Source organism: Streptomyces sp. NBC_00376, from assembly GCF_036077095.1.
Lineage (GTDB): Bacteria > Actinomycetota > Actinomycetes > Streptomycetales > Streptomycetaceae > Streptomyces.
The window spans coordinates 6,715,503-6,772,384 of record NZ_CP107960.1 but is presented as its reverse complement, the minus strand read 5'-3'; the positions used below and the strand labels follow the sequence as shown (position 1 = coordinate 6,772,384).

Below are 56,882 nucleotides of genomic sequence, written 5' to 3'. Positions count from 1 at the left end.
CGCACCTCGACCCGGGCGCCCGCGGGCAGTTCGACGGTCCTGCGGCCGTCGCACCACAGCACTCCGTGCGGGGTGTGCTGCTGGACCTCGACGGCGAGCACGGAGGTCGGGGAGGTCACCAGCGGCTTGGCGAACAGCGCGTGGGCGCTGATCGGCACCATCAGCAGCGCCTCGACCTCGGGCCAGACGACGGGACCGCCCGCCGAGAAGGCGTAGGCGGTCGATCCGGTCGGGGTCGCGCAGACGATCCCGTCGCAGCCGAACCCGGTCACGGGGCGGCCGTCGATCTCCAGGACGACCTCCAGCATCCGCTCGGGCGACACCTTCTGCACGGCCGCTTCGTTCAGCGCCCAGTCGGTGTGGACGATGTCGCCGTTGCTGTGCACCAGGACGTCAAGGGTCATGCGTTCCTCGACCTGGTAGGCGCGGGTGACGACCCGGTCGACGACCTTGTCCAGGTCGTCCCGCTCGGCCTCGGCGAGGAAGCCGACCCGGCCGAGGTTGACGCCGAGCATCGGCACCCCGGACGCGCGGGAGAACTCCGCGCCGCGCAGCAGCGTCCCGTCCCCGCCCAGCACGATCAGCAGTTCACAGCCGTCCACGGCCTTGGGCGTGGTGTCCGTGACCGTCTCGACGGAGGACGGCAGCGGCAGATCGGCCGCTTCGGTGGCCAGTACCCGTACGCCCAGGCCACTGCGCAGCAGCCCCTGTACGACCAGTTCGGCACTGCGGATCGCGGCCGGGCGGCCGGTGTGTGCCAGAAGAAAGACAGTTCGTGCCGCATTCGTCGTCAACGAGGCCCCTCCGCCACTGCACGGTCGACATCTGCGGGATCCAGTTCAGGTGCTCCTGCCCGCAGCCAGAGAAAGTACTCGACGTTTCCCGAGGGCCCCGGCAGCGGGCTCGCCGTCACCCCCCGCACCCCGAGCCCCAGCGCCCAGGCCCGGCGTGCCACTTCCCGTACCGCTTCGGCCCGCAGCTCGGGGCTGCGCACCACGCCGCCGCTGCCCAGTCGTTCCTTGCCGACCTCGAACTGCGGCTTGACCATGAGGACCAGGTCGGCGTCGGGGGCGGCGCAGCGCGCCAGGGCGGGCAGGACGAGGCCCAGCGGGATGAACGACAGATCGCCGACCACCAGGTCCACCGGCAGGCCGTCGATCGCCTCCAGCGTCAGTTCCCGTACGTTGGTGCGGTCCTTGACGATGACGCGTTCGTCGGACTGGAGCGACCAGGCGAGCTGCCCGTAGCCGACATCCACGGCGACGACATGGCCGGCACCGGCCCTCAGCAGCACGTCGGTGAAACCACCGGTGGACGCCCCGGCGTCCAGCGCCCGCCGCCCCTCGACGTTCAGTCCGAGGGGGACGAAGGCGGCGAGGGCGCCCGCGAGCTTGTGCCCGCCGCGCGAGACGTACTCGGGGTCGCTGTCGTCCTTGATCACGACGACGGCGGCGCTGGTCTCGACCTGGGTGGCGGGTTTGGTCGCGGTGTTCCCGCCGACGGTCACCCGCCCTGCGGCGATCAGCTGGCTCGCATGCTCGCGCGAGCGGGCGAGCTTACGGCGTACCAGCTCGGCGTCGAGGCGGCGACGTGCCACTCCTGCCACGTTCGGTTCAGCTCCTGTTGTCGTACGAGGGCATCGGTGCGGGTACCGGTGCGGGTGTGGGCCCTGCGTCCAGCGCGGTCAGCGTTTCGCGCAGCCCACGGTGTACATCCTCGTACACCTCGATGTGTCCGTCCGCCGGGAGGTGGTCCGCATCGGCGAGACGCGCCAGCTCCGCGTCGACCGCGGCGTTGCCCGTGGGGGTGCGCACGACGCCGAGGGGCGCGGGCGCGGCGGGGTCGAGCGGGGCCCCGGCGGCCGGGTCCTCCCCCTCGCTCCCGGGCGGTGTTCCGGCTGCCGTCCCCGGTTCCGGCATCGAGTCGCTCATGCGGGAAACGCTACCGCGAAGGGCTGCGGTACCGTCGGTCACGATGGCGACCATGGCGGAGTGCCGCAGCGCACTCGACAGACTTTCCGACAACCTCGCGGGGGCCGACGGCGACGTGCGCGGCGCGGCCGCCCTCGACCGCTCGCTGAGCTGCCACATCAAGGACCTCGACATCACCTTCACCGGCCGGCTGGCCGATGGCCGGATCCAGGTCCTGGACACGCTCGACGGCGGGCCCCGCGAGAAGGCCGAGATCCGGCTCGCGATGACCGGCGACGACCTGGTGGCCATGGTGGACGGCGAGCTGAACTTCGCCAAGGCGTGGGGGTCGGGCCGGGTCCGCCTGGAGGCCGGCTTCCGCGACCTGCTGAGACTGAGATCGCTCCTGTAGCCGGGTGGGGACTTCCCTCGATCGGGCGGACCGTTCCGGCCCTGCCCGTCAGCCCGCGGCCGCCGCGTCGCCGCGCGGCTTGCGCGCGGCCGGCACCACCAGCGGGGTCCCGGTCTCCGGGTCGTCGATGACCTGGCAGCGCAGCCCGAAGACCCGCTCCACCAGTTCAGCGGTGACGACCTCGCTCGGCGCCCCCGCCGCGATCACCTCGCCGTCCCGCATCGCGATGAGGTGGGTGGCGTACCGCGCGGCGTGATTCAGGTCGTGCAGGACGGCCACCAGGGTGCGCCCCTGCGCCTCGTGCAGCTCCGCACAGAGGTCGAGGACATCGATCTGGTGCTGGATGTCGAGGTACGTCGTCGGCTCGTCGAGCAGCAGCAGCGGCGTCTGCTGCGCGAGCGCCATCGCGATCCAGACACGCTGTCGCTGCCCGCCGGACAATTCGTCGACATAGCGATCGGCGAGCGCACCGACCCCGGTCGCCGCCATCGATTCCTCGACAATGCGTTCGTCGTCCGGCGACCACTGGCGCAGCAGCCCCTGGTGCGGATACCGGCCACGCCCGACGAGGTCGGCGACGGTGATGCCGTCCGGCGCGATGGAGGACTGCGGCAGCAGCCCCAGCGTCCTGGCCACCTTCTTCGCCGGCATCCCGTGGATCGCCTGCCCGTCCAGGAGCACCCGACCGCTGTCCGGCTTCAGCATCCGCGAGAGCGCGCGCAACAGGGTCGACTTGCCACAGGCGTTGGGGCCGACGATCACCGTGAACGAGTTGTCGGGAATCTCGACCGAGAGGTTCTCCGCGATGATCCGCCGGTCGTAGCCGAGGGTCACCGAGTCCGCGGTGAGGCGCTGCATGGTCGTACTCCCGGGGTCGCAGGTGATCGGGTGCGGACGGCGACACACCGAGCAAACTTAGGTTAGCCTACCCTCTCTTATGTCGATGTGGCCGGGCACCTCCCCGCTACAGCCCCAGCCTGGCGACCGCCTTGCCCGCGTCCAGTCCGCACGAACCGTCCCCGGCGTACGACCAGGCCGCCCCGCAGAGCGCCCGCAGCCCGTCGAGCACGTCCCCGTCCCCCGCCAGCACCAGCTCGTCCCCGCGCACCGACGCCGTCCACTGCCCGCACACGAAGCCCTCACCGCTCTCCGCCACCTCGGGCTGCCCGGTCAGCAGCCCCCGCAGATCCGCGTCCACGTATGTCGGCCGGTGCTGCGGCGGGGCGGCGACCAGCTGCGCCGCGTCCGTCACCCCGGTGAGCACCAGCAAGGAGTCCACCCCGCCGTTGAACGCGCCCTCGATGTCCGTGTCCAGCCGGTCGCCGACCACCAGCGGGCGCTCGGCCCCGGTCCGCAGCACCGTCTCCCGGTGCATCGGCGGCAGCGGTTTCCCGGCGACCTGCGGCTCGGCCCCGGTGGCGATCCGTACGACCTCCACCGCCGCGCCGTTGCCCGGTGCGATCCCCCGGGCACTCGGGATCGTCAGATCCGTGTTGGACGCGAACCACGGCACCCCGCGCGCGATCGCGTACGCGGCCTCGGCGAACCGCCCCCAGGCCATGTCGGGGCCGCCGTATCCCTGCGCCACCGCGACCGGCTCGTCGTCCGCCGACTCCACCGGCACCAGACCGCGCTCCCGGAGCGCGACCCGCAGCCCCTCACCGCCCACCACGAGCACCCGTGCCCCGGCGGGCAGCTGATCGGCCATCAGCCGGGCCACCGCCTGCGCCGAGGTGATCACATCGGCGGGCTCCGCGGGTACGCCGAGTTCGGTCAGGTGCGCGGCCACCGCGGCCGGCGTCCGCAGGGCGTTGTTGGTCACGTACGCCAGGTGCATCCCGCCGTCCCGTGCCGCCCCCAGCGAGTCGACGGCGTGGACGATCGCGTGACCGCCCGCGTACACCACCCCGTCGAGATCCAGCAGCGCCGTGTCGTACGCCTCGTTCAACGCGGTGCTGCTGCCGCTGGGCCTGGTCCTGCTCGCCTGACTCATTCTTTGCGCTCCTCGTCCCATGCTTTCTGTTCAGATCATCGCGCATGCCGTCCGTCCACATACGATGCAGAAATGAACACATCAGGTCCGGCCGTCCAGGGACTGCGTCTGATTCCGTTCCGTGGACTGCGGTACGTCCCCGAGCGGGTCGGCAGTCTCGCCGCGGTGACCTCACCGCCGTACGACGTCGTCGTGCGCCCCGACGGTCTGCACCACCTGGAGTCGGCGGATCCGTACAACATCGTCCGGCTGATACTGCCGCAGGCGGACACGGCCGCGGCCCGTCACCAGCAGGCGGCGCAGACCCTCGAACGCTGGCTGGCCGAGGGCGTCCTCGCACCGGACAGCGAGCCCGCGCTGTACGTCTACGAGCAGCGCAACGCCGAGATCCTGCAACGCGGCATCGTCGGGGCGCTGGCGCTGTCCGCCCCCGCCGACGGCATCGTCCTGCCGCACGAGGACGTGATGGCCCATGTCGTCGAGGACCGGGCCGACCTGATGCGCACCACCGCCGCCCACCTCGAACCGCTGCTGCTCACCTACCGCAGCGACGACGACGGCCCCGGAGCGACCGCCGTCATCGAGCGGACCACGGACCGCCCGCCGCTCCTCGCCACCACCACCGAGGACGGCTATCACCACCGGCTCTGGGCAGTCACCGACCCGGCCGACCGCGCCGAGATCGAGACCGACCTGGCCCGCCACCAGGCCCTGATCGCCGACGGCCACCACCGCTGGGCCACCTATCTCCGCCTCCAGCAGGAGCACACCGCACCGGGCCCCTGGGACTTCGGCCTGGTCCTCCTCGTCGACACGGCCCGCTACCCGCTCCGGGTCCGCGCCATACACCGGCTGCTGCACCGTCTCCCGGTCGCCGACGCACTCGCCGCGCTGGACGGCCTCTTCCGCATCCGCGACCTGGACGAACCGCTCCCCCGGGCCCTGGACGCACTCGCCGAGGCGGCCGCCGAGGGCAACGCGTTCCTGCTCGCCGGCGACGGCGGCTTCCACCTCATCGACCGCCCCGACCCCGGCCTGCTGTCCCGGACGATTCCCACCGGCCGCCCGGCCGCCTGGCAGACCCTCGACGCGACGGTCCTGCACTCGGCCCTGCTCGACCACATCTGGCAGATCCCCGACGCCCCGGAACACATCGCGTACATCCACGACACCGCGGCCGCCGTCGAGCAGGCCGAGCGTCACGACGCGACGGCGGTCCTGATGCATCCGGTACGCGAGGAAGTAGTCCGCGACCTCGCCCGACAAGGCGTCACCATGCCCCGCAAGTCGACCTCCTTCGGCCCCAAGCCGGCCACCGGCCTGGTCCTGCGCAGTCTCGACCTGGGCTGACCGACAGCAACAAAAAAGGGCGGCACCCCTCCCGGGGTGCCGCCCTCTCTCATGCCTTACGCCTCGGACGTACGGTCCTCGTCCTCGTCCTCGCTGCCCTTCTCAGTGGCAGCCGACTCGGAAGCCGCGTCGGCCTCGTTCTCGCCCTCGTCCTCGTCCTCGTCGAGCGCATCGACGAACTCGACGCCGTCCATCTCGGCGAGCCGGTCGGACGCATCGGTGGAGCCGTCCTTGTCGGCCTCCAGCGCCTTCCCGAACCACTCGCGCGCCTCGTCCTCGCGCCCGGCCGCCAGCAGCGCGTCGGCGTACGCGTAGCGCAGCCGAGCCGTCCACGGGTGCACGGCGTTCGACGCGAGCTCGGAGCTCTGCAGCGTGACGATGGCCGCGTCGAGCTGCCCCATGTCCCGGCGCGCCCCGGCGGCGACCAGCCGCATCTCGACCTGTCCGGCCTTGTCGAGCTTCTGCACCTCGGGCTCGCCGGCCATGGCCATCGCCCGCTCGGGCCGCCCGAGTCCACGCTCGCAGTCGGCCATGACGGGCCACAGCTCAACGGACCCGGTCATCCGCTTGGCAGCCCGGAACTCTGCCAGCGCCTCCGAGTACTTCTGCGTGGCGTACGCGGCGAACCCGGCCGCCTCACGCACCGCGGCCACCCGCGAGGCCAGCCGAAGCGCGATCCGCGAGTACGCGTACGCCTGCTCCGGGTCCTCGTCGATCAGCCGGGCCACCATGACCAGGTTGCGCGAGACATCCTCGGCCAGGGTCTTCGGCAGGCTCATCAGCTCCTGCCGCACGTCCTTGTCGATCTCGTCACCGGTGACGTCCTCGGGAATCGGAAGCCGCTTGATCGGCTCACGGTCGCGGTCGTCCCGCCGCTCATACCCGCCACGGTCGTCGCGCCCGCGGTAGCCACCCCGGCCCCCACGGTCGTCCCGCTGCCCGCGGTATCCCCCACCACGGTTGTCGTCCCGGCGGAATCCACCACCGGAGCCGCCACCACGGCTGTCGTCCCGGCGGAATCCACCACCGGAGCCGCCACCACGGTTGTCGTCGCGCCGGAAGCCGCCGCTGCGGCTGTCGTCGTCACGGCGGGGGCCGCGCGGCCGGTCGTCACGCCGCTCGAAACCACCCGACGGACGCCCGCCACGCTCATCATCCCGACGCGGCCCACGGAACCCACCACGCTCATCGTCACGACGCGGCCCACGATCCCGATCACGGTCGTCCCGACGGAACCCACCACCGGCCCCACCACCACGGCTGTCATCCCGACGGAACCCACCACCGGAGCCACCACCACGGCTGTCATCCCGACGGAACCCACCACCGGAGCCACCACCACGGCTGTCATCCCGACGGAACCCACCACCGGAGCCACCACCACGGCTGTCATCCCGACGGAACCCACCACCGGAGCCGCCACCACGGCTGTCGTCGCGCCGGAAGCCGCCGCTGCGGCTGTCGTCGTCACGGCGGGGGCCGCGCGGCCGGTCGTCACGCCGCTCGAAACCACCCGACGGACGCCCGCCACGCTCATCATCCCGACGCGGCCCACGGAACCCACCACGCTCATCGTCACGACGCGGCCCACGATCCCGATCACGGTCGTCCCGACGGAACCCACCACCGGCCCCACCACCACGGCTGTCATCACGGCGGAACCCACCACCGGAGCCGCCACCACGGCTGTCGTCGCGCCGGAAGCCGCCGCTGCGGCTGTCGTCGTCACGGCGGGGGCCGCGCGGCCGGTCGTCACGCCGCTCGAAACCACCCGACGGACGCCCGCCACGCTCATCATCCCGACGCGGCCCACGATCCCGATCACGGTCGTCCCGACGGAACCCACCACCGGCCCCACCACCACGGCTGTCATCACGGCGGAACCCACCACCGGAGCCGCCACCACGGCTGTCGTCGCGGCGAGGTCCACGGTCACGGTCGTCGCGGCGGAAGCCACCGCCACCGCTTCCGCCGGTGGGCCGGCTGTCGTCACGCCGGTAGCCACCACGGTCGTTGTCACGACGCGGCCCACGGTCACGGTCGCGGTCGTCCCGACGGCCGCTGAAGCCGCCTCGGTCACCACCGTCCCGGCGACGCGGCTCGCGCTCCGAACGATCGTCGGGAGAGTTGGTGGACATCGGTGTGACTCCTGTCATTGGGTACTACAAGACATTCTGGCGCAGCCGGACATCCGACGCGCTTCGACAAAAACAAAAGGACCCTTGGTCCCAGCGTGAACGCTGGGACCAAGGGTCCTTGAAAGATTGCTCGGCGGCGTCCTACTCTCCCACAGGGTCCCCCCTGCAGTACCATCGGCGCTGAAAGGCTTAGCTTCCGGGTTCGGAATGTAACCGGGCGTTTCCCTAACGCAATGACCACCGAAACACTATCGGGCCACCCCGCAGAGCGGGGTATCGGCACTTAGCGAACAAGCACACTTTTCAATTAAGTAGTGAAGCTGTTCAACCGGTGCGACTGTTCGCAACCCGGGAACAACACAGTGGACGCGAGCAACTGAGGACAAGCCCTCGGCCTATTAGTACCAGTCAGCTCCACCCGTTACCGGGCTTCCACATCTGGCCTATCAACCCAGTCGTCTACTGGGAGCCTTAACCAATCAAGTTGGTGGGAATACTCATCTCGAAGCAGGCTTCCCGCTTAGATGCTTTCAGCGGTTATCCTTTCCGAACGTAGCCAACCAGCCATGCCCTTGGCAGAACAACTGGCACACCAGAGGTTCGTCCGTCCCGGTCCTCTCGTACTAGGGACAGCCCTTCTCAATATTCCTACGCGCACAGCGGATAGGGACCGAACTGTCTCACGACGTTCTAAACCCAGCTCGCGTACCGCTTTAATGGGCGAACAGCCCAACCCTTGGGACCGACTCCAGCCCCAGGATGCGACGAGCCGACATCGAGGTGCCAAACCATCCCGTCGATATGGACTCTTGGGGAAGATCAGCCTGTTATCCCCGGGGTACCTTTTATCCGTTGAGCGACAGCGCTTCCACAAGCCACTGCCGGATCACTAGTCCCGACTTTCGTCCCTGCTCGACCCGTCGGTCTCACAGTCAAGCTCCCTTGTGCACTTACACTCAACACCTGATTGCCAACCAGGCTGAGGGAACCTTTGGGCGCCTCCGTTACTCTTTAGGAGGCAACCGCCCCAGTTAAACTACCCATCAGACACTGTCCCTGATCCGGATCACGGACCCAGGTTAGACATCCAGCACGACCAGAGTGGTATTTCAACGGCGACTCCACAACCACTGGCGTGGCTGCTTCAAAGTCTCCCACCTATCCTACACAAGCCGAACCGAACACCAATATCAAACTGTAGTAAAGGTCCCGGGGTCTTTCCGTCCTGCTGCGCGAAACGAGCATCTTTACTCGTAGTGCAATTTCACCGGGCCTATGGTTGAGACAGTCGAGAAGTCGTTACGCCATTCGTGCAGGTCGGAACTTACCCGACAAGGAATTTCGCTACCTTAGGATGGTTATAGTTACCACCGCCGTTTACTGGCGCTTAAGTTCTCAGCTTCGCCGACCCGAAAGTCAGCTAACCGGTCCCCTTAACGTTCCAGCACCGGGCAGGCGTCAGTCCGTATACATCGCCTTACGGCTTCGCACGGACCTGTGTTTTTAGTAAACAGTCGCTTCTCGCTGGTCTCTGCGGCCACCCCCAGCTCGGAGAGCAAGTCTCCTCACCAGTGATGGCCCCCTTCTCCCGAAGTTACGGGGGCATTTTGCCGAGTTCCTTAACCATAGTTCACCCGAACGCCTCGGTATTCTCTACCTGACCACCTGAGTCGGTTTAGGGTACGGGCCGCCATGAAACTCGCTAGAGGCTTTTCTCGACAGCATAGGATCATCCACTTCACCACAATCGGCTCGGCATCAGGTCTCAGACTTATATGCACGACGGATTTACCTACCGTGCGTCCTACACCCTTACCCCGGGACAACCACCGCCCGGGCTGGACTACCTTCCTGCGTCACCCCATCGCTTACCTACTACCACCTTGGTTCATCGGCTCCACCACTACCCTCAACTCCGAAGAGATCGGGCCGACTTCACGGACTTAGCATTAATGGGCTCAGTATTGGGCGTTTCAAAGCGGGTACCGGAATATCAACCGGTTGTCCATCGACTACGCCTGTCGGCCTCGCCTTAGGTCCCGACTTACCCTGGGCAGATCAGCTTGACCCAGGAACCCTTAGTCAATCGGCGCACACGTTTCTCACGTGTGTATCGCTACTCATGCCTGCATTCTCACTCGTGAACCGTCCACAACTCGCTTCCGCGGCTGCTTCACCCGGCACACGACGCTCCCCTACCCATCCGTACTCCCGTTGGGGATCAATGTACGAATGACACGACTTCGGCGGTACGCTTGAGCCCCGCTACATTGTCGGCGCGGAATCACTTGACCAGTGAGCTATTACGCACTCTTTCAAGGGTGGCTGCTTCTAAGCCAACCTCCTGGTTGTCTCTGCGACTCCACATCCTTTCCCACTTAGCGTACGCTTAGGGGCCTTAGTCGATGCTCTGGGCTGTTTCCCTCTCGACCATGGAGCTTATCCCCCACAGTCTCACTGCCGTGCTCTCACTTACCGGCATTCGGAGTTTGGCTAAGGTCAGTAACCCGGTAGGGCCCATCGCCTATCCAGTGCTCTACCTCCGGCAAGAAACACACGACGCTGCACCTAAATGCATTTCGGGGAGAACCAGCTATCACGGAGTTTGATTGGCCTTTCACCCCTAACCACAGGTCATCCCCCAGGTTTTCAACCCTGGTGGGTTCGGTCCTCCACGAAGTCTTACCTCCGCTTCAACCTGCCCATGGCTAGATCACTCCGCTTCGGGTCTTGAGCGTGCTACTGAAACGCCCTATTCGGACTCGCTTTCGCTACGGCTTCCCCACACGGGTTAACCTCGCAACACACCGCAAACTCGCAGGCTCATTCTTCAAAAGGCACGCAGTCACGACATGCAAGCAAGCTTGCATGTGACGCTCCCACGGCTTGTAGGCACACGGTTTCAGGTACTATTTCACTCCGCTCCCGCGGTACTTTTCACCATTCCCTCACGGTACTATCCGCTATCGGTCACCAGGGAATATTTAGGCTTAGCGGGTGGTCCCGCCAGATTCACACGGGATTTCTCGGGCCCCGTGCTACTTGGGTGTCTCTCAAACGAGCCGTCAATGTTTCAGCTACGGGGGTCTTACCCTCTACGCCGGACCTTTCGCATGTCCTTCGCCTACATCAACGGTTTCTGACTCGTCCCACGGCCGGCAGACCGTGGAAGAGAGATCCCACAACCCCGCATGCGCAACCCCTGCCGGGTATCACACGCATACGGTTTGGCCTCATCCGGTTTCGCTCGCCACTACTCCCGGAATCACGGTTGTTTTCTCTTCCTGAGGGTACTGAGATGTTTCACTTCCCCTCGTTCCCTCCACACTGCCTATGTGTTCAGCAGCGGGTGACAGCCCATGACGGCTGCCGGGTTTCCCCATTCGGACACCCCCGGATCAAAGCTCGGTTGACAGCTCCCCGGGGCCTATCGTGGCCTCCCACGTCCTTCATCGGTTCCTGGTGCCAAGGCATCCACCGTGCGCCCTTAAAAACTTGGCCACAGATGCTCGCGTCCACTGTGCAGTTCTCAAGCAACGACCAGCCACCCATCACCTCACCTTTTCAGGCGAGTTCACTGGGGCCGGCGTTTGAAGGCAGCCTTGCGGCCATACCTTCAGACACCCAACAGCGCGCCCAGTACCCGGAATCCATCCGAATCGCTTTCCACGCTCCGAGGAGCAGTACTCACGACCCGGTTGAACCACCAGGTACTGAATAGTCAACGTTCCACCCATGAGCAACCACCGTCGAACATTTGCCGACGTAGTGGCCTCTGACCAGGCAAGCCCGGTAAGAAGTGCTCCTTAGAAAGGAGGTGATCCAGCCGCACCTTCCGGTACGGCTACCTTGTTACGACTTCGTCCCAATCGCCAGTCCCACCTTCGACAGCTCCCTCCCACAAGGGGTTGGGCCACCGGCTTCGGGTGTTACCGACTTTCGTGACGTGACGGGCGGTGTGTACAAGGCCCGGGAACGTATTCACCGCAGCAATGCTGATCTGCGATTACTAGCAACTCCGACTTCATGGGGTCGAGTTGCAGACCCCAATCCGAACTGAGACCGGCTTTTTGAGATTCGCTCCGCCTCGCGGCATCGCAGCTCATTGTACCGGCCATTGTAGCACGTGTGCAGCCCAAGACATAAGGGGCATGATGACTTGACGTCGTCCCCACCTTCCTCCGAGTTGACCCCGGCAGTCTCCTGTGAGTCCCCATCACCCCGAAGGGCATGCTGGCAACACAGAACAAGGGTTGCGCTCGTTGCGGGACTTAACCCAACATCTCACGACACGAGCTGACGACAGCCATGCACCACCTGTACACCGACCACAAGGGGGGCACCATCTCTGATGCTTTCCGGTGTATGTCAAGCCTTGGTAAGGTTCTTCGCGTTGCGTCGAATTAAGCCACATGCTCCGCTGCTTGTGCGGGCCCCCGTCAATTCCTTTGAGTTTTAGCCTTGCGGCCGTACTCCCCAGGCGGGGAACTTAATGCGTTAGCTGCGGCACCGACGACGTGGAATGTCGCCAACACCTAGTTCCCAACGTTTACGGCGTGGACTACCAGGGTATCTAATCCTGTTCGCTCCCCACGCTTTCGCTCCTCAGCGTCAGTAATGGCCCAGAGATCCGCCTTCGCCACCGGTGTTCCTCCTGATATCTGCGCATTTCACCGCTACACCAGGAATTCCGATCTCCCCTACCACACTCTAGCCTGCCCGTATCGACTGCAGACCCGGGGTTAAGCCCCGGGCTTTCACAACCGACGCAACAAGCCGCCTACGAGCTCTTTACGCCCAATAATTCCGGACAACGCTTGCGCCCTACGTATTACCGCGGCTGCTGGCACGTAGTTAGCCGGCGCTTCTTCTGCAGGTACCGTCACTCTCGCTTCTTCCCTGCTGAAAGAGGTTTACAACCCGAAGGCCGTCATCCCTCACGCGGCGTCGCTGCATCAGGCTTTCGCCCATTGTGCAATATTCCCCACTGCTGCCTCCCGTAGGAGTCTGGGCCGTGTCTCAGTCCCAGTGTGGCCGGTCGCCCTCTCAGGCCGGCTACCCGTCGTCGCCTTGGTAGGCCATCACCCCACCAACAAGCTGATAGGCCGCGGGCTCATCCTTCACCGCCGGAGCTTTCAACCCCGTCCCATGCGGGACAGAGTGTTATCCGGTATTAGACCCCGTTTCCAGGGCTTGTCCCAGAGTGAAGGGCAGATTGCCCACGTGTTACTCACCCGTTCGCCACTAATCCACCCCGAGGGGCTTCATCGTTCGACTTGCATGTGTTAAGCACGCCGCCAGCGTTCGTCCTGAGCCAGGATCAAACTCTCCGTGAATGTTTTCCCGTGATCGGGACAACACAACACGAGAGCGGAACGACCGGACGGAATAAGACCGGTCGTTCACAGCGTCCTCGCTGTGTAAATTGCCCACCAGGTCAGTGACCTCGTGGGACTTTCAAAGGAACCTCCAACCTGCCGAAGCAGGCCGGGGTATCAACATATCTGGCGTTGACTTTTGGCACGCTGTTGAGTTCTCAAGGAACGGACGCTTCCTTTGTACTCACCCTCTCGGGCTTTCCTCCGGGCTTTTCCCTTCGGTCTTGCGTTTCCGACTCTATCAGACTCTTTCGTGTCCGATTCCCGGTCGAAGCGGGATCCTGCTTTTTGCTTTCCAGTTCTTCGCTTTCGCGTTTCCCTTTCCGGCGGTTCCAACCTTACCAGACTCTTTTCCGTTCCGTTTCCGGTCCGAATTTGAATTCCGGTGGCCTTGGAGGGGCCTTGCCTTTCGGCGTGTCCACTACATTAGCCGGTTTCCTTGGTGACTCATAATCGAGCCGAAAGGGATTGAATTACGGCATGCCGAATTCGCACCCGCCAGGGTGATTCGTAGGTAGTGGTTGGCCGCTCCGGGATGCTCGGATGGGGTCCGATGGACCTCATCGACAGCAGTGCCCGTCTCAAGCGGCTCGGACTACATTAGGCATCCCTCAAGGGCGAGTCAAGTTGCGCGGCGACGTGGCACATGGGCCCTATAGGGGCTCACCGTGGGGTCCCCGTTGATCCAGAAGCGCCAGGGATGTGTGGCGCCGTCGCCGCCCACTCCGGTGCGGGGGCCGTTGCGTACCTGGTCACGTGGGGGTGGGGTGCCATGGAGTACGGACAGCGAGGCGCCGGGGTGGGCGATGGCGTCGGTGCCGTTCAGTGTTCGGTCGACGTCGAGGGCGGTGGCCAGGCGGGCCGGGCCTTTGGCCAGTTCCTTGTCGTTGCGGGCCGAGTTTCGACGTTCACGGGTGAGTTCGGCGCCGACCTGGATGTCGCCGGCGCGGAGCAGGACCCCGCTCGCCCTGCCCTCGGGGCCGCACACCAGGTTGAGGCAGTGCCACATGCCGTAGGTGAAGTAGACGTACGCGTGGCCGGGCGGTCCGAACATGACGCTGTTGCGTGCGGTGCGGCCTCTGAAGGCGTGCGATCCCGGGTCGATCTCACCGGCGTACGCCTCCACCTCGGTCAGGCGCAGCTCGATGGGTCCGTCCGGTGTGGCCCGCACCAGGATCCGGCCGAGGAGGTCGGGTGCCACGTCCAGCACGGGGCGGTCGAAGAAGTCGCGCGTCAGCGGCGTACGGTCCAAGCCCACGATCATGGCGGTCGAGGGTACCGGGAACCGAATACGGTCGTGGCGCGTATGTAGGGGTCAGAACCAAGGAGGAGTAAATATGGGCTTCAAGCGGCTGCTCGCGAGCCTGGGTGCCGGTGGCGCTTCGGTGGAGACCGAGCTTTCCGAGCTCAACGTCGTACCGGGCGGCGTCGTCCAGGGCGAGGTGCGGATCCAGGGTGGTTCCGTGGATCAGCAGATCGAGGGACTCTCCGTGGGTCTGCAGGCCCGGGTCGAGGTCGAGGGCCAGGACACGGAGACCAAGCAGGACATCGAGTTCACCAAGCTGCGGCTCGGTGGCGCGTTCGAGGTGCGGGCCGGTGCCGTGCACGTCGTACCCTTCGGACTCGAAATTCCGTGGGAGACGCCGATAACGATGTTCGCCGGTCAGCACCTGCACGGCATGAACATCGGCGTGACCACGGAGCTGGAGATCGCGCGGGCGCTGGACTCGGGCGACCTGGACCCGATCAATGTGCACCCGCTGCCGGCCCAGCAGGCCATTCTCGACGCCTTCGGACAGCTCGGCTTCGGCTTCCGCAGCGCGGACATGGAGCGCGGTCACATTCGCGGTACGCGTCAGCGGCTGCCGTTCTACCAGGAGATCGAGTTCTTCCCGCCGCAGCAGTACCGCGGGCTGAACCAGGTGGAGCTGACGTTCGTCGCCGACGACCGCGAGATGGATGTCGTCCTGGAGATGGACAAGAAGCCGGGGCTCTTCAGCGAGGGCAGCGACTCGTACCGCTCCTTCAAGGTCGGGCTGAACGACTTCCAGGGGACCGACTGGGCGGCGTACCTCAATCAGTGGCTGGCGCAGGTCGGCGGTCAGCGCAACTGGCTCTAGGGTCGGTGGGAGATCCACTGACAGCAGAGAAGCGACCAGGAGAGGTGCTGACGTGACCGAGCCGAAGAGGGCGCCGCTGCCGCACGACTTCCATCCGGAGGTGCCGTCGTTCACGGTGGTGAGCGAGGATCTCGCCCCCGGCGCCGTGCTGGCGGACGCTCAGGTGTTCGCGGCCGGGAACACTTCGCCGCAGCTGCGGTGGGAGGCGTTCCCGGCGCAGACCAAGAGTTTCGCCGTGACCTGCTTCGACCCCGATGCTCCTACCGGCAGCGGGTTCTGGCACTGGGTGGTCTTCGACATCCCGGCGTCGGTCACGGAGCTGCCGGCCGGTGCGGGCAGCGGGAAGTTCGAGGGGCTGCCCGCCGGTGCCGTGCAGGTCCGCAACGACTACGGCTCGAAGGAGTTCGGCGGTGCCGCGCCGCCGGCCGGCGAGAACCACCGCTACGTGTTCACGGTGTACGCGGTGGACACCGAGAAGCTGGGTGTCGACAGCGATGCATCGCCCGCGGTCGTCGGGTTCAACCTTCGGTTCCACACGCTGGGCCGTGCTCAGCTGATCGGTGAGTACACCGGCCCCGCCTAGTACTGGCCTGGTACTGGGTGAACCCGGAGTTCCCCTGCTGTTTGCCCTGCCCTGGTCCTGGAGAGATCAGGGCAGGGCATTTTTATTGCGTTGTCCATCACGGCCCGCCCGGCCAGAGTTGATCCGGGCCTGCCAGGGGGCGGGCGGCACACGGGAGGTGGGCGAGATGCGGGACACGCTGGTACTGAACGCGAGCTTCGAGCCGCTGTCGACAGTGACGCTGAATCGTGCGGTGGTACTGATTCTGCAGGACAAGGCCGTCGTCGAGCAGTCGCATCCCGATCTCCGCATGCGTGGCGCCGCCGTGGACATTCCGGTGCCCCGGGTGATCAGGCTCTGCCGGTACGTACGGGTGCCGTTCCGAAGACATGCCCCGTGGTCCCGGAGGGGTGTGCTGATACGGGACCAGCACCGGTGCGCGTACTGCGGGCGGCGGGCGAGCACCGTCGACCACGTGGTGCCGCGCGCCCAGGGGGGTCAGGACACCTGGCTCAACACGGTGGCGTCCTGTGCCGAGGACAATCACCGCAAGGCGGCCCGGACGCCGGAGCAGGCGGGGATGCCGCTGCTGCGTCAGCCGTTCGTACCGTCTCCGGCGCAGGCGATGCTGCTGGCGATGGGCGCCGGTGAGCGGTCGGAGCTGCCGGAGTGGCTGGACCGCGCCGCGGCGTAATCGGCGTACGCATTTCGTCGTGGTGGAAGCCCGTCTCCGGGGGAGGCGGGCTTCCGTGCGTCAGCGGAGCAGCAGCTGGACGATGGCGACCGTGCCGACCGCGACGATGAGGACGCGCAGGACGGTGGGGCTGAGGCGGCGGCCTATCCTGGCGCCGATCTGGCCGCCCAGCGCGGAACCGACCGCGATCAGCACGACGGCCGTCCAGTCGAAGTCCGCGACGAAGAGGAAGAAGAGCGCGGCGATGCTGTTGACGACGGCCGCCAGGACGTTCTTGACGGCGTTGAGGCGCTGCATGGTGTCGTCGAGCAGCATGCCCATCAGGGAGAGGTAGATGATCCCCTGGGCGGCGGTGAAGTAGCCGCCGTAGACGCTGGCGAGCATCAGCCCGGCAAACAGGAGCGGTCCGCCGTCGGGGTGGGCGGGGGTGCCGCTGTGCTCGCGTCGGCGCTGGACCGCTTTGCTGATGCGTGGTTGCAGGATGACCAGGACAAGAGCCAGGGCCACCAGGATCGGCACGATGGTCTCGAAGGCCGTGGAGGGCAGGGCCAGCAGCAGGGTGGCGCCGGTGAGACCACCGATGAGGGCGCCGACGGCGAGCTTGAGGACGCGGCGGCCCTGTCCTTTGAGCTCCTCGCGGTAGCCGATGGCGCCGCTGACGGAACCGGGGATCAGGCCGAGGGCGTTGGAGACGGTCGCCGTGACCGGGGGAAGACCGGTGGCGAGCAGCACGGGGAAGGTGATCAGCGTTCCCGAGCCGACGATCGTGTTGATCGTGCCGGCGCTGATGCCCGCGGCGAAGACTGCGAGCATCTCCCAGATGTTCATTGCGGATCCCCCGTGCGTGATCGGTGCTTGGTGCACTGATCATGCACGGGGCGTGTACGCGTCAGTCGACCGGGGGCTGTTCCCGGCGCTCCTTGCCCGTGTCGAACCCGGGGGCGCCGTTGCCGAGGTTGCCGAAGGCGCCGCTGAGGCCCTTGAGGGCGTCGCCGATCTCGCTGGGCACGATCCAGAGCTTGTTGGCGTCGCCCTCGGCGATCTTCGGGAGCATCTGGAGGTACTGGTACGAGAGGAGCTTCTGGTCCGGGTCGCCGGCGTGGATGGACTCGAAGACCGTACGGATCGCCTGGGCCTCGCCCTCGGCGCGCAGGGCCGATGCCTTGGCCTCGCCCTCGGCGCGCAGAATCGCGGACTGCTTCTCGCCCTCCGCGGTGAGGATCGCGGACTGACGCGTTCCTTCGGCCTGGAGGATCGCGGCGCGCTTGTCACGGTCGGCGCGCATCTGCTTCTCCATCGAGTCCTGGATGGAGGTGGGCGGTTCGATCGCCTTGAGCTCGACGCGGTTGACGCGGATGCCCCACTTGCCGGTGGCCTCGTCGAGGACGCCGCGCAGGGCCGCGTTGATCTCCTCGCGGGAGGTCAGGGTCCGCTCCAGGTCCATGCCACCGATGATGTTGCGGAGGGTGGTGACGGTGAGCTGCTCGATCGCCTGGATGTAGCTGGCGACTTCGTAGGTCGCGGCCCGCGCGTCGGTCACCTGGTAGTAGATGACGGTGTCGATGTTGACGACCAGGTTGTCCTGGGTGATCACCGGCTGTGGCGGGAAAGGCACGACCTGTTCACGGAGGTCGATGCGGTTGCGGATGGAGTCGATGAATGGAACGACGATGTTCAGGCCTGCGTTGAGCGTGCGGGTGTAACGGCCGAAGCGCTCCACGATGGCGGCGCTCGCCTGTGGGATGACCTGGATCGTCTTGATCAGGGCGATGAAGACGAGCACCACCAGAATGATCAGAACGATGATGATCGGTTGCATCGTGTTCCTCGTTGCCCTTCGGTTGCCGACGGATCGCGATGATCGAGGTCGAGGTCGTGGGTGAGGCCGGAAGCTGTGCCGGCCCCGATCTCATGATGATCGACTTCGAGTCTGACAGAACGCGCTCTGCCTTGTGGGTGGTTCGGTCACATGACGACTGCCGTTGCTCCGTCGATGTCGACGACATCGACCTGTTGGCCGGGATCGAAGCTCTGGCCCTCGTCGAGCGCGCGGGCGGACCAGACCTCTCCGGCCAGTTTGATCCGGCCGCCGCTGCTGTCGACCCGTTCCAGGACGACGGCTTGACGGCCTTTCAGCGCATCGATGCCGGTGGCGAGTTGGGGCCGGTCGTCGCGGTGTCTGGCGGCGATGGGGCGGACCACGGCGATGAGCGCCACGGAGACCACGACGAACACCAGTACCTGGGCCACGATGCCGCCGCCGAGTGCCGCGACGACTGCCGCTGCGACCGCTCCGACGGCGAACATGCCGAACTCGGGCATCGCGGTCATGACGAGGGGGATGCCCAGTCCCACCGCGCCGATCAGCCACCACACCCACGCGTCGATGTCCACGTGGTCATGGTAGAACCGCGAAGGCCCTCGCGGACAGGCCGCAGGCAGGCCGCTCGGCCCGTTCGGCCCTTCGGGCCGGAAGTCGTCGCCGGCCGTGCCTAGGAGAGCGGCAGTCCGTGGGCCGTGTAGCGGTCACCGGTGCGCTCGACAATGAGCGGCAGGCCGAAGCAGAGGGAGAGGTTGCGGGAGCTGAGTTCGGTCTCCATGGGGCCCGCGGCGAGCACCTTGCCCTGGCGGATCATCAGTACGTGGGTGAAGCCGGGGGCGATCTCCTCGACATGGTGGGTGACCATGACCATGGAGGGGGCGTACGGGTCGCGGGCCAGTCGGCCCAGGCGGCGGACCAGGTCCTCGCGGCCGCCGAGGTCGAGTCCCGCCGCCGGCTCGTCGAGGAGCAGCAGTTCGGGGTCGGTCATCATGGCGCGGGCGATCAGGGTGCGCTTGCGCTCGCCCTCGGAGAGGGTGCCGAACTTCCGGTCGAGGTACTCGGTCATGCCGAGCCGGTCGAGGAAGGCGCGGGCGCGGTCCTCGTCGACGGCTTCGTAGTCCTCGTGCCAGGTGGCGGTCATGCCGTACGCGGCGGTGAGCACCGTCTGCAGCACGGTCTGGCGCCGGGGCAGCTTCTCGGCCATGGCGACGCCCGCGATGCCGATGCGGGGGCGGAGCTCGAAGACGTCGGTGCCGACGCCGCCGAGCTGCTCGCCGAGGACCTTGGCGGTGCCGGTGCTCGGGAAGAGGTAGCTGGAAGCGATGTTGAGCAGGGTGGTCTTGCCGGCGCCGTTGGGACCGAGGATGACCCAGCGCTCCCCCTCCTTGACCGACCAGGAGACGTCGTCCACCAGAGCGCGTCCGTCGCGGACCACGGATACGTCCACCAGCTCCAGTACATCGCTCATGGCGCGTTGTCTCCCCATGCAGTGTCGAGATCGTCGGTACCTGTGGGCACAGCTCCCAGGGAAATCTACGCCACCGCGCGAGTGCTCCCGGCGCTGGGCCCGAGTGACGACAGGCCCCGGCCCGTTCCCCCGGACAGACCCTAGGGTGTTCCCATGCTTTCGGAACCACGCTCAGGGCTGTTGGCCGCTTGGGGAAACGCGCTTCTGGCGGGACTGGTGTCGCCGGACGAGGCGGCGCTCGCCATCGTCGGGGAGGACGCGGTGCACCGCGTGGAGGGGCTGCCGGGCGAGGCGGGGCCGGTCGGGCTCACGCTGGCGCTCGGGCGGTTGCGGGGTCTGGGGGTGACGGGTTTCCGGGTGGCGCTGCCGGCGCCCGGCCATCCGCTGGGGCTGAGCGGTCCGCCGGAGTTCAACGCGCGGGCGCTGGAGGCCGAGGAGGCGGTGGTGGCCTTCGGTGCGCCGTACGGGCTGGTTCCCGAGGTGCGCGAGGTGGGGCCGGCCGGGGATCTGCACATCGAGGTGGTGTGGCGTTGTCTGCGGGTACGGGAGGCGCCGCCGGCCGATGTGCCGTCGCTGGGCGAGGCGGAGCGGGAGCTCGCCGAGGCGTTGCGGGACGCGACGGCGGTGCTGTCGCGGCTGGATGTGGCCGGTTCGGGGCCGGTGGCCGAGGCGGCGGTGGACGCGTACCGGGCGCGGGCGGAGCGGGGCCGCGAGGTGCTGGCTCCGGGCTATCCGCCGCGGGCGGTGCGGGTGCTGGAGCTGGCGCAGCGGGTGGGGCTGCTGATCTCGGTGGCGTACGAGAACGGGCACGGCGGCGCGGTGAGCGCTTCGGAGATCGCGGCCCGGGGTGAGGCGCTGCGGCCGGTGGAGCGGGTGGCCCGGCGGGCGCAGGTCGCCGCATACAACGCGTATGTGGAGGAGCGCGAGCGCGGGCGGTAGGGCCTGGCGGGGCGGATCGGGGCCGGACACGGCCCAGGCCTCGGCCGGGCGGATGGCGCGGGTGTCGCCGGACGGGCTCGGTGTGCCCGTCCGGCGAGATGTGACCGTGGAGCCGGTCAGCCGGCCATGGGGTCGGTCAGCCGTTCAGGCCGAGGTTGCCGAAAGCCGGGTTGAGCAGGCCGACCACGTTGATCGTGTTGCCGACCACGTTCACCGGGACGTCCACCGGGACCTGGACGACGTTGCCGCTGACCACGCCCGGGGAGTGGGCCGCTGCACCGTCGGCACCCGCGCCGTGTCCGGTGGCGGAGGCGGCGCCCGCGCCGGCGGCGATGATTCCACCGGCGATCATGGTGACGGCAGCGGCCTTCTTCAGGTTCTTCACTTCAGGATCCTCCTAGCGTGGCTGCGGCCAGCCGCCGCAGCACCCTGGAGAACGCCTCGGAACCGAGCAGGTTGCGCCGTCCGGGTGACATACATCCGACAGTATGAATCTCAGCCCGGAACTGGGCGGTCCGCTTCGTCACCGCTTCGTCACCGGTCCGCTTCCTCGTCGATCAGCCCGCTGCCCCGTGCCGGACGGCCCACAGGGCGGCCTGGGTCCGGTCCGAGAGGTCCAGTTTCATCAGGATGTTCGAGACGTGCGTCTTGACGGTCTTCTCGGAGAGGACCAGCGCTCGCGCGATCTCACGGTTGGAGCGGCCGTCGGCGATCAGGCCCAGCACCTCCCGCTCCCGTTCGGTGAGCGTGCTCCCCCGGCCCGTACCGCTGCCCGAGTCCTCCTGGGCGAGCAGGGCCCCCGCTACCTCCGGCTGGAGCAGGACGTGGCCCGCGTGCACCGAGCGGATCGCACCGGCCAGGGCGTCCGGGTCGACGTCCTTGTACACATAACCGGAGGCTCCGGCGCGCAGGGCGGGGACCACGGTGCGCTGCTCGGTGAAGCTGGTGACGATGAGGACCTTGGCCGGGTTCTCCAGCTCGCGCAGCCTGCGCAGCGCCTCGATGCCGTCGGTGCCGGGCATCTTGATGTCCATCAGGACCACATCGGGGCGGAGCTCCTCGGTCCTGGCCACCCCCTCGGCACCGTCGGCCGCCTCGCCGACCACCTCTATGTCGTCCTGGATCTCCAGGAACGTACGCAGACCACGGCGGACCACCTGGTGGTCGTCGACCAGCAGCACCCTGATGATCTTGTCAGCCACCGGGTACCTCCATCTCGATCGTGGTGCCCTTGCCGGGCGCCGATTCAACGGTGAGCCTTCCGCCGACGCCGTTCGCGCGGTCCCGCATCGACACCAGGCCCAGATGCCGGCCCGCCTGCCGGGTCGCCGTGGGTTCGAAACCGCCGCCGTCGTCGGTGATCCGCAGCAGTGTGCCGCTGCCGTGCCGGGCCAATGTGACGCCGACGTGCTCCGCCCCGGAGTGGCGCAGCGCGTTGTGCAGGGCCTCCTGGGAGACCCTCAGCAGCGCCTCCTCCTGAGCGGCGGGCAGGGCCCGTATGCCCAGGCTCTCGAAGGTGACCCGGGCCGTGTGGGCCCGGTCCAGGACCTGGATCTGGGTACGGAGGGTGGCGACGAGGCCGTCCTCGTCGAGCGCGGCGGGGCGCAGCTCGACGACGGCGGCGCGCAGCTCGTCCACGGCCTCCGCGGCGAGCGCGGCGACCTGCTGGAGCTCGCCCTTGGCACGGGCCGGGTCGCGGTCCACCAGGGCGGTGGCCGCCTGGGCCGTCAGCCGCAGCGAGAACAGCTTCTGGCTCACCGCGTCGTGCAGCTCGTGGGCGAGCCGGGAGCGCTCCTCGGCGATGGTGAGCTCGCGGCTGCGTTCGTAGAGCCGGGCGTTGGTGAGGGCTATCGCCGCGTGCTGGGCGAGTATGGCCAGCAGTTCCTCGTCCTCGGCGGTGAAACCGCAGCTGCCCTCGGGTTTGGGGCAGCGCTTGTTGGCGAGGAAGAGAGCACCGATGATCTCGTCGCCGTCCCTGATCGGCAGGCCCAGGAAGTCGGACATGTCGGGGTGGGCGTCGGGCCAGCCCTCGAAGCGGGGGTCCTTGCGGACATCGGCAAGACGCTCGGGCTTCGCCTCGTGGAGCATCGAGGCGAGGATGCCGTGCTGTCTGGGCAGCGGGCCGATGGCCTTCCACTGCTCGTCACTGACTCCGTCGACGACGAACTGGGCGAAGCCGCCGTGGTCGTCGGGGACGCCCAGGGCCGCGTACTCGGCGTCCAGCAGCTCGCGGGCCGAGGCGACGATCGTCTTCAGGACGTCGCGCACTTCGAGATGCCGGCTCATGGCGAGCAGCGCGGCGCTCACGGCGGCGAGACCCGATGGTGGGCGATGGCTCATGGCCTCACCGTACCGGCGGGATTCGAACGCCGTATCGGCCTGTGGACGGCCGCGGATTAGGGCGCTGGGACTAGGCCCGTCCGTCCGTGAGGGGCGGCCCCTTATAGAGGAGCGGCCCGTACATGGGAGCAGTCCGTACGCGGGAGCGGCCCGTACCGCGGCCTGTACATGGGGTCGACGGGCGTGCCGGACACCCGCCCAGATACGGAGTCTCACACTCCGAATTGCTGAAGCAACGGTTGGTGAGGTTGTTGCACGTCCGATGTGAGGCCGCGCATAGGACCCACGTCACTTACGAAGCCTGCTAGTGGGCACATAAGCGCCGCGCCAGTGGTTGCGAGCGCGGCCCGACGCGTTCGAGTGGAGCCCCGGTCGACTACCCGGGTTCGTACGTCACACCTTTGCCACCAGATTTTGCTGGCGCTAAGAATTGCTCTCGTCCCCGACGGAGATGCGAGACCGCTTCCCGTCTTCGTCCTCCGTGAGGACTCCCGCGATTCGAAGAGGTATGTCTGTATGTCCGTGTCCAGCATCCCCGGCCGTCGTCGTCGACTGAACAAGACCCAGAAGCTCTCCGTCGCGGGCATCTCCGCCATGGCCGTCGCCGCGCTCTCGTTCTCGCTCGTCCCCGCCAACGCCGACCCCAAGCCCGAGGCCGAGACCCCCGTGTCCGCCGAGCCCGTGGCCTTCGCGTCGGTCGCCGGTACTCCGCAGGCCAAGACCGTGCAGGCCAGCATCATCGAGCAGCACTCCACCGCCGAGCAGCTGGTGAAGGCCGCAGACCTCGCCAGGGCCAAGAAGGCCGCCGCCGCAAAGGCGAAGGCCGCCGAGGCCGCCAAGATCAAGGCCCAGGCCGAGGCGAAGGCGAAGGCCGAGGCCGCCGCCAAGGTGAAGGCGAAGGCCGTCGCCGCCGAGCGCACGCAGACGCAGGCCGCCAGCCGCTCCGAGGCCCGCACCCCGGTGTACGCCAACAACCTGGACGGCTGGATCAGGGAGTCCCTGGACATCATGCGGGCCCACGGCATCCCCGGCTCGTACGACGGTCTGCACCGCAACATCATGCGCGAGTCGACCGGCAACCCGAACGCGGTCAACGGCTGGGACGTCAACGCCCAGAACGGCACCCCGTCCTGCGGCCTGCTCCAGGTCATCCGGCCGACGTTCAACGCGTACCACGTCCCGGGCACCTCGTGGAACATCTACGACCCGGTCGCCAACATCACGGCCGCGGCCAACTACGCGGCCGACAAGTACGGCTCGATGGACAACGTCAACAGCGCGTACTGACCGGCGCCGCGCATCGCCGGACAGCATCCGCACACGCCGAAGGGCGGCACCCCGCGCGGGGTGCCGCCCTTCGGCGTCCGGTGCCGGGGTCCGCGCTACTTGCGCATGACCTCCGGCTCGTGGCGGCGCAGCAGTCGCGCGACCACGACGCCGCAGACGATGCCGAGCAGCAGGAGTACCGAGATGTTGATCCCCCACTGGGAGGCCGAGTGCTCCCACAGCGGGTCGAGATCGGTCGGGTTCTTCGGGTCCCACGGCGCCATGAGGTGCGAGAGGTCGAGCGTCGTGCCCGCGCCGGCGATGGCCCAGCGGGACGGCATCAGCCAGGCGAACTGCTCCAGGCCGGGCGAGCCGAACACCTGGAAGAGGATGCCGGTGAAGACGACCTGGACGATCGCGAACATGACCAGCAGCGGCATGGTCTTCTCGGAGGTCTTCACCAGCGAGGAGATCACCAGGCCGAACATCATCGAGGTGAAGCCGAGCGCGATGATCGTCAGACAGATCTCGACGGCCGGCGGCATGATCAGGCCCTCGGCCGGCAGCTCGCGGGTGGCGAAGCCGATGCCGCAGATGATGACGCCCTGGATGGCGGTGATCACGCCGAGGACGATCACCTTGGACATCAGATAAGCGGAGCGGGACAGACCGGTGGCCCGTTCCCGTTCGTAGATGACGCGTTCCTTGATCAGTTCTCGTACGGAGTTGGCCGCGCCGGAGAAGCACATGCCGACCGCGAGGATCAGCATGATCGTTCCGGCGGCGCTGTTGAACCGGGACGGCGGGTCCGGCGGGGCCAGGCCGAACTTGGCCGGGATGACCACACTGACGATGCCGAGCACGGCGGGCAGGATCACCATCAGGCCCATGAAGCCCTTGTCGGACGCGATCACCGAGACGTATCGGCGCATCAGCGTCCACAGCTGGGCCGACCAGCTCTGCGGCTTCGGCGGGCGCATCTGCTGCGGGGGCGGCATGTGCACGGACTGCGCGGCGACGGCGTCGATGTCCGCGGCGTACATCTGGTAGTGCTGCGATCCGCGCCAGCGGCCCGCCCAGTCGTAGTCGCGGTAGTTCTCGAACGCGGAGAAGACGTCGGCCCAGGTGGTGTAGCCGAAGAAGTTGAGCGCTTCCTCCGGCGGGCCGAAGTAGGCGACGGAACCGCCCGGCGCCATGACGAGCAGCTTGTCGCAGATCGCCAGCTCGGCGACGGAGTGCGTGACGACCAGGACGGTGCGGCCGTCGTCGGCCAGTCCGCGCAGCAGCTGCATGACGTCGCGGTCCATGCCCGGGTCGAGGCCGGAGGTCGGCTCGTCCAGGAAGATCAGCGACGGCTTGGTCAGCAGCTCCAGGGCGACGGAGACGCGCTTGCGCTGACCGCCGGAGAGCGAGGTGACCTTCTTGTCCTTGTGGATGTCGAGCTTGAGCTCGGCGAGGACTTCGAGGATCCGGGCCTGGCGCTCGGCCTCGGTGGTGTCCGCGGGGAAGCGGAGCTTGGCCGCGTACTTGAGCGCCTTGGTGACGGTGAGTTCCTTGTGCAGGATGTCGTCCTGCGGGACCAGACCGATGCGCTGGCGCAGCTCGGCGAACTGCTTGTACAGGTTCCGGTTGTCGTAGAGGACGTCGCCCTGGTTGGCGGGCCGGTAACCGGTGAGCGCCTTGAGCAGGGTGGACTTTCCGGATCCGGAAGGGCCGATGACCGCGATGAGCGACTTCTCCGGGACGCCGAAGGAGACGTCCTTGAGGATCTGCTTCCCGCCGTCGACCGTCACCGTGAGGTGGCGGGCGGAGAAGGAGACCTCACCGGTGTCGACGAACTCTTCGAGCCGGTCGCCGACCAGGCGGAAGGTCGAGTGACCGACGCCGACGATGTCGTTGGGGCCGATGAGCGCGGAGCCGGACTTGGAGAGCGGCTGACCGTTGACGTACGTGCCGTTGTGGGATCCGAGGTCACGGATCTCGAAGCGGCCGTCGGGGGTCGCGTGGAATTCGGCGTGGTGGCGGGAGACCTGGAGGTCGGAGACGACCAGTTCGTTCTCCAGCGCACGACCGATGCGCATGACGCGGCCGAGGGCCAGCTGGTGGAACGTGGTCGGGCTGCGGTCCCCGTACACCGGCGGAGCCCCCGCGGCTCCGCCCGCGCCGGGCGTGTTCGCCATGCCCTGCTGCCGCGGGAAGTGGGGTTGTACGGGCTGCTGCGGCGGCACTCCCTGAGGGGCCTGCTGCGGCCAGCCCTGCTGGGGCTGCTGCGGCTGGGCGGGTGCCTGCTGGCCGGGCCAGCCGGCGCCGCCCTGCTGGGGCTGCTGGGCGGGTGCCTGCTGGGCACCCGCGCCCTGCCCGCTGTACACATCGGCACCCGCCGCGGCGGTGAGGCTCAGTCGCGGGCCGTCAGTGGCATTGCCCAGGTGCACGACGGAGCCGGGACCGATCTCCAGCTGCTGGATCCGGCTGCCCTGCGCATAGGTGCCGTTGGTGCTGCCGTGGTCCTCGATGAACCAACTCCGGCCACCCCAGCTGATCGTGGCGTGCCGCCACGACACTCTGGCGTCGTCGATCGTCAGGTCGCCCTGCGGGTCGCGCCCGAGGGTGTACGACCTGGACGGATCGAGCGTCCAGGTCCTGCCATTCAATTCCAGTACGAGTTCCGGCACTCCGCGCCCCACTAGTTGTCCCCCGAATCGCCCCCGTCGCAGGGGGCCTAGGGATGCTGAACATCGTGAGGAACTATTCCAGGAGCAGTCCCCGATACGAAAGTCGGGCGGGGCGAAGACGCTGCCGAGACCTGCATCGTTACGGTGCCGACACGAACAGGGGGCGGCGGCGCGCGGCCAAAGGGAGCAGGGCGCGGCAAGCGGCCCGAGTACGCACGAATCATCGGTGACCGGGGCATCCCGGTCACCCCTGCCCGCCACGTCCCGGCCGCCCCCGAGTCCGCCGCGTCCCCTCCGCGACCACTGGCTGGATCCGGACGCGCGCGGTCCGTCACCGCCGGCGTGCCCCGGGCGGGGTACGGGTCCGACGCGCTGTCCGGTCCTCGGGACGGGCACCCGGAGCCCCGGCACGGACCGATACGGTGGAAGCACCATGAGCGCATCTCAGCCACCTCGGTCCTCCTCGTCTCCTGAGCCCCCTGAATCCCCCGGGCCCCGTAGTGAGCCCCCCGAGTCCCCTCGGGGCGCAGACACCCCCACCCTTCTCGTGAAGATCTTCGGGAAGGACCGCCCGGGTATCACCGCCGGGCTCTTCGACACCCTCGCCGCCTACTCGGTCGATGTCGTCGACATCGAGCAGGTCGTCACCCGTGGCCGCATCGTCCTGTGCGTACTGGTCACCGCCCCGACCGCGGGCGGCACCACCGAGGGCGACCTGCGGGCGACCGTGCACAGCTGGGCAGATTCGCTGAAGCTCCAGGCCGAGATCATCTCCGGTACCGGTGACAACCGGCCGCGTGGCCACGGGCGTTCCCATGTGACGGTGCTCGGGCACCCGCTGACCGCGGAGTCGACCGCCGCCATAGCGGCCAAGATCACTTCCACCGGCGGCAACATCGACCGTATCTTCCGGCTCGCGAAGTACCCGGTCACGGCGGTCGAGTTCGCGGTGTCCGGCGCCGCGACCGAGGAGCTGCGGACCGCGCTGGCGACGGAGTCCGCGGGCATCGGTGTCGATGTCGCGGTGGTGTCGGCCGGGCTGAGCCGCCGGGCGCAGCGGCTGGTCGTCATGGACGTCGATTCGACGCTCATCCAGGACGAGGTCATCGAGCTCTTCGCCGCCCACGCGGGCTGCGAGGACAAGGTCGCCGAGGTGACCGAGCAGGCGATGCGCGGTGAGCTCGACTTCGAGCAGTCGCTGCACGCGCGGGTGGCGCTGCTGGCCGGGCTCGATGTGTCGGTGGTGGACAAGGTGCGTTCCGAGGTGCGGCTGACGCCGGGCGCGCGCACCCTGATCCGTACGCTGAAGCGGCTCGGCTACCAAGTCGGAGTGGTCTCGGGCGGGTTCACCCAGGTCACCGACGATCTGAAGGAACGGCTCGGGCTCGACTTCGCCTCTGCCAACACCTTGGAAGTGGTCGACGGAAAGCTCACGGGACGGGTCGTCGGCGACATCGTCGACCGGGCCGGCAAGGCCCGGCTGCTGCGCAGTTTCGCCGAGCAGGCCGGGGTGCCGCTGGCGCAGACCGTCGCCATCGGTGACGGTGCGAACGACCTGGACATGCTGAACACCGCCGGGCTCGGGGTGGCCTTCAACGCCAAGCCGGTGGTCCGCGAGGCGGCGCACACCGCGGTGAACGTGCCGTTCCTGGACACCGTGCTGTATCTGCTCGGCATCACCCGCGAGGAGGTCGAGGCCGCCGACGGTCTCGTCGACTGACGCGCCCGCGCGGGCGCCCGGCACGGTCGGAGGTACGTCCGACGCGTCCTCGGGTGCGCACGGCACGGTCGCGCGAACGGAGCAGGGCCCCGGTGCTTTCCGTATCCGGGGCCCTGCTCCGTACGACAGCGGGATCAGTCGTTGGTCAGTCATTGGTCAGTCGTTGGGCGTCCAGTACTCGACCAGCTTGCCCACCCCGTGCTCCACGCCCTTCCAGGAGCCGGAGAACTCGACGACCGCGAAGGCGGCGGTGGGGAAGCCGCCGCGGGTCATCCGGGCCAGGGCGTCGCCCTCGGACGATTCCGAGAGGGCGTCGGCGATCGCGTGCATGCCGGGGTTGTGGCCGATGACCAGGAGGTTGTGCACGTCGTCGGGGGTCTCGTTGATCAGCGCGATGAGCTCGCCGAGAGATGCCTCGTACAGCCGGTCCTCGTACACGGTCCTGGGGCGCTGCGGCATCTCGTGGACGGCCAGCTTCCACGTCTCGCGCGTCCGGGCCGCTGTGGAGCAGAGGGCCAGATCGAGGACGATCCCGGAGTCGACGAGTCGGCGGCCCGCGACGGGGGCATCCTTGCGGCCGCGCTCCGCGAGCGGTCGCTCGTGGTCGGAGTCCTGCGACCATTCCGCCTTTGCATGCCTGAGAAGGACGATCCTGCGAGGTGTATCGACGCTCATACACCTCAGCTTCGCATGAAATGTGCCGCCCGGCGCAGGGTGTTGACGGGCTTCCACGGGGTGCGCGGGCGACGTCAGCCGGTCACCAGGGCCACGATTCGCGCGAGCAACCGGCTGATCGCCGGGTCGGCGGTCGCGGCGTGCGCCTCGCCGGATCCCATGATCAGCAGCAGCAGTGCGGCGAACGCGATCGCGGGCAGCGCGACGGCCCACCACGGCAGCCGGACCTCGACGCTGCCCGTGGCCGGGTGGATGGTCGGGGTGTGCGTTCGGGCCGGCATGTCCGCCTCCGTGGGTCTTCGGTACCGATACCGAAAACCTACGGATCCCGGGCCGCCGGGCCCATCCGGCGACCCACCCACTTCACCCTGACCCTGGCCCCCTAGGGGATGGTGGTGCCAGCCCTACCATCGGGGGCCGGCGGCCGGGCCGCTCAGTGCGCGGCTCAGGCTCAGGGGGACGCGATCGAGGCGATCACTGCGACGATCACGGTGATGAGCAGCATCGCCCCGAGCACGGCGAGGAGCTTCTTCTGACCGTTCTGGGGATTCGGGTCGAGCACAGGAGACATGGAGCCAGTCTCGCACTTCAGCATTCGTCCTCGATGGTCCGGTCCCGCCCGGCCAGGATTCCGACCGCCATCTGCGGCACCATGAGGCCCGCCATCAGCGCGATCGGCAGCTCCCAGCCGCCGCTGTGCTGGTAGAGCACACCGATCAGCAGCGGTCCCGGGATCGAGATCAGATAGCCGACGGACTGCGCGAACGCGGACAGCCGGACCACTCCCGCGCCGGTGCGGGACCGCATGCCGATCATGGTCAGGGCGAGCGGGAAGGAGCAGTTCGAGATGCCCAGGAGCACCGCCCAGGCCCAGGCCCCGCCGGCCGGTGCCAGGTAGAGGCCCGCGTAGCCGATGAGGCCGCAGCTGCCGAGGAAGACGACGATCGCGCCCTGGTTCTTCATCCGGGTCGCGACCCCCGGGATGACGAAGGCGAGCGGCACGCCCATCGCCATGGTCACGGCGAGCAGCACACCCGCCGTACCGGCCGAGACCCCGGAGTCGCGGAAGATCTGCGGCATCCACCCCATGGTGATGTACGCGGCGGTGGCCTGCAGCCCGAAGAAGCAGGCGAGGGCCCAGGCGGTACGGCTGCGGGTGATCTTCAGGGCGGGGGCGCCCTGCTGCTGGGCGGCCTGCTGCGCCGGGGCGCCGCGCCGGTCCCGTACCACCGGGATCCAGGGCAGGATCGCGACGGCGGAGAGCGCGGCCCAGACGCCGAGCCCCAGCCGCCAGCTGCCGCCCATCGCGCTGGTCATGGGCACGGTCACCGCGGCGGCGAGCGAGGTGCCCAGGGCCAGGGCCATCGAGTAGAGCCCGGTCATGGAGCCCACCCGGTCCGGGAACCAGCGCTTGACGATCACCGGCATCAGGACGTTGCTGACGGCGATGCCCATGAGGGCGAGGGCGCTCGCGGCGAGAAAGCCGGCCGTACCACCGACGAGCGGCCGTATGACCAGACCGGCGGTGATGGCGGTCATGCCGGCGCAGACCACCGCGCCCGGACCGAAGCGGCGGGCCAGGCGCGGCGCCATGATGCCGAAGATCGCGAAGCAGAGCGGCGGTACGGAGGTCAGGACACCGGCGACGCTGCCGCTCATGTGCAGCCCGTCGCGGACCTCTTCGAGGAGGGCGCCGAGGCTGGTGATGGCGGGGCGGAGGTTGAGCGCGGTGAGGACCAGCCCGACGACGACCAGCCGGAGGAGCCAGGGAGAGGCCCCGTCGGCGGCCGGTGCCGTCCGGGGGGCCTGCGGGGTCTGTGCGGCCGGGGTTTTCGTAAGGGCGTCCACCGTGGTGGCGGGGGTCAGGGTCCGGGTCTGGGGCCGGGTCTCGTCGTCGGGCATGAGGCCCATCATAGAATCATGGGATGATTGATTGTCCAATCAGCCGGGAGCCCCTCTGAGACGATTCGCTCCAGGCACCGCAACTGCAGACGACTCCCGTCCCCGTCACCATCCCTCACCCCCTTCACCACTCTTCACCACTCCTCATCACTCCCCATCACCCCAGCAACCCGACCAAGGAGCACCATGACGCTGACGTCTCCGCGGCGTTCGGCCCTCGCCGACCAGGTGATTGCCCAGCTCAGGAATCAGATCACCTCGGGCGAGTGGCCCGTGGGTTCCCGCATTCCCACCGAGCCCGAGCTGGTGGAGCAGCTGGGGGTGGCCCGCAACACCGTCCGGGAGGCCGTGCGCGCCCTCGCGCACAACGGTCTGCTCGACATCCGGCAGGGTTCGGGCACCTATGTCGTCGCCACCAGCGAGCTGGCCGGGGTGATGCACCGCCGCTTCGCCTCCGCCGATCCGCGCCATGTCGCCGAGTTGCGGTCCACCCTGGAGTCGTCGGCGGCGAGGTTGGCCGCCGCCCGGCGCACCGAGCGGGATCTGAAGCAGCTGGACGCGCTGATGGCGCGCCGGGAGGAGACCTGGGCCGCAGGCGACGCCGAGGCGTTCGTCGCGGCGGACGCGACGCTGCATCTGGCGGTGGTCGCCGCCTCGCACAACGACGTGCTGACCGGGCTCTACGCCGATCTGGGCGATCTGCTGCGCGACTATCTCCGGGGCGACATCGGTCATGAGCTGCGGCCGGAGAACCACATGGACCACGGCCGGCTGGTCGAGGCGATCCGGGCGGGTGACGGGGAGACGGCGGCGGCCGAGGCCGCGAGCCACGCGCTGAGCTGTCTCGTGGACCAGGTCTGAGGCCCGCGTGCGTGGGGCTGTCCGGCGGACCGGGTCCGATGCCCGTCCGGTGGCCCTGGGGTCTTCCGTTTGGATCACGCCGGATCAGGGAGCGGGGTCCGGTGCCGTGCATCGCAAGGCGGAGGAGGGAGTCGGGGGGGGGTCTCCCCTGCTCGAGCGGAGCCGAGAGCTTGGGGAAGGCGCGTCGTCGACCGACGACAACGCGGCGAGGTGCGGTGCCGGGGCACGCGAGCCCGGCGTGATCCAAACGAGAGGCCCTAGACCGCGCCCTGCACCTGGTGCGTGACCCAGGCCGAGCCGACTTCCTTCCAGCAGCGGTCGTCGATCCGCACGGTCCGCCCTGGGCCCACGTCGACCGGGGTGGCGTCGGCGTCCACGTCCCACCAGCGGCGGCATTCGGTGTGCAGCTGTACGCGGTCGGTGGAGGGGTACGGGTTGTGGCAGTAGGCGACGACCCGGGAGCCCCGGACCGACGTACGGCATTCGGCTCCGGCGGGGTCGGGGGTGGGAGCGGCGGGGGTGGACGCCCCGGCTCCCATCCGCCCCGCCACGGATATCCCCACCGGGGCGGCGAGTCCGGCGACGGCTATGGAGGCCGCCAGCAGGGCGCAGGTCCGGCGGCGTATGGCGCGCACAGCGACCTCCTCCCCGTAGCCTGAACCGAAGTCCGGTTCACCACATTCTGCGGTGGATCGACCGTCTTTTCGACTTGAGCGGGCCGGAGCCGGGCCCGTACACGAAACAGCCGCGTACCGCCTGTTCCCAGGCGGTACGCGGCTGTGTCAGGGCCCGTCGTACGGGGTCAGGCACCCATGATGTGCACGCCGCCGTCGACGTGGATGATCTCGCCCGTGGTCTTCGGGAAGAAGTCCGAGAGCAGCGCGACGATGGCACGGCCGGCCGGCTCCGGGTCCGTCATGTCCCAGGACAGCGGGGAGCGGGTGTTCCACACGTCCGCGAGGTCGGTGAAGCCCGGGATGGACTTCGCGGCCATGGACTTGAGCGGACCGGCGGAGACCAGGTTGCAGCGGATGTCGTCCTTGCCCAGGTCACGGGCGAGGTAGCGGGAGGTGGCCTCCAGCGCGGCCTTGGCCGGGCCCATCCAGTCGTACTGCGGCCAGGCGAACTGCGCGTCGAAGGTGAGGCCGACGACCGAGCCGCCGTCGTTCATCAGCGGCTTGCAGGCCATGGCGAGCGACTTCAGCGAGAACGCCGAGACGTGCATCGCGGTGGCGACGGACTCGAACGGGGTGTTGAGGAAGTTGCCGCCGAGCGCGTCCTGCGGCGCGAAGCCGATGGAGTGGACGACGCCGTCGAGCGAGCCGAGCTCGTCCTTCACCAGACCGGCGAGCCGGTCCAGGTGCTCGGTGTTGGTCACGTCCAGCTCGATGACCTTGGCCGGCTTGGGCAGCTTCTTGGCGATGCGCTCCGTCAGCGTGGGCCGCGGGAAGGCGGTCAGGATGACTTCGGCGCCCTGTTCCTGGGCCACCTTCGCGGCATGGAAAGCGATGGACGACTCCATCAGCACACCTGTGATGAGGATGCGCTTGCCGTCGAGAATTCCGCTCATGGTGATCAGTGACCCATGCCCAATCCGCCGTCAACGGGGATGACGGCTCCAGTGATGTACGACGCGTCGTCGGAGGCGAGGAAGCGCACCGCGGCGGCGATCTCCTCGGGCTGCGCATAACGGCCGAGCGGCACCTGGGACACGATGCCCTTGCGCTGCTCCTCGGTGAGCACCTGCGTCATGTCGGTGTCGACAAAACCGGGTGCGACGACGTTGAAAGTGATGTTCCGCGAACCGAGTTCACGGGCCAGCGACCGGGCGAAGCCGACCAGACCCGCCTTGGACGCGGCGTAGTTCGCCTGCCCGGCCGAGCCGAGCAGTCCGACCACGGAGGAGATGAGGACGACGCGGCCCTTCTTGGCGCGCAGCATGCCGCGGTTGGCGCGCTTGACGACCCGGAAGGTGCCGGTGAGGTTGGTGTCGACGACGGACGTGAAGTCGTCCTCGGACATCCGCATCAGCAACTGGTCCTTGGTGATACCGGCGTTGGCGACCAGCACCTCGACGGGACCGTGCTTCTCCTCGATCTCCTTGTAGGCCTGCTCCACCTGTTCGGCGTCCGTGATGTCGCAACGGACCGCCAGGCAGCCCGCTTCGGTGAGTTCCTGGGGCGGCTCGCCGGAGCGGTAGGTGATCGCGACCTTGTCGCCGTTGTCGGCGAAAGCGCGGGCGATGGCGAGGCCGATGCCCCGGTTTCCTCCGGTGACGAGAACCGAGCGGCTCAACGGATCACCCTTTCCCTAGCGGTCTGGTACATCGAAAACCTATCGGTACCAGGAGCTCCGCGAGCAATCGCCCCCTGACAGCGCCTTCCCCCGGGCACTGTGGGGTTCCTACAGACGGTCGCCCTTCGGACCGCGCCCTGTCCGGGCCGCGCCGGGCGGGATCCGGTATCCCCGGTACGGTCACCGTCCGGCATGGTTCACTGCCGTGGTGTATCGAGAAGGGAATCTCCTGTGCCCCACGAGGTAGATCAGTCGTTCCTGGCCCTGCCGCTGCGGGCCCTCGCCGACGCGGCGCTCGCCCGCGCGCGTGCGCTGGGTGCCGTGCACGCCGATTTCCGTCTGGAGCGGGTGCGCAGCGCGTCCTGGCGGCTGCGGGACGCCCGGCCCTCCGGGTCCTCGGACACCACCGATCTCGGCTACGCGGTGCGGGTGGTGCACGGCGGGGCGTGGGGGTTCGCGTCCGGGGTGGACCTGACGATGGACGCCGCGGCGAAGGTGGCCTCGCAGGCCGTCGCCATGGCGAAGCTGTCGGCGAAGGTGATCGCGGCCGCCGGCTCGGACGAGCGTGTGGAGTTGGCGGCCGAGCCGGTGCACGGCGAGCGGACCTGGGTGTCGGCGTACGACATCGATCCGTTCGAGGTGCCGGACGAGGAGAAGGCGGGGCTGCTCGCCGAGTGGAGCGGCCGGCTCCTGGGCGCCGAGGGCGTCGCGCATGTTGACGCCTCACTGATGACCGTTCACGAGAACAAGTTCTACGCGGACACGGCGGGCACCGTCACCACCCAGCAGCGGGTGCGGCTGCATCCGCAGCTCACCGCGGTCGCCGTGGACGGCACGACCGGTGAGTTCGACTCGATGCGGACGATCGCCCCGCCGGTGGGCCGCGGCTGGGAGTACCTGACCGGGACCGGCTGGGACTGGGACGACGAGCTGGCGCGGATCCCCGGGCTGCTGGCCGAGAAGATGCGGGCGCCGAGCGTCGAGGCGGGAACGTACGACCTGGTCGTCGACCCGTCCAACCTCTGGCTGACCATCCACGAGTCGATCGGCCACGCCACCGAGCTGGACCGGGCGCTGGGGTACGAGGCGGCGTACGCCGGGACCTCGTTCGCCACCTTCGACCAGCTGGGGAAGCTGACGTACGGCTCCCCCGTGATGAATGTGACCGGTGACCGCACCGCCGAGCACGGGCTCGCGACCATCGGGTACGACGACGAGGGTGTCGAGGCGCAGTCCTGGGACCTGGTCAAGGACGGGACGCTGGTCGGGTACCAGCTGGACCGGCGGATCGCGAAGCTGACCGGGCTGGGCCGTTCCAACGGCTGCGCGTACGCGGACTCGCCGGGCCACGTCCCCGTCCAGCGGATGGCCAATGTGTCGCTGCGGCCGGATCCGGGCGGTCTGTCCACGGAGGACCTGATCGGCGGGGTGGAGCGCGGTATCTATGTGGTCGGCGACCGGTCCTGGTCGATCGACATGCAGCGCTACAACTTCCAGTTCACCGGGCAGCGGTTCTTCCGGATCGAGAACGGCAGGCTGGCCGGGCAGCTGCGCGACGTCGCGTACCAGGCCACGACGACGGACTTCTGGGGCTCGATGGAGAAAGTCGGCGGCCCGCAGACGTATGTCCTGGGCGGCGCCTTCAACTGCGGCAAGGCCCAGCCGGGCCAGGTCGCGGCCGTCTCGCACGGCTGCCCCTCCGCCCTCTTCCGGGGCGTGAACATCCTCAATACGACGCAGGAGGCCGGACGATGAGCCGCGTCAGCAAGCCGCACGAGATCGTCGAGCGGGCGCTCGAACTGTCCACCACCGACGGCTGCGTGGTCATCGCCGACGAGGAGTCGTCCGCGAACCTGCGCTGGGCCGGCAACGCGCTCACGACGAACGGGGTGACGCGGGGACGGACCCTGACCGTCATCGCGACCGTCGACGGTGCGCAGGGCACCGCGTCCGGTGTGGTGTCGCGGTCCGCGGTCACCGCCGACGACCTGGAGCCGCTGGTGCGGGCCGCCGAGGCCGCGGCGCGCGGGGCCGGTCCGGCGGAGGACGCGCAGCCGCTGGTCACCGGGGTGCCCGTGTCGCCCGACTTCACGGACGCACCGGCCGAGACCGGCTCGGACGTCTTCGCCGAGTTCGCCCCGGCGCTCGGCGAAGCATTTGCCCGCGCCCGCTCCGGCGGCCGTGAGCTGTACGGCTTCGCCAACCACGAGCTGACCTCGACCTACCTCGGTACGTCGACGGGGCTGCGGCTGCGCCACGACCAGCCGACCGGCACCCTGGAGCTCAACGCCAAGTCCCCGGACCGCACCCGTTCGTCCTGGGCCGGCCGTTCGACACGCGACTTCAAGGATGTCGACCCGGCCGAGCTGGACGCGGAACTGGCGCAGCGGCTGCGCTGGGCACAGCGCCGTATCGAGCTGCCCGCCGGGCGGTACGAGACGTTGCTGCCGCCGACCGCCGTCGCCGATCTGCTGATCTACCAGCTGTGGTCCTCGGCCGCGCGGGACGCCGCGGAGGGCCGGACGGTGTTCTCCAAGCCGGGCGGCGGGACGAGGATCGGCGAGCAGCTCTCCGGGCTGCCGCTGACGCTCCGCAGCGACCCGAACGCACCGGGACTGGAGTCGGCGCCGTTCGTGATCGCCCACGCCTCCGGGGACAGCGCCTCCGTCTTCGACAACGGCCTGCCGCTGGCCCCGACCGACTGGATCCGGGACGGCAGGCTGGACCACCTGACGACCACCCGGCACACGGCGGGGCTGACCGGGCAGCCGGTCGCGCCGGCCATCGACAACCTGGTGCTGGAGGCCGGCGGTGAGCGGTCGCTGGAGGAGATGGTGGCCGCGACGACCGGGCGCGGGCTGCTGCTGACCTGCATGTGGTACATCCGCGAGGTCGATCCGGCCACCCTGCTGCTGACCGGGCTGACCCGCGACGGGGTGTATCTCGTCGAGGACGGCGAGGTCGTCGGCGAGGTGAACAACTTCCGGTTCAACGAGTCGCCGGTGGACCTGCTGTCGCGGGCCACGGAGGCGAGCCGTACGGAGAAGACGCTGCCGCGCGAGTGGGGCGACTGGTTCACCCGGGCCGCGATGCCCGCGCTGCGGATCCCGGACTTCAACATGAGCTCGGTGAGTCCGGGCGTCTGACCCGCCTAGACTGAGCGGGAAAGCCATTACCCGTACCCGTACGCACCACGAGGAGACACGGAACCGTGACGGACATCGTCGACGAGCTGAAGTGGCGTGGGCTGTTCGCCCAGTCCACTGACGAGGACGCACTGCGCAAGGCTCTCGCGGACGGTCCTGTCACCTTCTATTGCGGCTACGACCCCACCGCGGCGAGTCTGCATGTCGGCCATCTGGTGCAGGTGCTCACCATGCGCCGGCTCCAGCAGGCCGGTCTGCGGCCGCTCGCCCTGGTGGGCGGGGCCACCGGTCAGATCGGTGACCCGCGGCCGACCGCGGAGCGCACGCTGAACGATCCGGAGACGATCGCCGGCTGGGTGACGCGGCTGCGGTCCCAGATCGAGCCGTTCCTGTCCTTCGAGGGCGAGAACGCGGCGGTCATGGTGAACAACCTCGACTGGACCTCGGGCATGTCCGCGATCGAGTTCCTCCGGGACATCGGCAAGCACTTCCGTGTCAACAAGATGCTGACCAAGGAGTCCATCGCCCGGCGGCTGGAGTCCGACGAGGGCATCAGCTACACCGAGTTCAGCTACCAGCTGCTCCAGAGCATGGACTTCCTGGAGCTGTACCGGCGCTACGGCTGCACCCTCCAGCAGGGCGGCAGCGACCAGTGGGGCAACCTCACCGCCGGTCTCGACCTGATCCACCGCCTGGAGCCGGGCGCCGAGGTTCACGCACTGGCGACGCCGCTGATGACGAAGGCGGACGGGACCAAGTTCGGCAAGTCCGAGAGCGGGGCCGTCTGGCTCGACCCGACGATGACGACGCCGTACGCCTTCTACCAGTTCTGGCTGAACGTGGACGACCGGGACATCTCCCGGTACATGCGTGTCCTCAGCTTCCTCAGCCCCGCGGAGCTGGAGGAGCTGGAGAAGGTCACCGAGGAGCGTCCGCAGGCCCGGACGGCGCAGCGCACGCTGGCCGAGGAGCTGACGACTCTGGTGCACGGCGCCGATCAGTGCGCCGCGGTCATCGCGGCGTCGAAGGCGCTCTTCGGCCAGGGTGAGCTCGGCGAGCTGGACGAGGCGACGCTGAGCGCCGCACTGTCCGAGGTGCCGCACGCGCAGGTCACCGAACTCGGCCCGCTGGTGGACCTCCTGGTAGAGGTCGGCCTGGCGCCGAGCAAGTCCGGCGCCCGCCGCACGGTGAAGGAGGGCGGTGCGTACGTGAACAACGTCAAGGTCTCGGACGGCGAGAGCGCACCGGCCCGCGAGGAGCTGCTGCACGGGCGCTGGCTGGTGCTGCGCCGCGGCAAGAAGAACCTCGCCGCCATCGAGGTCACCGGCTGATCCCGGACGCATCGGCGACTCGGCCGGACGCGCGTGAAGCGTGTCCGGCCGAGTCGCGTTCGGGTGCCCGGTGGGTCAGGTCCTCTGTTTGGGGCGGCGGAACGAGGCCCACAGCATGTCGCCGACGCCGACGACGACCACCGCACCGATCAGCTGGAGCAGATGGCGGATCCAGTCGATGCCCTTGGTGTCGTTGACACCGATCCAGGTGGCGACGGAGTTGCCGAGGACGCTGCCGATGATGCCGAAGATGATCGTCAGCCAGAGCGGGATGTTCTGTTTGCCCGGCAGGATCGCCTTCGCGATCAGACCGAGCACCAGACCCACGATGATTGCCCACAACCAGCCCATGTCGCCTCCTCGTGCGACGCGATGTCGCGCATGTGGGCCCAGTCTCGGCCCGTGCGGCGTACGCCGCATGCCGGAGGGGCCGTACGTGCGGCACGGATACCGATATGTACGAACAGGGTGTGCCCCGGTCTCGAAGCCGCGGGGCGCCGGGCGTACCGTGGTTCCGGTCCGGTCCGGGGAGCGTCCGGCGCGGGAATGAGGTGCCCCCGGCCCGTCAGGCGCTGGGGGAAGGGTGATGGAGACGTGATGCGGAAGCAGAGCGGCGGCGAGGTCTTCCGGATCACGGGGGCCCGGCAGGGGCTCGCGGACGATGTGCGCGGCAGGCAGCGGCGCTATGTGATCTCGATGTCCGTACGGACGGTCTCGGTGATCCTGGCCGCGGTGCTGTGGAACGTCGAGCGCTACGTCGCGATCGTGGCGCTCGCGCTCGGGGTGCTGCTTCCCTACGTGGCCGTGGTCATCGCCAACGCGGGCCGGGAGAACACCCCTTCGCTGCCGTCCACGTTCGTACCGGCGCCGATGCGGCCGGTGCTCGACGCGGCGCCGGTGGCCGGTGGAGCGGAACCCGGTCCGGAGGGTGACGGGGTGCGCCGTGGCGGGGAATCGGCCTGAGCCGGTTGGGTGCGTACTGCACCCGAGGCTCAAGAAAACCTCAGATCAATCGTGAAGTTACGGTGCACCGCACCCCGGTCTGCGTGACATACTTCGTAGGCGCTCCGCATCCCCCGTCGGAGCGACGGACCGACGCCGGGCAGCTCCCCCCGTGGCTGCTCGGCGTCGTTTTTTCTGCGGCCGCTGCCGCTCTTCGGGAGACGACTGCAGTTCGATGACAGGCCCTAGGGTTGAGTCCGTGAACTCCCCTGAAACCGCGGCCGACAGCGCCGCCGCCGCTCCGATCTGTTCCGCCAAGGGCTGCCGGGCCGATGCCGTATGGGTGCTTGCCTGGAACAACCCGAAGCTGCACACCCCGGAGCGCCGCAAGACCTGGCTGGCCTGCGAGGAGCACCGGGAGCACCTCTCCTCGTTCCTGGACGTCAGGAGTTTCCTCAAGGAAGTCGTGACGCTCGCGGAGTGGGAGTCGCGCGCCGACGACCGGGACGAGGGCCGCGGCTGACGGGCCGGTCAGCCGCCGATCGCCGACATGGGCCGGTCGGGCTGGAGGAAGGACGGATCGTCCAGACCGGATCCGGCCTTTTTTCCCCACATCGCGAGTGTCCAGATCCGGGCGATCTCCTCGTCCGGAGCGTCCGAGCGCAGGGCGCCGCGCAAGTCGGTCTCCTCGCGGGCGAAGAGGCAGGTGCGCACCTGGCCGTCGGCGGTGAGCCGGGTGCGGTCGCAGGCCCGGCAGAAGGGGCGGGTGACGGAGGCGATGACGCCGACCCGGTGGGGGCCGCCGTCGACCGTCCAGCGCTCGGCGGGGGCGGAGCCGCGCTCCCCGGTGCTCTCCTCGGTGAGGGTGAAGCGGGTGCGCAGCGACTGGAGTATGTCGCCTGCCGTGATCATGCCGTCGCGCTTCCATCCGTGCTGGGCGTCGAGCGGCATCTGCTCGATGAAGCGGAGCTCGTACCCGTGCTCGACGGCCCAGGCGAGCAGCTCGGGGGCCTCGTCGTCGTTGAGCCCCGGCATCAGGACGGTGTTGACCTTGACCGGGGTGAGCCCGGCTTCGCGGGCGGCTTCGAGACCGGCCAGCACGTCGTGGTGGCGGTCGCGGCGGGTGAGGGTCTTGAAGACGTCGGGGCGCAGGGTGTCCAGCGAGACGTTGACCCGGTCGAGACCCGCGGCCCTGAGTGCGGCGGCGGTGCGCTGCAGACCGATGCCGTTGGTGGTGAGCGACATCCTGGGGCGGGGGGCCAGGGAGGCGCACCGCTCGACGATGGAGACGAGCCCGGGGCGCAGCAGCGGCTCACCGCCGGTGAAGCGGACCTCCGTGATGCCGAGCCGGGTGACGGCGATGCCGATCAGCCGGACGATCTCGTCGTCGGTGAGGAGGTCGGGCTTGGCCAGCCATTGCAGGCCCTCTTCCGGCATGCAGTACGTGCACCGCAGGTTGCACCGGTCGGTCAGCGAGACGCGGAGGTCGGTGGCTACCCGGTCGTAGGTGTCGATGAGCATGTGGGCCCCCTCCCCCGATTGTTTCCCGGCGCCGATTCCGCTCTCCGTACGGCCCTTCCGGCTGACTTCTCCGAGACTACGCGAGAGCTGTGACATCGGCGGGGCCCGTTTGACACGAGGTGCGGCGCGGCCGTGTCGTAGGACCCTACGACACGGCCGCCGAGCGGGAGGGGCGCCCGGGGCGCAGCTCGCTCAGTGCGCTCCGACGCCGGTGAGGGACTTGACCTCCAGTTCGGCGTACTTGCCCTTGTCCGGCTCCTCCTTCGAGAGGAGGGAGCCGATCCAGCCGAGCAGGAAGCCCAGCGGGATGGAGATCAGGCCGGGGTTCTCCAGCGGGAACCAGGCGAAGTCGACGCCCTTGAACATCGACGTCTTCGGGTTGCCGGAGACGACCGGCGAGAACAGCACCAGGATCACCGAGGTCGCCAGACCGCCGTAGATCGACCAGAGCGCGCCCTGGGTGGTGAACCGCTTCCAGAAGAGGCTGTAGAGGATGGTCGGCAGGTTGGCGGAGGCGGCGACGGCGAACGCCAGCGCCACCAGTCCGGCGACGTTCATGTCACGGGCGAAGGCGCCCAGGGCGATCGCGACCGCGCCGATGAGAACGGTGGCCCAGCGGGCCGCCCGCATCTCCTCCTTCTCGGTCGCCTTCCCCTTGCGGATGACGTTGGCGTAGATGTCGTGCGCGAAGGAGGACGAGGAGGCGAGCGTGAGTCCTGCGACGACGGCGAGGATGGTGGCGAAGGCGACGGCCGAGATCACGGCGAGCAGCACGGCGCCGCCGGTGGTGCCGACCCCGCCGAGGTATTCGGCGAGTTGCGGTGCGGCCGCGTTGCCGGCCGGGTTCTTCGCCTTGATCTCGTCGGGGCCGATGAGGGCCGCGGCACCGAAGCCGAGGGCGATCGTCATCAGGTAGAAGGCGCCGATGATGCCGATGGCCCAGTTGACCGACTTGCGGGCGGCCTTGGCGGTCGGCACCGTGTAGAAGCGGATCAGGATGTGCGGGAGGCCGGCGGTGCCGAGGACCAGGGCGATGCCGAGCGAGAGGAAGTCCAGCTTCGAGGTGCCGGTGGCACCGTACTTGAGGCCGGGCTCCAGGAACGCCGCGCCGTGGCCGCTCTTCTCGGCGGCCGTGCCCAGCAGGTCGGAGATGTTGAAGTCGAACTTCAGCAGCACCAGGAAGGTCATCAGGAGGGCGCCGGCGATGAGCAGTACGGCCTTGACCATCTGTACCCAGGTGGTGCCCTTCATGCCGCCGATGGTGACGTACACGATCATCAGTACGCCGACGAGGGCGACGATGAGGATCTTGCCCGCGTCGCTGGTGATGCCGAGGAGCAGGGAGACCAGGACGCCCGCGCCCGCCATCTGGGCCAGCAGGTAGAAGATCGAGACGACGATGGTGGAGACGCCGGAGGCGGTGCGGACGGGGCGCTGGCGCATCCGGTAGGCGAGGACGTCGCCCATCGTGTAGCGGCCCGAGTTGCGCAGCGGTTCGGCGACCAGCAGCAGGGCGACGAGCCAGGCGACGAGGAAGCCGATGGAGTACAGGAAGCCGTCGTAGCCGAAGAGGGCGATGGCGCCGGCGATGCCGAGGAAGGACGCGGCGGACATGTAGTCGCCGGAGACCGCGAGTCCGTTCTGGAAGGCGGTGAACTGGCGGCCGCCCGCGTAGAAGTCGGAGGCGCTCTTGGTCTGCCGTCCGGCCCAGACGGTGATGCCCAGGGTCGCGGCGACGAACACGGCGAACAGCGTGATGATCAGCGGCCGGTGCTCGGTGGTCGAGGAGGCGGCCAGCTGAACGGCGGTGTGCGAGTGGTACGCGGCGCTCATGCGTCGGCCTCCATACGGGACTTGATGGCCTCGGCCTTCGGGTCGAGCTTCGCGGCCGCGTGCCGTGAGTAGAACCAGGCGATGAGGAAGGTGGTGACGAACTGGGCGAGGCCGAACACGAAGGCCACGTTGATGTTGCTGTACACCTTGGTGCCCATGAAGCCGCCCGCATAGTTGGACAGCAGCACGTAGAGCAGGTACCAGAGGACGAACGCGATGGTCAGCGGGAAGGCGAACGAGCGGTACGAATGGCGCAGTTCACCGAACTCCCCGCTCTCCTGCATCTCGATGAAGTCCTCGGTGGTGGGCGGGGCGGGGCGGGTCTCCGTACTGGCCTCGGGCGGGGGTGCATCGGTAGCCACGGAATCTCCTCACGACGCGGGTGCGGTGGTGTCGGTGACGGTGGATCTCACTGGGAACGCTGGGTGCCGGGGGGTGTCGGTGCACCTCCCCCGACAACGGCACGGAGTGCGCGGCGAAGCGGTTCATCGCGGCTCCGTACTTCTCCCAGGCGCCGTTTCACGTCCGTCCGGCCGAACCCGGTCCCCCGAACTCATTGAACAGCGGGGCTGATCAGCGATAACTTCCTCGTCATGTACGCGACTGGATGCGCCCCGTGTCCGGTCGACCGGTACGGATGATGTGGAGACCCCATGGCTCATCTGGGATCCAGACGGACGCGCGCACTGTCGTTGCCCGTCGGATTGGCACTCACGGCTTCGCTCGGCTTCCTGCCGACTGCGGCCGCCTCTGCCGCACCCCTGGACGCGCAGCCCGCGGCTGCGGTGTCGACGGACGGCCCGAAGCTCTCGTACGTGGTCAACACGCGGGGCGGCCACGGGACCGTCAAGCAGGTGAAGAAGGCGATAGCCGCGGCCGGCGGCACGGTGGTGGTCGCCTACGAGCAGATAGGCGTCATCGTCGTCCACTCGCAGAACCCGGACTTCGCGCAGTCGATCCGCCGGGTCAAGGGTGTCGATTCGGCCGGGGCCACCCGCACCAACCCGATCGTTCCCCAGGCCACCACGGACACCGGGGTCGAGCAGCCGCTGACCGCCGCGCAGGCGAAGGCCGCGTCGGCCGAGGCGACGGGCGACCAGGATCCGATGGAGCCCCTGCAGTGGGATCTGCCCGCCATCAAGGCGGACCAGGCTCACAAGCGGACGCTCGGCAGCAGCAAGGTCACGGTCGCGGTCATCGACACGGGTGTCGACGACACCCACCCGGACCTGGCACCCAACTTCGACCGCAAGGCGTCGGCGAGCTGCGTCTCCGGGGCGCCGGACACCACGGACGGGGCCTGGCGTTCGGCGCCGACCGAGAGCAACCACGGCACGCACGTCGCGGGCACCATCGCCGCCGCGAAGAACGGCGTAGGGGTGACGGGTGTCGCCCCGGGCGTCAAGGTCGCCGGCATCAAGGTGGCGAACCCGGACGGCTTCTTCTACACCGAGTCGATCGTCTGCGGCTTCGTCTGGGCCGCCGAGCACGGTGTCGATGTCACCAACAACAGCTATTACACCGACCCGTGGATGTTCAACTGCAAGAACGACCCGGACCAGGGCGCCCTGGTCGAGGCCGTCACGCGCGCCACGCGGTACGCGGAGAGCAAGGGCACGGTCAACATCGCCTCGGCCGGCAACAGCAGCTTCGACCTGGCCTCCGACGCGATCGAGGACACCACCAGCCCGAACGACACCTCGGCCGTCACCCGGACGATCAACCCGCGTGAGTGCCTCGACATCCCGGTGCAGCTGCCGGGCGTCGTGACGGTCTCCGCGACCGGTGCCAAGGGCCTGAAGGCCTCGTACTCGAACTACGGGAACGGCGTCATCGACGTCGCGGCCCCGGGCGGCGACTCCACGGTCTACCAGACGCCCGCCCCGCCGGCCACGAGCGGCCTGATCCTGTCCACGCTGCCGGACGGCAAGTACGGCTACAAGGCCGGTACGTCGATGGCCTCCCCGCACGTCGCGGGTGTCGCGGCCCTGATCAAGTCGACGCACCCGCACGCCTCGGCGGCCGCGGTGAAGGCGTTGCTGAGCGCCGAGGCCGACGCCACCGCGTGCGGTGCCCCGTACGACATCGACGGCGACGGCAAGATCGACGCCGTCTGCGAGGGCGGCAAGAACCGCAACGGCTTCTACGGCGCCGGTGTGGTGAACGCACTGAACGCGGTCCGCTGGTAGTCGGAACGCGGCGTGGTGGGAGGGGCCGGTCCGGAGTCTCCGGTCGGCCCCTCCCGGGCCCCTTCCCGCCTGGTGGCACTCAGTGCCATAGTGCGGGGATGAATCACGCACCTCTGTCCGGCACCGAGCAGGCCTGGGCGGCGCTCGGCGGTGACCTCGCGCTCCTCGCGCACATCGGGTCTTCGGCGCGCATCGGGTCTTCTGCACACCTCGGGTCTTCTGCACACCTCGGGTCTTCCGCGCACCTCGGGACGGGCGGCTCCGACGGGCTCCTTCCCGCCCGGCTGCCCGTCATGGAGCTGGCCCGTTCCACCGTCACGGTCTGCTCGCTGGCCGCCGCCGAACTGGCCGCGCGCCGCACCGGGCACACCGTGCCACGGGTCCGGATCGACGACGGCGCGGTGGCCACGGCGTTCACCAGCGAGCGCCATCTGCGGATCGACGGGCGCGCGGCGACCACCTTCGCCCCGCTGTCCCGGTTCTGGCGCACGGCCGACGGCTGGGTGCGCACACACGCCAACTACCCGCACCACCGGGCCCGGCTGCTCGCCACGCTGGGGCTGCCCGCGGACACCCCGGACGACGTCGCCGTGGACACCGCCGCCGCCTCGTTCGCCGGGCGCCCGAGCGACGAGATCGAGCGGACGGTGTACGCGGCGGGTGGTCTGGCCGTGGCCGCCCGTACGCCCGGTCAGTGGGCGGCCGATCCTCGGGGCGCGGCGCTCGCGGGCACACCGCTGGTGGGCAGGGACCGTATCGACGGCGCTCCGGTGCGCCGGACCGCGGCGCTCACCGGTGAACCGCTGCTCCCCGCCGCCGGGTTGCGCGTGCTGGACCTCACCCGGGTCATCGCGGGGCCGGTCGCCACCCGTACGCTCGCGCTGCTCGGCGCGGATGTCCTGCGGATCGACGCCCCGCAGCTGCCGGAGAGCCCGGACGCGCACAGCGACACCGGTTTCGGGAAGCGCTCGGTGGAACTGGATCTCGCCGGCCGCTCCGGCAGGGCGGCCTTCGACGGGCTGCTGGCCGACGCGGACGTGGTCGTGATCGGCTACCGGCCCGGTTCGGTCGAGCGGTTCGGGCTGACGCCCCAGTCCCTGGCCGCGCGCAGGCCGGGGCTGGTGATCGGGCGGCTCTCGGCCTGGGGGCACGGTCCGTGGGCGCGGCAGCGCGGCTTCGACAGCCTGGTCCAGGTGGCCACCGGCATCGCCTCCGTCGAGGCCGCCGGGCCCGGGGGTCGGCCCGGGGCGCTGCCCGCCCAGGCGCTCGACCACGGCACCGGTTATCTGCTGGCCGCGGCCGTGCTGCGGGCGCTGACCGAGCAGCACGACGAGGGCGGCTCCCGGCTGGTCACGCTCTCGCTCGCCCGCACCGCCGCCTGGCTGCTCGACGAACTCCCGGCCCGCCGGGAGCCGGACGCGGATACGGATACGGCGGCGGCCACAGCTGCGGATCCGTCGTACGACCCGGAGAAGTGGCTCACCGAGACGGACGGCCCGCTGGGCCGGCTGCGGCACGCGCTGCCGCCGGTCGCCTTCGACGGCTCCCCCGCCGACTGGTCGCGCCCGCCCGGCCCGCTGGGGGCGGACGCGACCGCCTGGCTCACGGCTTGATGAGCACCTTCAGCGCCGTGCGCTCGTCCATCGCCTTGTAGCCGGCCGGGACGTCGTCGAGGCCGACGGTCAGGTCGAAGACGGGCGAGGGGTCGATCGTGCCGGCCAGGATGTCGGGGAGCAGCTCCGGGATGTATGTGCGCACGGGGGCGACGCCGCCGCGCAGGGCGATGTTCCGGTCGAACATGACGCCGAGGTCCAGGCCGGTGCCGCTGCCGTGGGGCACGCCGACGTAGCCGATGGAGCCGCCGTCGCGGGTGATCCCGACCGCGGTGCGCATCGACTGCTCGGTGCCGACGGCCTCGATCACGGCCTGTGCGCCCTCGCCGCCGAGCAGTTCCCGTACGGCTTCGACGGCTGCCTCGCCGCGTTCGGCGACGACGTCCGTGGCGCCGAAGGTGCGGGCGATGTCCGTGCGTGCCCGGTGGCGGCCGAGCGCGATGATCCGCTCGGCACCGAGCCGCTTTGCGGCCATGACGCCGCAGAGCCCGACCGCCCCGTCACCGACGACCGCGACCGTGGATCCGGGCTTCACGCCCGCGCCGACGGCGGCGTGGTGTCCGGTGCCGAGCACGTCGGACAGGGCCAGGAGCGCGGTGAGCAGGTGGTCGTCGGCGGCCGCGGCGGCGGGGAGCTTGATCAGCGTGCCGTCGGCGTACGGGACGCGCACGGCTTCGCCCTGCCCGCCGTCGGAGCCGACGGAGCCCCAGAACCCGCCCTGCGGGCAGGAGGTCGTCAGCCCCTCGGCGCAGTAGGCGCAGGTGCCGTCGGACCAGACGAACGGGGCGACGACGAGGTCACCGACGGCGAAGCCGGCCACCTCGGAACCCGCCTCCTCGACGATCCCGAGGAACTCGTGCCCGATGCGCTGGCCCGGCTGCCGGGCCGACTCGCCCCGGTACGCCCACAGGTCGCTGCCGCAGATGCAGGCCCGCAGGACCCGCAGCACCACATCGGTGGGCCGCTGGACCGTGGGGTCGGGCACCTCCTGCACGCGTATGTCGTGGGGGGCGTGGATGACGGTGGCGCGCATGCGTGGGGGTCCTTGCCGTTCTCAGCTGCTGATACTTCGTTCACGGTACGCCCCGGGAGTGACACCGCCCCATTTCGGCCCCGGTGCGAGCACTCCGACGGTCAGCAGGAACTGCGCGGCGATGTAGGTGAGCATGATCCAGAAGTCGGGGGCGGGCAGCTGCGGCCAGTCCGCGATGCCGGTGGCGATGAGCGCGTCGGAGAGCAGGAAGAGCGCCCCGCCGGCGGCCGCGTACCGGCCGAGGGTGCCGGCCCGGAACGCCATCGCCGTGAGCAGCAGGCTGTAGCCGGTCACCGGGATCCGCAGATCCGCGGGCAGGTCGGGCCAGAGCAGCACGACGAAGGCGGTCAGGACGACGGCGTACGCGATCGCGGCGGGCAGCGAACCGCGCGCCCGTCCGAAGAGCCACAGGTAGCAGACGTGACCCGCGGCGAAGGAGCCCATCCCGACGAGGAAGGCGGCATCGGCGTCGAGCAGCAGGAACGTGTCGCCGCCCCAGCCGAACAGCAGCGCCGCGACGAGCAGCCGGGGCCCGCGCCGGGCGGCGGCGTACCCCGCCAGCAGCGGCATCAGCAGCGGCTTGGCGACGACGTGGGCGGCCGGGACGTCGGCGAGCAGGCCGACGAGGTCGACGGCCGAGGCCACGAGGAAGGCGATGAACAGCGGGCGTACGAGGCGCTCCCGCCGGTCCGGTACGGCGTCCGCGCTCATCCGGCGCTCTCCTGGGCGGGGGCGGCCTTACGGGCTGCCGTTCCGGCCGGCTGCCAGCCGGGCCCGCGGAAGATCCGCCCGGCCCGCTCGCTCCAGCTGCCCGCCGACCGCACGTCACGGGCGATGGCGGCGTACTCGTGGGTGGCGACGCGGAGCGGATTGAAGGTGTCGATGTTCTTGGTGAGCCCGAACACGGGCCGCTCGGTCTCGGCGGTGAAGGACCCGAAGAACCGGTCCCACAGGATCAGGATGCCGCCGAAGTTCCGGTCCAGGTAGCCGCCCTGCGAGGCGTGGTGCACCCGGTGGTGGGAGGGCGTGTTCAGTACGTACTCGAAGGGCCTGGGGAGCTTGTCGATGCGCTCCGTGTGCACCCAGAACTGGTAGACGAGGTTCGCCGACGAGCAGAAGGCGAGCGCCGCCGGATGGACTCCGCACGCGATCATCGGCAGGTAGAACGGCCAGACGGTCAGCGAGGTCCAGGGCTGGCGCAGCGCGGTGGAGAGGTTGAACTTCCGGCTGGAGTGGTGGACCACGTGGCAGGCCCAGAGGATCCGGATGACGTGGTGGCCGCGGTGCGACCAGTAGTAGAAGAAGTCCTGCGCGAGCAGCATCAGCAGCACGGTCCACCAGAGCACGGGGACGCGGAGCGGGGTCAGCTCGTAGACCGCGGTGTAGATCGCGACGATGGGCACTTTCCACAGCAGGTCGAAGGCCAGGCTGCCCAGCCCCATGGTGATGCTGGTGACGGCGTCCTTCGCCTCGTATCCGGCCGCGTCCTCGTCGGGGTGGAAGTGGTGGAGGGCCATTTCCAGCACGGTGAGCAGGACGAAGGCCGGTATGGACCAGAGGACTACATCGGGCAGGTTCGTCGGCATGCCTGCACCGTAGAGCCGCAGGTCGGCCCGGGACTAGACGTAGTTACCAACAAGTATGCGAGACGCGGCGTCAGCAGTCTTTGGTGACTTCTGACAGTGCGGACGTCGTACGATCCCTGCGCTGGAGCTTCCAGGGGGAAGGAACTGCCTTGCAGGGTCTGGAAGTTGCGCTGGTCCGGCCGGCCACCACGGTGATCGGCACGGTCACCAGGTCACTGGTGACGCCGAAGCCCGGCGCGGGCCTGGTCCGGGACCCGGTGCGCCCCTCCCCCGCCCGGCCGAACCGGACCGGCTGGCGAAGGTGCTCGGCGGCCGGCTGATGGACTCCTGCGCCGGACTGCCGGAGCACGAGCGGCCGGCCGCCGTGGAGGCGGTGCGGGACGCCTTCGCGGCGGCGGGCGAGCTGACGGCGGACCGGCTGTTCGCCATGGACCTCGATCCGGAGCGGCTGGCCGCCGAGCTGCCGCCGCCCGCCGCGGGGCTGTCGGAGCGCGCGGCCGGGCTGTACGGGGAGCTGCTCGGCCGGTGCTGCGTACATGTCGTGGAGCAGCTGACCGCCGAGCCGTCCTTCGCGGCGCGCGCGGCGGTGGAGCAGGCCCGCGCGGCGCAGCGGACGCGGGAGCTGGTGGAGGACGTACGGAACGGGTCGGCCCGCGCCCGGACGCGGCAGCCCTGGACTTCGAGCGGCGGTACGCGGAGTTCATGGCCGCGACGCACTGCCGGATGGGCCTGTTCGGGCTGGCGCTCGGGCGGTCGGCGGCCGAGTGGCCGCTGGAGACGGCCTGCATCAGCCTTTCGGTCAGCGGTAATGGTGCCCGGCAGGACTGGATGGAACACCCGGCCACGGTGACGGCCGGTCTCGACGGACTCAGGATCACCCTCGGCAGCGAGACGAGGGCCATCGGCACCGACCTCTTCCCGCCCGAGCGGATCGTACGGCCCGGCTAAACCCTCAGACCCCCACCGCACCCAGCAACTCCCCCGCCCCATAGGTCACCGCCATCGCCAGCGCTCCCCCGGCCATGTTCCGCAGCACCGCCGGCCCCACCCGTGCCTCGCCCAGGCGGGCGCTCCACCAGCCCGTCAGGGCCAGCGCGGCCAGTACGGACAGCACGGTCACCAGGAGCCGCAGCGACGACGGGGGCAGCACGATCGCCAGCAGCGGCAGCAGCGCGCCGACCGTGAACGCCAGGAAGCTCGCGCCGGCCGCGTGCCACGGGTTCGTCAGCTCGTCCGGGTCGATGCCCAGCTCCACCACCGCGTGGGCGCGCAACGCATCGCGTTCGGTGAGCTGGAGGGCCGCCTCCCTGGCGACTTCGTGGCTCAGGCCCTTGCCCTCCAACAGGCCGGTCAGCTCGACCAGTTCCGCCTCGGGGGCCTCCTTCAGCTCCCGCTTCTCCGTCGCCAGCGCGGCCATCTCCGAATCGCGCTGGGTGGAGACCGACACGTACTCGCCCGCCGCCATCGACATGGACCCGGCCAGCAGTCCGGCCAGGCCCGCCGTGAGCAGGGCACCGCGGTCGCCGGTGGCACCGGCCACGCCGACGACCAGGCCCGCGGTGGAGACCACCCCGTCGTTGGCGCCGAGGACCGCGGCACGCAGCCAGTTCAGCCGCGTGCCGAGGCCATTGCCGTGCGGTTCGTCGTGCGCCTGGGTATCCGTCACCCCGGGATGTTCTCACTCCGCCCGGTCACCGGACGCGTACCGACACCACGCTCAGCACTGTGGTGTCGGCGTGAGCGACCGGACATCACCTGCCGGTATGCGCCGCAACTTCCCCTTGCCGCCCGTCTTGATGGTCACCGCGTCGCCATTGCTCAGCACCAGTTCGCCGCATGTGATGCCGACGGGCGTCGAGACCAGGACCTTCGGCCCGGCCGGCTTCTCGTCCTTGGCCGCTTCGGCCGGCACGACCCAGGAGACCGCGATGGCCGCCACGATCGCCGACAGCCCGACGACCGAGCAGCGCCGCGCCGCGGTCAGTGCGTCGTGGGTGTGCTCGACCTCGTCCATCACGGCGGACAGCAGCTTGTCCCCGCTCAGCCACATACGCTGCCCGAGCTGACCGTGCGCGGCACGCACCGCGACGAGCGCTCCGGTGAGCAGCAGAGCGAACGCCAGAACGAGGAGCGCCGCCGTCGTCCAGCGCCATGTCGCGGGCATGCCCGCGACGCTTTCGCGGCCCTTGAGGACGAAGACGACGCCGACGAGCCCCGTCAGTGCCGTGAGCCCGTTCCGCCAGCCCTCGGCCTGTTTCCGTACGGCGGTGAGCTGTTCGAGCTGGAGCTGCTGGCCGAGCTGAGCGAACCTCTTCCTCGTCAGATCGGTCATGGCACCGGCACGTCCCAGAACGCGCCGCAGCCGGTGTCCGGCAACTCGGACGGCCGGTCCGGATGCGGGAATCCGCACTGGCAGTAAACCAGGATGCTGCCGGTGAGCCGCTCCGGCGCTCGCCGTCGGCCTTTGTACGGGCCGAGCACGCCGTGCGCCACCCGGAACACACTGCTCGCGTGGCAGTTCGGGCAGGGGCCCGTGACCGTGTACCAGCGGCCGTCGGCGGAGAGCGCGACGGTGGGGCTGCCGGCCGGTTCGAGCTCCTGTTCCCGGAACGGTGTCAGATCGTGGGCCGGGGGCATCCGGTGCTCCTTTCGTTCGCCGCCGCGCGGTACGGCTCCGCGGGCGGTGTCGGTGCCGGGGCGTCGGGGTACGTGTCGGGCACTTCCAGGCCGAACACTCCCGCGTACAGCTTGAGCCGCTCGACGACTGCGGCGGTGGTCCATTCGAGTTCCCGTGCGCTGACGGCGATCCGCTCGCCGGAGACCCGGCCGCCGAGTGCCGGGGCGCGGCCGGTGTACTCCTCGGTGAGCAGGATCAGATCCTGCCACAGCGGGATTCCGGAGAACTCCGTTCGCTCGACGAGCAGTTCGACCCCGAAGGGACGGTAGAGCGCGAGCCGGTCCCAGGCCCGGCCCATCGGCCAGCCGAAGCGCGCGGCGACCCGCAGGAGATCGACCGGGCCGACCGGCCGGTCGCCGGCCAGGTCGTCGAGGAACATCGCCGTGTCGTGCTGCGTCGGACGCCACTTCGCCCACTCCGCGGCGGCCATGTCGTCCTGGGGCTTCCACGGACTGCCGAGCACGGCGAACCGGCTCAGCTCCCGCACGCTGTCTCCGAGCGTGCCCTCCCTGCTCCGGGCGTGCTGCACCAGTTTGGCGACATCGGGCCCCGGCAGCCAGCGCACCCCCTCCGGCGTCCACTCGCAGCTGGCTTCCACGTCCGCCACGCTGACCCGCGCCTCGGCCAGGTCATCGGGCAGGGGCAACATCTCCGTTTCCACACCCAGCAACGGGGCCATCTCGGCGAGTCTGGCATACACCGCTCCGAGCGGCAGAGCGCGCGCGGCGGCCGCCAGCACGGCGTACGCCGAATCCAGGCGGGTCGGGCCGCTCATGTCTTTCAGCCACGTCAGATCCCACGTCCATGGCATGAGGAGACCCATGCCGTCGGGCGGAGCGGTCAGCCAGCGGTCGACGAGCCCCGGGGCAGCCGCGTCCACCAGACCGGATTCCGCAAGGCTGGTCAGCGCCCCGACGATATCGGTGGTATCCGCCAGGGACCTGCGCACATTGACGGCGATCTCGGCGAGCGGCGCCAGATGAGGTGACGCCCATTCACGCCCCTTGTACCATCCGTACCTTTCGACGGACAGGGTGGGCTCCGCCACCAGCGCGGACTCGAGTTTGGTGAAGCTCCTGTCCTTCAGACCGTCCAGATCGGGAAGGCTCAGTTCCTTCGACTCGAACCACGGAGCGAAGCGCTCGTAGACCTCCCCCACCGTCGTCGATGTCCTGGCAGCGGCCAGTGCCCAGAATCGCGGGGACGGGCCGTGCTTCTGCCAGTGCCTGTACTCGAACGCGGCTTCCACGTCTGCGAACATCCGCATGACGTCGAAGCTGCCCTCGAACTCGGCCATCTCTGCGTCCGCGGACATCCCGAGCCACCCGTACCGGCGGATCACCTGCTCGTACTCCTCTGCGGAGGGCGGTTCGTCGAGCCGGAGCGGGCGTTCGTCCCCGGCGAATTCGGGGTGCAGGCGCAGCACCTGGATCTCCCGCTTCGTCGCGACCGCGTCGGCGTCCGCCGGAACGGTGCCGAGATCCAGGCCCAGCGGCTCCAGTGGAAATCCGGCGGCGCTGAACCGTTCGGCCCGCGCCAGCGCTTCCCGCCAAGGGAGCCCCGCCCGCAGAGAGAAGTCATTCAGTACGGACAGCACAGGGGCGCGCTCCGGCTCCGCGTCCTCGGTGTTGCTCGTCCACGTCCTGATCGACGACTTGCTGAACAGTCGGCTGTCCGTGAGCAACTCGCAGTCCACGGCATCGAGTTCCATCGCATACGCGGCATCGAGGTCGGGAAGGACGGGAACGCGGACGCCGGCGATGGCGTATCTGCGCAGCCTGTGGAGCAGTCCGGCAAAGGTCGTGGGCCGGTCCCCGGGCCGCGGCACCACGGCCTCTTCGAGGTAGATGCGGCTGCCGTAGTCCCCAGCGGCCATCCCGCTCTCCCACGGCAACGGCTGCGGGTATCCCGCCAGCGATTCCGGCGCCGGCACGTTCGCGAATTCGTCGTCCACGGGGATGCGGACGGAACGCAGGGCGGCCACCCGCCATGCCACCAGCCCGGGCGGTGCCGATCCGAGGGTGCCGTGCCGACCGTCCCGGGGCTTCGTGCCCGTATGCAGCACAACGTCCACCGGAAGGCAGCCGACCCCGCGCAGAGACACCCCCGCGCCCCGGTCCCAGCTGGTCGTACTGGCCACCACGGCGTCCGCTTCGAGGAGCCTGTTGACGAGCAGTTGCGCGCCGCCTCGATGGGCGTGCGCGAAGTTCCACAACCACTCCACACTGAACCAGGGCGGGAGGTCCATGTGCTCGGCGAGTTCACGGACATGCCGCGACACCCAGTCCTTGTCGAACTCGAGAATTCTCGTTCTGCTGGTGTCCAGGTCCGGGGAGTGCGTCTCCCTGAGGTCGACCACGCACCCGTACATCGGTTCGTCCCCGATCACGAGACGCGCGCTGAACGACCTGGCCGCCTCCGCGTCGCGCTTGCCCGTCGGCGTCCAGATCCCGTCGACGAGCAGACAGCCCGGGCCGGGCACCCACCACACGTTCCGGTCGGCCCGGACCGGGCTCGCGCTGTCCCCGTCGTAGTAGAGGACGTCCTTCTCCCACTCCTTGACCACGGCGCCGCTCCGCTCCACCCGCATGGTGTAGTCGCAGAGCCATACCCGCTTGGCCAGTTCGTCCGCCACGTCGATCGCATCGCTGTTGAGATAGAGCCGCACCCGGGTCCCGCCTCCCGGCTGGGCGGCGTCGCTCTCCTTGATACGGAAGAGGCTTCCGCTCGACGCGATGTCCACCCGCAGCCCGCGCCCGGATTCCGGGCGGCCGAACTCGTCCGTCACCCGGGTCCAGATGCTGATCTCGTCGGCCAGCATGAAGTAGCTGAACACACCGATGCCGAAGCGGCTGTTCGGATAGAGCCGGAGGTCCTTGTCGACCGCGCGCCAGCGGGCCTGTTCCCTCCGGTACTCCCTGGACTGCTCGAACCGGCGGCCCGCACGCGAGAAGGTGCTCCGCAGCGCGGCCTGGCCCATTCCCACGCCGTTGTCCTCGCACTCCACGTACGGGCGGCCGTCGTCGTCGACACCTTGCCGGAATACGATCTCGCCGTCCCAGCCCTGCCGGATGCCCCCCTTCAGCTCGCCGTAGCGCACCCGTGCGCTGCGGTAGCGGCAGGCGTCGAGGGCGTTCTGGTAGAGCTCGCGCAGGGCCAGGGCCCGGTCGCCGTACAGCTGGGACCCCATGAGGAGTTCACGCATCTCGTCCTCGGCGAGGCTGAAGCGCATGAGCGGCAGTCCGTAGGCGTCGCCACGGCCGGCGGGGCGCAGTTTGTGGCAGGTCACGCGTTCGGGAAGATGGGTGAGCGGTCCTCCGGCCTCGCCCGGCGAGAGGTGCTGCTTGATGTGCTGCACGGCGTCGTCGGCCCAGCCCGTCAGCGTCTCCAGTGCGGCGTGCACCGCGGGGTGCGGGCACGGCAGGTCCAGGTCGACCGAGGCCCCGAGGCGGTCTCTGGACCAGCGCAGTTCCTGGACGCCTGCGACCGCCTGGGCGGGGACGAGGCCGTCCGTGACGCCGACGTTGTCCACCAGGACGCCCGGCATGTCGCGGAGGTCTCCGCCGAGGAGACCCGCGAGGCCGATCAGCCAGGACAGTTCACGCGGTCGCCACCGTTCGGCAGGGCCGGTTCGCGGGACGACTTGTTCCGGGCCCTGCGGCCCCTCGGCGGGTTCGCGTTCCCCGGCGTACGGCTGCGCCGGCACCACGGCGGTCTGGCGGCAGACCCGCATCAGCCCGTCCATGAGCTCCGCGGACCGGGCGGACGCCTCACCGGTGCCGAGCAGGGCGGAGGCGAGCGGGGCGAGCAGGCCCGGCGCGTAGGTGTCCCAGAGCTCTTCGCGCCCCGCGACATGGCGGTGCATCAGCCAGGCGGCGACGGCCCCCGCCTCCTCCTTCGCGCCCCGGCTCGCCAGTTCGCGCCCCTTCCGCCAGATCAGCGGATGCGCGGCGAAGGTGTGTTCGAGGTCGATCCGGGCCTCGCCGCACCCCAGCTCACTCACCGCCGGTTCGAGCTGGTACGGACTGGCGGCCGCCGCCTCCTTGACGCCCATCGCGTAGACGGCCTCGCGGACGAACGGCGCGGCCAGGAGCACGGCCAGCTCGGACGGGTCCAGCAGCGGACCGCCGAGGGTCACCGACGGGGCCAGCAGCGCCCGCAGTCCGCTCGCCAGTACCCGTACCGGATAGCCGTCGTCGGCCCAGGGGTCGGGGATCTCGGTCAGTGACTGCGCCCGCAGCCTGGCGCACTCCAGGGCCAGCCGCTCCAGGGCCTTCTGCAGTTCGCTTCTGCGGTCCTCACCGCACTGGACGGCCGCCCAGAGCTCGGGGTCCCGGATCGCGACGGACCACTCCTCCTGAAGTGTCTTCCCGGTGCAGAGTTCGGTGCCGGCAATCGCCGCGGGGCCGCTCGGTGCGTAGTGCACGGTGGGCCGTTGCTCGTGCTGGGCGGTCCGGGCGAACTCCGCGGTTCTGCGGACGGTGTGGGAGATGA

52 protein-coding genes and 3 rRNA genes (2 of these 55 cut by a window edge) are annotated in these 56,882 nt (G+C 69.2%); 18 read left to right on the top strand and 37 right to left on the bottom strand.

What is annotated here, in order from left to right:
* The 3 genes in view from OG842_RS30595 to OG842_RS30585 are tightly spaced (at most 7 nt apart) and all read right to left on the bottom strand, a layout consistent with a single transcriptional unit that may run on beyond the window.
* A protein-coding gene (locus tag OG842_RS30595; protein WP_266736295.1) for an NAD kinase crosses the window boundary here: on the bottom strand, positions 1-794 show its 5' portion. Its footprint begins 112 nt before the window's first position; 794 of the gene's 906 nt are visible here — the first part of the coding sequence; the start codon lies at positions 792-794; its stop codon lies off the left edge, out of view.
* Positions 791-1,606 (bottom strand): TlyA family RNA methyltransferase, encoded by an 816-nt coding sequence (locus tag OG842_RS30590; RefSeq protein ID WP_266736296.1) that lies wholly within the window; start codon positions 1,604-1,606, stop codon positions 791-793. Before OG842_RS30590 ends, OG842_RS30595 begins: the two co-directional genes overlap by 4 nt.
* A gap of 7 nt (positions 1,607-1,613) precedes the next feature.
* Positions 1,614-1,931, bottom strand: coding sequence for a hypothetical protein (locus OG842_RS30585; protein WP_401875484.1), 318 nt, complete (start codon positions 1,929-1,931; stop codon positions 1,614-1,616).
* A 43-nt stretch (positions 1,932-1,974) separates the two neighbouring features.
* Between OG842_RS30585 and OG842_RS30580 the strand changes: the two genes are divergently transcribed.
* On the top strand, positions 1,975-2,322 hold the full coding sequence (locus OG842_RS30580; RefSeq protein WP_266736297.1) for an SCP2 sterol-binding domain-containing protein: 348 nt from the start codon (positions 1,975-1,977) through the stop codon (positions 2,320-2,322).
* Positions 2,323-2,370: 48 nt separating this feature from the next.
* On the opposite strand, the gene OG842_RS30575 is transcribed toward OG842_RS30580, so the two are convergent.
* Both OG842_RS30575 and OG842_RS30570 read right to left on the bottom strand, forming a co-directional pair.
* Positions 2,371-3,180, bottom strand: coding sequence for an ABC transporter ATP-binding protein (locus OG842_RS30575; RefSeq protein WP_266736298.1), 810 nt, complete (start codon positions 3,178-3,180; stop codon positions 2,371-2,373).
* Between the two features lie 106 nt (positions 3,181-3,286).
* Positions 3,287-4,315, bottom strand: coding sequence for an HAD hydrolase-like protein (locus OG842_RS30570; RefSeq protein WP_266736299.1), 1,029 nt, complete (start codon positions 4,313-4,315; stop codon positions 3,287-3,289).
* Positions 4,316-4,387: 72 nt separating this feature from the next.
* Between OG842_RS30570 and OG842_RS30565 the strand changes: the two genes are divergently transcribed.
* Positions 4,388-5,665: a DUF1015 domain-containing protein gene (locus OG842_RS30565; protein ID WP_266736301.1), complete on the top strand. Its 1,278-nt coding sequence runs from the start codon at positions 4,388-4,390 to the stop codon at positions 5,663-5,665.
* Between the two features lie 56 nt (positions 5,666-5,721).
* Here OG842_RS30565 and OG842_RS30560 read toward each other — a convergent pair whose 3' ends face one another.
* The 6 genes from OG842_RS30560 to OG842_RS30535 form a co-directional block, all read right to left on the bottom strand.
* Positions 5,722-6,444, bottom strand: a complete 723-nt coding sequence (locus tag OG842_RS30560) for a tetratricopeptide repeat protein (protein ID WP_266736304.1) — start codon at positions 6,442-6,444, stop codon at positions 5,722-5,724.
* Positions 6,444-7,658, bottom strand: coding sequence for a hypothetical protein (locus tag OG842_RS30555; protein WP_266736306.1), 1,215 nt, complete (start codon positions 7,656-7,658; stop codon positions 6,444-6,446). Before OG842_RS30555 ends, OG842_RS30560 begins: the two co-directional genes overlap by 1 nt.
* A gap of 273 nt (positions 7,659-7,931) precedes the next feature.
* Positions 7,932-8,048: ribosomal RNA gene (rrf, locus tag OG842_RS30550) — 5S ribosomal RNA — on the bottom strand.
* Between the two features lie 133 nt (positions 8,049-8,181).
* A 23S ribosomal RNA gene (locus tag OG842_RS30545) occupies positions 8,182-11,304 on the bottom strand.
* Positions 11,305-11,613: 309 nt separating this feature from the next.
* A 16S ribosomal RNA gene (locus tag OG842_RS30540) occupies positions 11,614-13,139 on the bottom strand.
* The 16S, 23S and 5S rRNA genes sit together here, the layout of an rRNA operon.
* A 664-nt stretch (positions 13,140-13,803) precedes the next feature.
* Positions 13,804-14,445 (bottom strand): DNA-3-methyladenine glycosylase, encoded by a 642-nt coding sequence (locus OG842_RS30535; protein WP_266736308.1) that lies wholly within the window; start codon positions 14,443-14,445, stop codon positions 13,804-13,806.
* 73 nt (positions 14,446-14,518) lie between these two features.
* Here OG842_RS30535 and OG842_RS30530 point away from each other — a divergent pair, with 73 nt between their 5' ends.
* From OG842_RS30530 to OG842_RS30520, 3 genes are all read left to right on the top strand, one after another.
* Positions 14,519-15,301, top strand: a complete 783-nt coding sequence (locus tag OG842_RS30530; RefSeq protein ID WP_266736309.1) for a sporulation protein — start codon at positions 14,519-14,521, stop codon at positions 15,299-15,301.
* Between the two features lie 52 nt (positions 15,302-15,353).
* Positions 15,354-15,884, top strand: coding sequence for a YbhB/YbcL family Raf kinase inhibitor-like protein (locus OG842_RS30525; protein WP_266736311.1), 531 nt, complete (start codon positions 15,354-15,356; stop codon positions 15,882-15,884).
* 166 nt (positions 15,885-16,050) lie between these two features.
* Positions 16,051-16,557, top strand: a complete 507-nt coding sequence (locus OG842_RS30520; protein WP_093539784.1) for an HNH endonuclease — start codon at positions 16,051-16,053, stop codon at positions 16,555-16,557.
* A 60-nt stretch (positions 16,558-16,617) separates the two neighbouring features.
* Here the strand turns inward: OG842_RS30520 and OG842_RS30515 are convergent, their stop codons facing one another.
* The 4 genes from OG842_RS30515 to OG842_RS30500 form a co-directional block, all read right to left on the bottom strand.
* On the bottom strand, positions 16,618-17,385 hold the full coding sequence (locus tag OG842_RS30515) for a sulfite exporter TauE/SafE family protein (protein ID WP_266736314.1): 768 nt from the start codon (positions 17,383-17,385) through the stop codon (positions 16,618-16,620).
* Between the two features lie 61 nt (positions 17,386-17,446).
* Complete coding sequence (locus OG842_RS30510) at positions 17,447-18,376, bottom strand: SPFH domain-containing protein (protein ID WP_093895790.1); 930 nt, start codon at positions 18,374-18,376, stop codon at positions 17,447-17,449.
* A gap of 146 nt (positions 18,377-18,522) precedes the next feature.
* Positions 18,523-18,951, bottom strand: coding sequence for an NfeD family protein (locus OG842_RS30505; RefSeq protein ID WP_266736316.1), 429 nt, complete (start codon positions 18,949-18,951; stop codon positions 18,523-18,525).
* 98 nt (positions 18,952-19,049) lie between these two features.
* Positions 19,050-19,847 carry an ABC transporter ATP-binding protein gene (locus OG842_RS30500; RefSeq protein WP_266736317.1) on the bottom strand — a complete coding sequence of 266 codons (798 nt, stop codon included), beginning with the start codon at positions 19,845-19,847 and terminating at the stop codon, positions 19,050-19,052.
* Between the two features lie 153 nt (positions 19,848-20,000).
* Between OG842_RS30500 and OG842_RS30495 the strand changes: the two genes are divergently transcribed.
* A complete protein-coding gene (locus OG842_RS30495; protein ID WP_266736318.1) occupies positions 20,001-20,786 on the top strand; it encodes a hypothetical protein in 786 nt (261 codons plus the stop codon).
* Between the two features lie 136 nt (positions 20,787-20,922).
* On the opposite strand, the gene OG842_RS30490 is transcribed toward OG842_RS30495, so the two are convergent.
* The 3 genes from OG842_RS30490 to OG842_RS30480 form a co-directional block, all read right to left on the bottom strand.
* Positions 20,923-21,171, bottom strand: a complete 249-nt coding sequence (locus OG842_RS30490) for a chaplin family protein (protein WP_266736319.1) — start codon at positions 21,169-21,171, stop codon at positions 20,923-20,925.
* Between the two features lie 172 nt (positions 21,172-21,343).
* A complete protein-coding gene (locus OG842_RS30485) occupies positions 21,344-21,988 on the bottom strand; it encodes a response regulator (RefSeq protein ID WP_266736321.1) in 645 nt (214 codons plus the stop codon).
* Positions 21,981-23,126, bottom strand: a complete 1,146-nt coding sequence (locus tag OG842_RS30480; RefSeq protein WP_266736323.1) for a GAF domain-containing sensor histidine kinase — start codon at positions 23,124-23,126, stop codon at positions 21,981-21,983. Before OG842_RS30480 ends, OG842_RS30485 begins: the two co-directional genes overlap by 8 nt.
* 516 nt (positions 23,127-23,642) lie before the next feature.
* Between OG842_RS30480 and OG842_RS30475 the strand changes: the two genes are divergently transcribed.
* Positions 23,643-24,413: a transglycosylase SLT domain-containing protein gene (locus tag OG842_RS30475; protein WP_266736324.1), complete on the top strand. Its 771-nt coding sequence runs from the start codon at positions 23,643-23,645 to the stop codon at positions 24,411-24,413.
* Between the two features lie 95 nt (positions 24,414-24,508).
* On the opposite strand, the gene OG842_RS30470 is transcribed toward OG842_RS30475, so the two are convergent.
* On the bottom strand, positions 24,509-27,076 hold the full coding sequence (locus tag OG842_RS30470; protein WP_266736325.1) for an ABC transporter ATP-binding protein/permease: 2,568 nt from the start codon (positions 27,074-27,076) through the stop codon (positions 24,509-24,511).
* Between the two features lie 421 nt (positions 27,077-27,497).
* Between OG842_RS30470 and serB the strand changes: the two genes are divergently transcribed.
* Positions 27,498-28,784 (top strand): phosphoserine phosphatase SerB, encoded by a 1,287-nt coding sequence (gene serB / locus OG842_RS30465; RefSeq protein WP_266736327.1) that lies wholly within the window; start codon positions 27,498-27,500, stop codon positions 28,782-28,784.
* A gap of 156 nt (positions 28,785-28,940) precedes the next feature.
* Here serB and OG842_RS30460 read toward each other — a convergent pair whose 3' ends face one another.
* The 4 genes from OG842_RS30460 to OG842_RS30445 all read right to left on the bottom strand — a co-directional run bounded on the left by OG842_RS30460 (position 28,941) and on the right by OG842_RS30445 (position 31,361).
* Positions 28,941-29,459 (bottom strand): SixA phosphatase family protein, encoded by a 519-nt coding sequence (locus OG842_RS30460; protein WP_266736329.1) that lies wholly within the window; start codon positions 29,457-29,459, stop codon positions 28,941-28,943.
* A 74-nt stretch (positions 29,460-29,533) separates the two neighbouring features.
* On the bottom strand, positions 29,534-29,740 hold the full coding sequence (locus OG842_RS30455) for a hypothetical protein (RefSeq protein ID WP_266736330.1): 207 nt from the start codon (positions 29,738-29,740) through the stop codon (positions 29,534-29,536).
* A gap of 170 nt (positions 29,741-29,910) precedes the next feature.
* On the bottom strand, positions 29,911-30,021 hold the full coding sequence (locus OG842_RS30450) for an SGM_5486 family transporter-associated protein (RefSeq protein ID WP_323185911.1): 111 nt from the start codon (positions 30,019-30,021) through the stop codon (positions 29,911-29,913).
* A 26-nt stretch (positions 30,022-30,047) separates the two neighbouring features.
* Positions 30,048-31,361 carry a CynX/NimT family MFS transporter gene (locus OG842_RS30445; protein ID WP_266736332.1) on the bottom strand — a complete coding sequence of 438 codons (1,314 nt, stop codon included), beginning with the start codon at positions 31,359-31,361 and terminating at the stop codon, positions 30,048-30,050.
* A gap of 186 nt (positions 31,362-31,547) precedes the next feature.
* Here OG842_RS30445 and OG842_RS30440 point away from each other — a divergent pair, with 186 nt between their 5' ends.
* Positions 31,548-32,222 (top strand): FadR/GntR family transcriptional regulator, encoded by a 675-nt coding sequence (locus tag OG842_RS30440; protein WP_266736333.1) that lies wholly within the window; start codon positions 31,548-31,550, stop codon positions 32,220-32,222.
* Between the two features lie 257 nt (positions 32,223-32,479).
* Here OG842_RS30440 and OG842_RS30435 read toward each other — a convergent pair whose 3' ends face one another.
* The 3 genes from OG842_RS30435 to fabG form a co-directional block, all read right to left on the bottom strand.
* A complete protein-coding gene (locus OG842_RS30435) occupies positions 32,480-32,857 on the bottom strand; it encodes a hypothetical protein (RefSeq protein WP_266736334.1) in 378 nt (125 codons plus the stop codon).
* 167 nt (positions 32,858-33,024) lie between these two features.
* Positions 33,025-33,792 (bottom strand): enoyl-ACP reductase FabI, encoded by a 768-nt coding sequence (fabI, locus tag OG842_RS30430; RefSeq protein ID WP_266736335.1) that lies wholly within the window; start codon positions 33,790-33,792, stop codon positions 33,025-33,027.
* Between the two features lie 5 nt (positions 33,793-33,797).
* Positions 33,798-34,517, bottom strand: coding sequence for a 3-oxoacyl-[acyl-carrier-protein] reductase (gene fabG / locus OG842_RS30425; protein WP_266736337.1), 720 nt, complete (start codon positions 34,515-34,517; stop codon positions 33,798-33,800).
* 231 nt (positions 34,518-34,748) lie between these two features.
* Here fabG and OG842_RS30420 point away from each other — a divergent pair, with 231 nt between their 5' ends.
* The 3 genes from OG842_RS30420 to tyrS all read left to right on the top strand — a co-directional run bounded on the left by OG842_RS30420 (position 34,749) and on the right by tyrS (position 38,994).
* A complete protein-coding gene (locus OG842_RS30420; RefSeq protein WP_266736338.1) occupies positions 34,749-36,272 on the top strand; it encodes a TldD/PmbA family protein in 1,524 nt (507 codons plus the stop codon).
* Positions 36,269-37,663 (top strand): metallopeptidase TldD-related protein, encoded by a 1,395-nt coding sequence (locus tag OG842_RS30415; RefSeq protein WP_266736339.1) that lies wholly within the window; start codon positions 36,269-36,271, stop codon positions 37,661-37,663. The genes OG842_RS30420 and OG842_RS30415 overlap by 4 nt, the downstream gene beginning before the upstream one ends.
* Positions 37,664-37,728: 65 nt before the next feature.
* Positions 37,729-38,994, top strand: coding sequence for a tyrosine--tRNA ligase (tyrS, locus tag OG842_RS30410; protein WP_266736340.1), 1,266 nt, complete (start codon positions 37,729-37,731; stop codon positions 38,992-38,994).
* A gap of 75 nt (positions 38,995-39,069) precedes the next feature.
* On the opposite strand, the gene OG842_RS30405 is transcribed toward tyrS, so the two are convergent.
* Complete coding sequence (locus OG842_RS30405) at positions 39,070-39,345, bottom strand: GlsB/YeaQ/YmgE family stress response membrane protein (RefSeq protein WP_266736342.1); 276 nt, start codon at positions 39,343-39,345, stop codon at positions 39,070-39,072.
* Positions 39,346-39,591: 246 nt separating this feature from the next.
* Here OG842_RS30405 and OG842_RS30400 point away from each other — a divergent pair, with 246 nt between their 5' ends.
* On the top strand, positions 39,592-39,957 hold the full coding sequence (locus tag OG842_RS30400; protein ID WP_266736344.1) for a DUF3099 domain-containing protein: 366 nt from the start codon (positions 39,592-39,594) through the stop codon (positions 39,955-39,957).
* Between the two features lie 238 nt (positions 39,958-40,195).
* Positions 40,196-40,459 (top strand): hypothetical protein, encoded by a 264-nt coding sequence (locus tag OG842_RS30395; protein ID WP_266736346.1) that lies wholly within the window; start codon positions 40,196-40,198, stop codon positions 40,457-40,459.
* An 8-nt stretch (positions 40,460-40,467) separates the two neighbouring features.
* Here the strand turns inward: OG842_RS30395 and moaA are convergent, their stop codons facing one another.
* The 3 genes from moaA to OG842_RS30380 form a co-directional block, all read right to left on the bottom strand.
* A complete protein-coding gene (gene moaA / locus OG842_RS30390; protein ID WP_266736348.1) occupies positions 40,468-41,457 on the bottom strand; it encodes a GTP 3',8-cyclase MoaA in 990 nt (329 codons plus the stop codon).
* Positions 41,458-41,649: 192 nt separating this feature from the next.
* Complete coding sequence (locus OG842_RS30385) at positions 41,650-43,290, bottom strand: solute symporter family protein (protein ID WP_266736349.1); 1,641 nt, start codon at positions 43,288-43,290, stop codon at positions 41,650-41,652.
* Positions 43,287-43,652 (bottom strand): DUF485 domain-containing protein, encoded by a 366-nt coding sequence (locus OG842_RS30380; protein ID WP_266736351.1) that lies wholly within the window; start codon positions 43,650-43,652, stop codon positions 43,287-43,289. The genes OG842_RS30385 and OG842_RS30380 overlap by 4 nt, the downstream gene beginning before the upstream one ends.
* A gap of 291 nt (positions 43,653-43,943) precedes the next feature.
* Here OG842_RS30380 and OG842_RS30375 point away from each other — a divergent pair, with 291 nt between their 5' ends.
* Positions 43,944-45,479: a S8 family peptidase gene (locus OG842_RS30375; protein WP_323185877.1), complete on the top strand. Its 1,536-nt coding sequence runs from the start codon at positions 43,944-43,946 to the stop codon at positions 45,477-45,479.
* A 98-nt stretch (positions 45,480-45,577) separates the two neighbouring features.
* The gene (locus OG842_RS30370) at positions 45,578-47,092 is read left to right on the top strand and encodes a CoA transferase (RefSeq protein WP_266736352.1); all 1,515 of its coding nucleotides are present in this window, start codon (positions 45,578-45,580) and stop codon (positions 47,090-47,092) included.
* Here the strand turns inward: OG842_RS30370 and OG842_RS30365 are convergent.
* The 3 genes from OG842_RS30365 to OG842_RS30355 are packed head-to-tail and all read right to left on the bottom strand — an operon-like array spanning position 47,082 to position 49,711.
* Positions 47,082-48,125 (bottom strand): zinc-dependent alcohol dehydrogenase family protein, encoded by a 1,044-nt coding sequence (locus OG842_RS30365; RefSeq protein ID WP_266736354.1) that lies wholly within the window; start codon positions 48,123-48,125, stop codon positions 47,082-47,084. The genes OG842_RS30370 and OG842_RS30365 overlap by 11 nt on opposite strands.
* A gap of 21 nt (positions 48,126-48,146) precedes the next feature.
* Positions 48,147-48,836 carry a lysoplasmalogenase gene (locus OG842_RS30360; protein ID WP_266736356.1) on the bottom strand — a complete coding sequence of 230 codons (690 nt, stop codon included), beginning with the start codon at positions 48,834-48,836 and terminating at the stop codon, positions 48,147-48,149.
* Entirely contained in the window at positions 48,833-49,711 is an 879-nt protein-coding gene (locus tag OG842_RS30355; RefSeq protein WP_266736357.1) for a sterol desaturase family protein, read from the bottom strand. The genes OG842_RS30360 and OG842_RS30355 overlap by 4 nt, the downstream gene beginning before the upstream one ends.
* Positions 49,712-49,860: 149 nt before the next feature.
* On the opposite strand from OG842_RS30355, the gene OG842_RS30350 reads away from it, so the two are divergent.
* Together OG842_RS30350 and OG842_RS30345 are read left to right on the top strand one after the other, a co-directional pair.
* A complete protein-coding gene (locus OG842_RS30350; RefSeq protein WP_323185879.1) occupies positions 49,861-50,031 on the top strand; it encodes a hypothetical protein in 171 nt (56 codons plus the stop codon).
* Positions 50,013-50,561 (top strand): NACHT N-terminal Helical domain 1-containing protein, encoded by a 549-nt coding sequence (locus OG842_RS30345; protein WP_328512577.1) that lies wholly within the window; start codon positions 50,013-50,015, stop codon positions 50,559-50,561. Before OG842_RS30350 ends, OG842_RS30345 begins: the two co-directional genes overlap by 19 nt.
* A 102-nt stretch (positions 50,562-50,663) precedes the next feature.
* Here the strand turns inward: OG842_RS30345 and OG842_RS30340 are convergent, their stop codons facing one another.
* The 4 genes in view from OG842_RS30340 to OG842_RS30325 are tightly spaced (at most 51 nt apart) and all read right to left on the bottom strand, a layout consistent with a single transcriptional unit that may run on beyond the window.
* On the bottom strand, positions 50,664-51,377 hold the full coding sequence (locus OG842_RS30340; protein ID WP_266736358.1) for a VIT1/CCC1 transporter family protein: 714 nt from the start codon (positions 51,375-51,377) through the stop codon (positions 50,664-50,666).
* Between the two features lie 51 nt (positions 51,378-51,428).
* On the bottom strand, positions 51,429-52,043 hold the full coding sequence (locus OG842_RS30335) for a hypothetical protein (RefSeq protein WP_266736360.1): 615 nt from the start codon (positions 52,041-52,043) through the stop codon (positions 51,429-51,431).
* On the bottom strand, positions 52,040-52,348 hold the full coding sequence (locus OG842_RS30330; protein ID WP_266736361.1) for a hypothetical protein: 309 nt from the start codon (positions 52,346-52,348) through the stop codon (positions 52,040-52,042). The genes OG842_RS30335 and OG842_RS30330 overlap by 4 nt, the downstream gene beginning before the upstream one ends.
* Positions 52,327-56,882, bottom strand: the 3' portion of a protein-coding gene (locus tag OG842_RS30325) for an HD domain-containing protein (RefSeq protein WP_266736362.1). 625 nt of this gene lie beyond the right edge of the window; 4,556 of the gene's 5,181 nt are visible here — the last part of the coding sequence; its start codon lies beyond the right edge, outside the window; it ends in the stop codon at positions 52,327-52,329. Before OG842_RS30325 ends, OG842_RS30330 begins: the two co-directional genes overlap by 22 nt.

Bases quoted from the DNA above. Each gene is read 5' to 3' on its own strand.
- OG842_RS30460 (WP_266736329.1), bottom strand. From the start codon at position 29,459: ATGAGCGTCGATACACCTCGCAGGATCGTCCTTCTCAGGCATGCAAAG.
- OG842_RS30375 (WP_323185877.1), top strand. From the start codon at position 43,944: ATGGCTCATCTGGGATCCAGACGGACGCGCGCACTGTCGTTGCCCGTC.
- OG842_RS30520 (WP_093539784.1), top strand. From the start codon at position 16,051: ATGCGGGACACGCTGGTACTGAACGCGAGCTTCGAGCCGCTGTCGACA.
- OG842_RS30385 (WP_266736349.1), bottom strand. From the start codon at position 43,290: ATGAGCGCCGCGTACCACTCGCACACCGCCGTTCAGCTGGCCGCCTCC.
- OG842_RS30510 (WP_093895790.1), bottom strand. From the start codon at position 18,376: ATGCAACCGATCATCATCGTTCTGATCATTCTGGTGGTGCTCGTCTTC.
- moaA (WP_266736348.1), bottom strand. From the start codon at position 41,457: ATGCTCATCGACACCTACGACCGGGTAGCCACCGACCTCCGCGTCTCG.
- OG842_RS30535 (WP_266736308.1), bottom strand. From the start codon at position 14,445: ATGATCGTGGGCTTGGACCGTACGCCGCTGACGCGCGACTTCTTCGAC.
- OG842_RS30405 (WP_266736342.1), bottom strand. From the start codon at position 39,345: ATGGGCTGGTTGTGGGCAATCATCGTGGGTCTGGTGCTCGGTCTGATC.
- OG842_RS30360 (WP_266736356.1), bottom strand. From the start codon at position 48,836: ATGAGCGCGGACGCCGTACCGGACCGGCGGGAGCGCCTCGTACGCCCG.
- OG842_RS30445 (WP_266736332.1), bottom strand. From the start codon at position 31,361: ATGCCCGACGACGAGACCCGGCCCCAGACCCGGACCCTGACCCCCGCC.
- OG842_RS30370 (WP_266736352.1), top strand. From the start codon at position 45,578: ATGAATCACGCACCTCTGTCCGGCACCGAGCAGGCCTGGGCGGCGCTC.
- OG842_RS30455 (WP_266736330.1), bottom strand. From the start codon at position 29,740: ATGCCGGCCCGAACGCACACCCCGACCATCCACCCGGCCACGGGCAGC.
- OG842_RS30580 (WP_266736297.1), top strand. From the start codon at position 1,975: ATGGCGACCATGGCGGAGTGCCGCAGCGCACTCGACAGACTTTCCGAC.
- OG842_RS30480 (WP_266736323.1), bottom strand. From the start codon at position 23,126: ATGAGCCATCGCCCACCATCGGGTCTCGCCGCCGTGAGCGCCGCGCTG.
- OG842_RS30400 (WP_266736344.1), top strand. From the start codon at position 39,592: ATGCGGAAGCAGAGCGGCGGCGAGGTCTTCCGGATCACGGGGGCCCGG.
- OG842_RS30585 (WP_401875484.1), bottom strand. From the start codon at position 1,931: ATGAGCGACTCGATGCCGGAACCGGGGACGGCAGCCGGAACACCGCCC.
- OG842_RS30365 (WP_266736354.1), bottom strand. From the start codon at position 48,125: ATGCGCGCCACCGTCATCCACGCCCCCCACGACATACGCGTGCAGGAG.
- OG842_RS30355 (WP_266736357.1), bottom strand. From the start codon at position 49,711: ATGCCGACGAACCTGCCCGATGTAGTCCTCTGGTCCATACCGGCCTTC.
- OG842_RS30495 (WP_266736318.1), top strand. From the start codon at position 20,001: ATGCTTTCGGAACCACGCTCAGGGCTGTTGGCCGCTTGGGGAAACGCG.
- OG842_RS30415 (WP_266736339.1), top strand. From the start codon at position 36,269: ATGAGCCGCGTCAGCAAGCCGCACGAGATCGTCGAGCGGGCGCTCGAA.
- fabI (WP_266736335.1), bottom strand. From the start codon at position 33,792: ATGAGCGGAATTCTCGACGGCAAGCGCATCCTCATCACAGGTGTGCTG.
- OG842_RS30500 (WP_266736317.1), bottom strand. From the start codon at position 19,847: ATGAGCGATGTACTGGAGCTGGTGGACGTATCCGTGGTCCGCGACGGA.
- OG842_RS30475 (WP_266736324.1), top strand. From the start codon at position 23,643: ATGTCCGTGTCCAGCATCCCCGGCCGTCGTCGTCGACTGAACAAGACC.
- OG842_RS30570 (WP_266736299.1), bottom strand. From the start codon at position 4,315: ATGAGTCAGGCGAGCAGGACCAGGCCCAGCGGCAGCAGCACCGCGTTG.
- serB (WP_266736327.1), top strand. From the start codon at position 27,498: ATGAGCGCATCTCAGCCACCTCGGTCCTCCTCGTCTCCTGAGCCCCCT.
- OG842_RS30575 (WP_266736298.1), bottom strand. From the start codon at position 3,180: ATGCAGCGCCTCACCGCGGACTCGGTGACCCTCGGCTACGACCGGCGG.
- OG842_RS30335 (WP_266736360.1), bottom strand. From the start codon at position 52,043: ATGACCGATCTGACGAGGAAGAGGTTCGCTCAGCTCGGCCAGCAGCTC.
- OG842_RS30565 (WP_266736301.1), top strand. From the start codon at position 4,388: ATGAACACATCAGGTCCGGCCGTCCAGGGACTGCGTCTGATTCCGTTC.
- OG842_RS30440 (WP_266736333.1), top strand. From the start codon at position 31,548: ATGACGCTGACGTCTCCGCGGCGTTCGGCCCTCGCCGACCAGGTGATT.
- OG842_RS30560 (WP_266736304.1), bottom strand. From the start codon at position 6,444: ATGAGCCTGCCGAAGACCCTGGCCGAGGATGTCTCGCGCAACCTGGTC.
- OG842_RS30530 (WP_266736309.1), top strand. From the start codon at position 14,519: ATGGGCTTCAAGCGGCTGCTCGCGAGCCTGGGTGCCGGTGGCGCTTCG.
- OG842_RS30515 (WP_266736314.1), bottom strand. From the start codon at position 17,385: ATGAACATCTGGGAGATGCTCGCAGTCTTCGCCGCGGGCATCAGCGCC.
- OG842_RS30330 (WP_266736361.1), bottom strand. From the start codon at position 52,348: ATGCCCCCGGCCCACGATCTGACACCGTTCCGGGAACAGGAGCTCGAA.